General features: G+C 63.3%; 54 protein-coding genes and 4 tRNA genes (2 of these 58 only partly in view). 20 read left to right on the top strand and 38 right to left on the bottom strand.

Annotation, left to right across the window (positions count from 1 at the left end):
- The 21 genes from nuoL to EWH12_RS07555 form a co-directional block, all read right to left on the bottom strand.
- Positions 1 to 1,844, bottom strand: partial view of an NADH-quinone oxidoreductase subunit L gene (gene nuoL, locus EWH12_RS07460; RefSeq protein ID WP_129926186.1) — the 5' portion only. Its footprint begins 238 nt before the window's first position; only the first 1,844 of its 2,082 coding nucleotides appear in the window; the start codon lies at positions 1,842 to 1,844; the stop codon falls past the left edge of the window.
- 10 nt (positions 1,845 to 1,854) lie between these two features.
- Entirely contained in the window at positions 1,855 to 2,160 is a 306-nt protein-coding gene (nuoK, locus tag EWH12_RS07465; protein WP_004211745.1) for an NADH-quinone oxidoreductase subunit NuoK, read from the bottom strand.
- Positions 2,157 to 2,768 carry an NADH-quinone oxidoreductase subunit J gene (locus EWH12_RS07470; protein ID WP_129926187.1) on the bottom strand — a complete coding sequence of 204 codons (612 nt, stop codon included), beginning with the start codon at positions 2,766 to 2,768 and terminating at the stop codon, positions 2,157 to 2,159. Before EWH12_RS07470 ends, nuoK begins: the two co-directional genes overlap by 4 nt.
- A 30-nt stretch (positions 2,769 to 2,798) precedes the next feature.
- A complete protein-coding gene (gene nuoI, locus EWH12_RS07475; RefSeq protein ID WP_066602247.1) occupies positions 2,799 to 3,284 on the bottom strand; it encodes an NADH-quinone oxidoreductase subunit NuoI in 486 nt (161 codons plus the stop codon).
- The gene (gene nuoH, locus EWH12_RS07480) at positions 3,281 to 4,330 is read right to left on the bottom strand and encodes an NADH-quinone oxidoreductase subunit NuoH (protein ID WP_066602250.1); all 1,050 of its coding nucleotides are present in this window, start codon (positions 4,328 to 4,330) and stop codon (positions 3,281 to 3,283) included. Before nuoH ends, nuoI begins: the two co-directional genes overlap by 4 nt.
- Positions 4,331 to 4,436: 106 nt before the next feature.
- On the bottom strand, positions 4,437 to 6,443 hold the full coding sequence (gene nuoG / locus EWH12_RS07485; RefSeq protein WP_129926188.1) for an NADH-quinone oxidoreductase subunit NuoG: 2,007 nt from the start codon (positions 6,441 to 6,443) through the stop codon (positions 4,437 to 4,439).
- 99 nt (positions 6,444 to 6,542) lie between these two features.
- Positions 6,543 to 7,241: a hypothetical protein gene (locus tag EWH12_RS07490; protein ID WP_207212374.1), complete on the bottom strand. Its 699-nt coding sequence runs from the start codon at positions 7,239 to 7,241 to the stop codon at positions 6,543 to 6,545.
- Positions 7,238 to 8,581 (bottom strand): NADH-quinone oxidoreductase subunit NuoF, encoded by a 1,344-nt coding sequence (gene nuoF / locus EWH12_RS07495; protein ID WP_129926190.1) that lies wholly within the window; start codon positions 8,579 to 8,581, stop codon positions 7,238 to 7,240. Before nuoF ends, EWH12_RS07490 begins: the two co-directional genes overlap by 4 nt.
- Positions 8,581 to 8,730, bottom strand: coding sequence for a hypothetical protein (locus EWH12_RS22200; RefSeq protein WP_165363581.1), 150 nt, complete (start codon positions 8,728 to 8,730; stop codon positions 8,581 to 8,583). Before EWH12_RS22200 ends, nuoF begins: the two co-directional genes overlap by 1 nt.
- Positions 8,727 to 9,395, bottom strand: coding sequence for a complex I 24 kDa subunit family protein (locus EWH12_RS07500; protein WP_066602259.1), 669 nt, complete (start codon positions 9,393 to 9,395; stop codon positions 8,727 to 8,729). Before EWH12_RS07500 ends, EWH12_RS22200 begins: the two co-directional genes overlap by 4 nt.
- Complete coding sequence (locus EWH12_RS07505; protein ID WP_066602262.1) at positions 9,395 to 10,630, bottom strand: NADH-quinone oxidoreductase subunit D; 1,236 nt, start codon at positions 10,628 to 10,630, stop codon at positions 9,395 to 9,397. Before EWH12_RS07505 ends, EWH12_RS07500 begins: the two co-directional genes overlap by 1 nt.
- Entirely contained in the window at positions 10,630 to 11,415 is a 786-nt protein-coding gene (locus tag EWH12_RS07510; protein ID WP_129926191.1) for an NADH-quinone oxidoreductase subunit C, read from the bottom strand. The genes EWH12_RS07505 and EWH12_RS07510 overlap by 1 nt, the downstream gene beginning before the upstream one ends.
- Position 11,416: 1 nt before the next feature.
- Positions 11,417 to 11,971, bottom strand: coding sequence for a NuoB/complex I 20 kDa subunit family protein (locus EWH12_RS07515; protein WP_066602268.1), 555 nt, complete (start codon positions 11,969 to 11,971; stop codon positions 11,417 to 11,419).
- Positions 11,962 to 12,336, bottom strand: coding sequence for an NADH-quinone oxidoreductase subunit A (locus tag EWH12_RS07520; RefSeq protein WP_066602274.1), 375 nt, complete (start codon positions 12,334 to 12,336; stop codon positions 11,962 to 11,964). The genes EWH12_RS07515 and EWH12_RS07520 overlap by 10 nt, the downstream gene beginning before the upstream one ends.
- A gap of 129 nt (positions 12,337 to 12,465) precedes the next feature.
- On the bottom strand, positions 12,466 to 13,281 hold the full coding sequence (locus tag EWH12_RS07525; RefSeq protein WP_066602277.1) for an inositol monophosphatase family protein: 816 nt from the start codon (positions 13,279 to 13,281) through the stop codon (positions 12,466 to 12,468).
- Positions 13,282 to 13,320: 39 nt separating this feature from the next.
- Positions 13,321 to 13,707, bottom strand: coding sequence for a hypothetical protein (locus EWH12_RS07530; RefSeq protein WP_066602280.1), 387 nt, complete (start codon positions 13,705 to 13,707; stop codon positions 13,321 to 13,323).
- Positions 13,707 to 14,273, bottom strand: coding sequence for an elongation factor P (efp, locus tag EWH12_RS07535; protein ID WP_066602282.1), 567 nt, complete (start codon positions 14,271 to 14,273; stop codon positions 13,707 to 13,709). Before efp ends, EWH12_RS07530 begins: the two co-directional genes overlap by 1 nt.
- Before the next feature lie 221 nt (positions 14,274 to 14,494).
- A complete protein-coding gene (locus EWH12_RS07540) occupies positions 14,495 to 15,070 on the bottom strand; it encodes a M23 family metallopeptidase (RefSeq protein ID WP_129926192.1) in 576 nt (191 codons plus the stop codon).
- Positions 15,067 to 16,161: a L,D-transpeptidase family protein gene (locus tag EWH12_RS07545; RefSeq protein WP_066602286.1), complete on the bottom strand. Its 1,095-nt coding sequence runs from the start codon at positions 16,159 to 16,161 to the stop codon at positions 15,067 to 15,069. Before EWH12_RS07545 ends, EWH12_RS07540 begins: the two co-directional genes overlap by 4 nt.
- 75 nt (positions 16,162 to 16,236) lie before the next feature.
- A complete protein-coding gene (gene thiE / locus EWH12_RS07550) occupies positions 16,237 to 16,944 on the bottom strand; it encodes a thiamine phosphate synthase (protein WP_129926193.1) in 708 nt (235 codons plus the stop codon).
- Between the two features lie 200 nt (positions 16,945 to 17,144).
- Positions 17,145 to 18,050, bottom strand: a complete 906-nt coding sequence (locus EWH12_RS07555) for a fructose bisphosphate aldolase (RefSeq protein ID WP_129926219.1) — start codon at positions 18,048 to 18,050, stop codon at positions 17,145 to 17,147.
- 387 nt (positions 18,051 to 18,437) lie between these two features.
- Here EWH12_RS07555 and EWH12_RS07560 point away from each other — a divergent pair, with 387 nt between their 5' ends.
- The gene (locus tag EWH12_RS07560; protein WP_242495976.1) at positions 18,438 to 19,532 is read left to right on the top strand and encodes an MFS transporter; all 1,095 of its coding nucleotides are present in this window, start codon (positions 18,438 to 18,440) and stop codon (positions 19,530 to 19,532) included.
- Positions 19,510 to 19,635 (top strand): hypothetical protein, encoded by a 126-nt coding sequence (locus tag EWH12_RS22890; RefSeq protein WP_277986015.1) that lies wholly within the window; start codon positions 19,510 to 19,512, stop codon positions 19,633 to 19,635. The genes EWH12_RS07560 and EWH12_RS22890 overlap by 23 nt, the downstream gene beginning before the upstream one ends.
- Positions 19,636 to 19,653: 18 nt before the next feature.
- Here EWH12_RS22890 and EWH12_RS07565 read toward each other — a convergent pair whose 3' ends face one another.
- The 3 genes from EWH12_RS07565 to tkt all read right to left on the bottom strand — a co-directional run bounded on the left by EWH12_RS07565 (position 19,654) and on the right by tkt (position 23,932).
- Positions 19,654 to 20,856, bottom strand: coding sequence for a phosphoglycerate kinase (locus tag EWH12_RS07565; protein ID WP_129926194.1), 1,203 nt, complete (start codon positions 20,854 to 20,856; stop codon positions 19,654 to 19,656).
- A gap of 62 nt (positions 20,857 to 20,918) precedes the next feature.
- Positions 20,919 to 21,929 (bottom strand): type I glyceraldehyde-3-phosphate dehydrogenase, encoded by a 1,011-nt coding sequence (gene gap, locus EWH12_RS07570; RefSeq protein ID WP_066602296.1) that lies wholly within the window; start codon positions 21,927 to 21,929, stop codon positions 20,919 to 20,921.
- 32 nt (positions 21,930 to 21,961) lie between these two features.
- Complete coding sequence (gene tkt / locus EWH12_RS07575; RefSeq protein ID WP_129926195.1) at positions 21,962 to 23,932, bottom strand: transketolase; 1,971 nt, start codon at positions 23,930 to 23,932, stop codon at positions 21,962 to 21,964.
- Between the two features lie 208 nt (positions 23,933 to 24,140).
- On the opposite strand from tkt, the gene EWH12_RS07580 reads away from it, so the two are divergent.
- The 4 genes from EWH12_RS07580 (at position 24,141) to EWH12_RS07595 (ending at position 25,743) form a co-directional block, all read left to right on the top strand.
- Positions 24,141 to 24,320, top strand: coding sequence for a hypothetical protein (locus tag EWH12_RS07580; RefSeq protein ID WP_066605308.1), 180 nt, complete (start codon positions 24,141 to 24,143; stop codon positions 24,318 to 24,320).
- Positions 24,313 to 24,648: a cell division protein ZapA gene (locus EWH12_RS07585; RefSeq protein WP_066605304.1), complete on the top strand. Its 336-nt coding sequence runs from the start codon at positions 24,313 to 24,315 to the stop codon at positions 24,646 to 24,648. The genes EWH12_RS07580 and EWH12_RS07585 overlap by 8 nt, the downstream gene beginning before the upstream one ends.
- Before the next feature lie 280 nt (positions 24,649 to 24,928).
- Positions 24,929 to 25,510, top strand: coding sequence for a 5-formyltetrahydrofolate cyclo-ligase (locus EWH12_RS07590; RefSeq protein ID WP_066602302.1), 582 nt, complete (start codon positions 24,929 to 24,931; stop codon positions 25,508 to 25,510).
- Complete coding sequence (locus EWH12_RS07595) at positions 25,507 to 25,743, top strand: DUF2842 domain-containing protein (protein WP_129926196.1); 237 nt, start codon at positions 25,507 to 25,509, stop codon at positions 25,741 to 25,743. The genes EWH12_RS07590 and EWH12_RS07595 overlap by 4 nt, the downstream gene beginning before the upstream one ends.
- 91 nt (positions 25,744 to 25,834) lie before the next feature.
- Here the strand turns inward: EWH12_RS07595 and EWH12_RS07600 are convergent.
- The 4 genes from EWH12_RS07600 to EWH12_RS07615 all read right to left on the bottom strand — a co-directional run bounded on the left by EWH12_RS07600 (position 25,835) and on the right by EWH12_RS07615 (position 27,425).
- Positions 25,835 to 25,911 (bottom strand) — tRNA-Asp (locus EWH12_RS07600).
- Positions 25,912 to 25,991: 80 nt separating this feature from the next.
- Positions 25,992 to 26,068 (bottom strand) — tRNA-Asp (locus EWH12_RS07605).
- A gap of 83 nt (positions 26,069 to 26,151) precedes the next feature.
- Positions 26,152 to 26,228 (bottom strand) — tRNA-Asp (locus EWH12_RS07610).
- Between the two features lie 42 nt (positions 26,229 to 26,270).
- A complete protein-coding gene (locus tag EWH12_RS07615) occupies positions 26,271 to 27,425 on the bottom strand; it encodes an AI-2E family transporter (RefSeq protein ID WP_066602308.1) in 1,155 nt (384 codons plus the stop codon).
- A gap of 169 nt (positions 27,426 to 27,594) precedes the next feature.
- Between EWH12_RS07615 and EWH12_RS07620 the strand changes: the two genes are divergently transcribed.
- Positions 27,595 to 28,080, top strand: a complete 486-nt coding sequence (locus tag EWH12_RS07620) for a hypothetical protein (protein WP_066602311.1) — start codon at positions 27,595 to 27,597, stop codon at positions 28,078 to 28,080.
- A 97-nt stretch (positions 28,081 to 28,177) separates the two neighbouring features.
- Complete coding sequence (locus EWH12_RS07625; protein WP_066602317.1) at positions 28,178 to 28,921, top strand: class I SAM-dependent methyltransferase; 744 nt, start codon at positions 28,178 to 28,180, stop codon at positions 28,919 to 28,921.
- Between the two features lie 36 nt (positions 28,922 to 28,957).
- On the opposite strand, the gene EWH12_RS07630 is transcribed toward EWH12_RS07625, so the two are convergent.
- From EWH12_RS07630 to thyA, 4 genes are all read right to left on the bottom strand, one after another.
- The gene (locus EWH12_RS07630) at positions 28,958 to 30,292 is read right to left on the bottom strand and encodes a dihydrolipoamide acetyltransferase family protein (protein ID WP_129926197.1); all 1,335 of its coding nucleotides are present in this window, start codon (positions 30,290 to 30,292) and stop codon (positions 28,958 to 28,960) included.
- A gap of 6 nt (positions 30,293 to 30,298) precedes the next feature.
- Positions 30,299 to 31,303 (bottom strand): alpha-ketoacid dehydrogenase subunit beta, encoded by a 1,005-nt coding sequence (locus EWH12_RS07635; protein WP_066605310.1) that lies wholly within the window; start codon positions 31,301 to 31,303, stop codon positions 30,299 to 30,301.
- 68 nt (positions 31,304 to 31,371) lie between these two features.
- On the bottom strand, positions 31,372 to 32,667 hold the full coding sequence (locus EWH12_RS07640; protein WP_129926198.1) for a 3-methyl-2-oxobutanoate dehydrogenase (2-methylpropanoyl-transferring) subunit alpha: 1,296 nt from the start codon (positions 32,665 to 32,667) through the stop codon (positions 31,372 to 31,374).
- A 120-nt stretch (positions 32,668 to 32,787) separates the two neighbouring features.
- Positions 32,788 to 33,735: a thymidylate synthase gene (gene thyA, locus EWH12_RS07645; protein ID WP_129926199.1), complete on the bottom strand. Its 948-nt coding sequence runs from the start codon at positions 33,733 to 33,735 to the stop codon at positions 32,788 to 32,790.
- 141 nt (positions 33,736 to 33,876) lie between these two features.
- On the opposite strand from thyA, the gene EWH12_RS07650 reads away from it, so the two are divergent.
- The 10 genes from EWH12_RS07650 to EWH12_RS07695 all read left to right on the top strand — a co-directional run bounded on the left by EWH12_RS07650 (position 33,877) and on the right by EWH12_RS07695 (position 45,351).
- The gene (locus tag EWH12_RS07650) at positions 33,877 to 34,170 is read left to right on the top strand and encodes a JAB domain-containing protein (RefSeq protein ID WP_066602326.1); all 294 of its coding nucleotides are present in this window, start codon (positions 33,877 to 33,879) and stop codon (positions 34,168 to 34,170) included.
- A 117-nt stretch (positions 34,171 to 34,287) separates the two neighbouring features.
- A tRNA-Pro gene (locus EWH12_RS07655) sits at positions 34,288 to 34,364 on the top strand.
- A gap of 273 nt (positions 34,365 to 34,637) precedes the next feature.
- Positions 34,638 to 36,272 (top strand): TldD/PmbA family protein, encoded by a 1,635-nt coding sequence (locus EWH12_RS07660; RefSeq protein ID WP_129926200.1) that lies wholly within the window; start codon positions 34,638 to 34,640, stop codon positions 36,270 to 36,272.
- 20 nt (positions 36,273 to 36,292) lie between these two features.
- Entirely contained in the window at positions 36,293 to 37,630 is a 1,338-nt protein-coding gene (locus tag EWH12_RS07665; protein ID WP_129926201.1) for a TldD/PmbA family protein, read from the top strand.
- Positions 37,631 to 37,646: 16 nt separating this feature from the next.
- Positions 37,647 to 38,351: a DUF4159 domain-containing protein gene (locus tag EWH12_RS07670; protein ID WP_129926202.1), complete on the top strand. Its 705-nt coding sequence runs from the start codon at positions 37,647 to 37,649 to the stop codon at positions 38,349 to 38,351.
- Positions 38,352 to 38,399: 48 nt separating this feature from the next.
- Positions 38,400 to 39,389: an AAA family ATPase gene (locus EWH12_RS07675; protein ID WP_129926203.1), complete on the top strand. Its 990-nt coding sequence runs from the start codon at positions 38,400 to 38,402 to the stop codon at positions 39,387 to 39,389.
- A 13-nt stretch (positions 39,390 to 39,402) separates the two neighbouring features.
- Positions 39,403 to 40,296: a DUF58 domain-containing protein gene (locus tag EWH12_RS07680; RefSeq protein WP_129926204.1), complete on the top strand. Its 894-nt coding sequence runs from the start codon at positions 39,403 to 39,405 to the stop codon at positions 40,294 to 40,296.
- Positions 40,293 to 41,438 (top strand): BatA domain-containing protein, encoded by a 1,146-nt coding sequence (locus EWH12_RS07685; RefSeq protein ID WP_129926205.1) that lies wholly within the window; start codon positions 40,293 to 40,295, stop codon positions 41,436 to 41,438. The genes EWH12_RS07680 and EWH12_RS07685 overlap by 4 nt, the downstream gene beginning before the upstream one ends.
- Complete coding sequence (locus EWH12_RS07690; protein ID WP_129926206.1) at positions 41,435 to 43,543, top strand: DUF4175 family protein; 2,109 nt, start codon at positions 41,435 to 41,437, stop codon at positions 43,541 to 43,543. Before EWH12_RS07685 ends, EWH12_RS07690 begins: the two co-directional genes overlap by 4 nt.
- The gene (locus EWH12_RS07695; RefSeq protein WP_129926207.1) at positions 43,540 to 45,351 is read left to right on the top strand and encodes a carboxypeptidase regulatory-like domain-containing protein; all 1,812 of its coding nucleotides are present in this window, start codon (positions 43,540 to 43,542) and stop codon (positions 45,349 to 45,351) included. Before EWH12_RS07690 ends, EWH12_RS07695 begins: the two co-directional genes overlap by 4 nt.
- A gap of 9 nt (positions 45,352 to 45,360) precedes the next feature.
- Here EWH12_RS07695 and EWH12_RS07700 read toward each other — a convergent pair whose 3' ends face one another.
- Positions 45,361 to 45,810 carry a hypothetical protein gene (locus tag EWH12_RS07700; protein WP_066605314.1) on the bottom strand — a complete coding sequence of 150 codons (450 nt, stop codon included), beginning with the start codon at positions 45,808 to 45,810 and terminating at the stop codon, positions 45,361 to 45,363.
- Between the two features lie 154 nt (positions 45,811 to 45,964).
- Here EWH12_RS07700 and EWH12_RS07705 point away from each other — a divergent pair, with 154 nt between their 5' ends.
- A complete protein-coding gene (locus EWH12_RS07705; RefSeq protein ID WP_066605318.1) occupies positions 45,965 to 46,636 on the top strand; it encodes a spermidine synthase in 672 nt (223 codons plus the stop codon).
- Positions 46,637 to 46,688: 52 nt separating this feature from the next.
- On the opposite strand, the gene EWH12_RS07710 is transcribed toward EWH12_RS07705, so the two are convergent.
- Genes EWH12_RS07710 through EWH12_RS07720 form a run of 3 tightly spaced genes read right to left on the bottom strand, consistent with a single transcriptional unit; the run spans position 46,689 to position 52,070 of the window.
- Positions 46,689 to 49,898 (bottom strand): error-prone DNA polymerase, encoded by a 3,210-nt coding sequence (locus EWH12_RS07710; protein ID WP_129926208.1) that lies wholly within the window; start codon positions 49,896 to 49,898, stop codon positions 46,689 to 46,691.
- The gene (locus EWH12_RS07715; protein WP_129926209.1) at positions 49,895 to 51,427 is read right to left on the bottom strand and encodes a Y-family DNA polymerase; all 1,533 of its coding nucleotides are present in this window, start codon (positions 51,425 to 51,427) and stop codon (positions 49,895 to 49,897) included. The genes EWH12_RS07710 and EWH12_RS07715 overlap by 4 nt, the downstream gene beginning before the upstream one ends.
- On the bottom strand, positions 51,327 to 52,070 hold the full coding sequence (locus EWH12_RS07720) for an ImuA family protein (protein WP_129926210.1): 744 nt from the start codon (positions 52,068 to 52,070) through the stop codon (positions 51,327 to 51,329). Before EWH12_RS07720 ends, EWH12_RS07715 begins: the two co-directional genes overlap by 101 nt.
- A gap of 367 nt (positions 52,071 to 52,437) precedes the next feature.
- On the opposite strand from EWH12_RS07720, the gene EWH12_RS07725 reads away from it, so the two are divergent.
- Complete coding sequence (locus EWH12_RS07725) at positions 52,438 to 55,212, top strand: TonB-dependent receptor (protein WP_242495977.1); 2,775 nt, start codon at positions 52,438 to 52,440, stop codon at positions 55,210 to 55,212.
- A 137-nt stretch (positions 55,213 to 55,349) separates the two neighbouring features.
- Here EWH12_RS07725 and EWH12_RS07730 read toward each other — a convergent pair whose 3' ends face one another.
- Together EWH12_RS07730 and yaaA are read right to left on the bottom strand one after the other, a co-directional pair.
- Positions 55,350 to 56,060, bottom strand: coding sequence for an SDR family NAD(P)-dependent oxidoreductase (locus EWH12_RS07730; RefSeq protein ID WP_129926212.1), 711 nt, complete (start codon positions 56,058 to 56,060; stop codon positions 55,350 to 55,352).
- A protein-coding gene (gene yaaA, locus EWH12_RS07735; RefSeq protein WP_129926213.1) for a peroxide stress protein YaaA crosses the window boundary here: on the bottom strand, positions 56,057 to 56,741 show its 3' portion. 68 nt of this gene lie beyond the right edge of the window; the window shows 685 of its 753 coding nt (coding positions 69-753); the start codon falls outside the window, past its right edge — the gene reads right to left on this strand; its stop codon occupies positions 56,057 to 56,059. The genes EWH12_RS07730 and yaaA overlap by 4 nt, the downstream gene beginning before the upstream one ends.

Genomic DNA, 56,741 nt, shown 5'->3' on the forward strand with positions numbered 1-56,741 from the left:
CATTTGTTGAGCAGGAAAGTGTACAGCCCGGTGAAGGTCGCCACAAACCGCTGCGGCCAGTCGGTATTCTTGATGTAGCTCAGCCAGGCGACGAACAGACCGGTCAGCATCACCGTGAACGGCGCAAACTTGACCCAAGTCGGCACTTCATGCGCGGCATGCATCAGGTGGCTGTCGAACGCGAGCGCGCCCTTCCAGAATTCGATTCCGCCTTCGGAACCGATGAACTGGTCGTGGAACAGGAAGCCGGCGAACACCGCGCCCAGGCTGAGCACGATCAACGGGACCAGCATGACGAGCGGGCTTTCGTGCGGGTGATAGCCACCCGTGCCGTCGCCTGCCTCATGGGCATGATGATCGTCATGACCGTGCGCCGCATGGGCGTGATCGTCATGTGCATGGACGGCATGATCGTCGTGACCATGGTCGTCATGGCCATGGGCGTCATGCAGCGCATGCTGGATATGTTCCGACTGGGTCCAGCGCGGCTTGCCGAAGAAAGTCAGGAAGACCAGGCGCCAGCTATAAAAGCTGGTGAGCAACGCAGCGAACACGCCGACGATGAACGCCCCGGTGCCGGCCCCGCCAGCGGCATAGGCTGCTTCAAGAATGCCGTCCTTCGAATAGAAGCCGGCAAAGCCCACGCCGATGATCGGCAGCCCTACGCCGGTGATGGCAAGCGTGCCCAGCGTCATCGTCCAGAAGGTGATCGGGATGCTTTTCCGCAGGCCGCCATAATAACGCATGTCCTGCTCATGATGCATCGCATGGATGACCGACCCGGCGCCCAGGAACAGCAGCGCCTTGAAGAAGGCGTGCGTGAACAGGTGGAACATCGCCGCGCCATAAGCGCCGACGCCCGCGGCGAAGAACATATAGCCCAGCTGCGAACAGGTCGAATAGGCGATGACGCGCTTGATGTCGGTCTGCACCGTACCCACGGTCGCGGCGAACAAACAGGTCGCTGCGCCGACATAGGTGACGACGGTCAGAGCCGTTTGCGACGTTTCGAACATCGGCGACAGGCGGCAGACCATGAAGACGCCCGCGGTGACCATCGTCGCCGCGTGGATCAGCGCCGACACAGGCGTCGGGCCTTCCATCGCGTCCGGCAACCAGGTGTGCAGGCCAAGCTGCGCGGACTTGCCCATAGCGCCGACGAACAGCAGCAGGCAGAGGACCGTCATCGTGTCGAAGCGGTGGCCGAGGAAGCCGATGGTCGAACCGGCCATTGACGGGGCCATTTCCAGAATTTCCGGGATCGATATGGTATTGAACACCAGATAGGTGCCGAAAATGCCCATCATGAAGCCAAGGTCGCCGACGCGGTTGACGACGAACGCCTTGATCGCGGCTGCATTGGCGCTGGGCTTGCGGAACCAGAAACCGATAAGCAGGTAGGAGGCCAGGCCCACGCCTTCCCAGCCGAAGAACATCTGGAGCAGATTATTCGCGGTCACGAGCATCAGCATCGCGAAGGTGAAGAGCGAGAGATAGGCGAAGAAGCGCGGCTGATCCGGCTCTTCGTCCATATAGCCCCAGCTATAAAGGTGGACGAGGCTCGACACGCTGGTGATGACCACCAGCATGACCGCCGTCATCGTATCGACGCGCAGCGCCCACTGGGCGTCGAAGCTGCCGCTTTCGATCCAGGTGAAGAGCGGCGTCACCGATGCTTCGGCATGACCAAACAGGAAGGGAACGAAGATCGCCCAGCTCATGGCGCAGGCTGCAAACAGCGCGCCAGTGGTGACGATCTTGGCGGGCAGTTTGCCGAGAGCCTTGTTGCCCAGGCCCGCGATGGCAGCAGCCAGCAGCGGAAGAAGAACGATAAGCTGGATCATGAGTTCAGGCTCAGCCCTTCATCCGGTTGACATCGTCGACGGCGATGGTGCCGCGACCACGGAAGTAAATGACGAGGATGGCAAGCCCGATGGCCGCCTCGCCCGCCGCGACGGTCAGCACGAACATGCTGAATACCTGCCCCACCAGATCGCCAAGGAAGGCGCTGAAGGCGACGAGGTTGATGTTCACACTGAGCAGGATCAGCTCGATCGCCATCAGGATGATGATGACATTCTTGCGGTTGATGAAGATGCCCAGCACCCCCATCACGAAGAGGATGGCGCTGACCACCATATAATGTTGAAGGCCGATCACAGCTCCACCCCCTGCCCTGTGGGCTGATTGATATTGCGGACCGCATCCTGCGGACGGCGGCGGTTCTGCTTGGCGATATTCTGGCCTTTCACGCCGCCGCGTGCGCGATGGGTCAGGACAATCGCGCCGATCATCGCGACCAGCAGGACGATGCCCGCTGCCTCGAACAGGAAGATATAGCGGGTGTAAAGCAGCCCGCCGATCGCCTGGATGTTGCTGAGTTCCGGGTTCACCGGCGCGGCGCGCTGCGCCAATTCGATGGGACCAGCGCTCCACAGGCCAATGCCAAGCACGATCTCCGCCAGCAGCACCAACGCGATCAGCAGCCCGAATGGCAGATAATCGACGAAACCCGCGCGTAATTCAGCAAAGTCGATGTCCAGCATCATGACCACGAACAGAAACAGCACCGCGACCGCGCCGACATAGACGATGACGAGCAGCATCGCGATGAATTCAGCGCCCAGCAGCACCATCAGCCCCGCCGCGTTGAAGAAGGCGAGGATCAGCCACAGCACCGAATGAACGGGATTGCGCGACAAAATGGTGAGCGCGCCGCTGCTCACCACCAAAATGGCGAACAGGTAAAAGGCGAGGACGTGAATCACAGGTGCAATATTCCCTTTGACGCGCGCGGCTTAACGATAGGGGGCATCGGCGGCAAGGTTCGCGGCGATCGCGCGTTCCCACTTGTCGCCATTTTCAAGGAGCTTGGCCTTGTCATAGATCAGCTCCTCACGGGTTTCGGTCGCGAACTCGAAATTCGGCCCTTCCACGACCGCATCGACCGGGCAGGCTTCCTGACAGAAGCCGCAATAGATGCACTTGGTCATGTCGATGTCATAGCGCGTTGTGCGCCGGCTGCCATCGTCGCGCGGCTGCGCCTCGATGGTGATCGCCTGCGCCGGGCAGACCGCCTCGCATAGCTTGCACGCGATGCAGCGCTCTTCCCCGTTGGGGTAGCGGCGCAGCGCATGTTCACCACGGAAACGCGGCGAAATCGGGTTCTTTTCGTAGGGGTAGTTGATCGTCGCCTTGGGCTTGAAGAAATACTTCAAGGTCAGCCAGTGCGCCTTCACGAACTCCCAGAGGGTGAAGCTTTTGACGTAGTAACCGAGGCTCATTGTGCGCCTCCATAGCGCGTCAGCATGAGGAAGCCCGAAACCAGGAAGACGAAGAAGAGCGAGGTCGGCAGGAAGATCTTCCAGCCCAGCCGCATCAGCTGGTCATAACGATAGCGGGGCACCGTCGCCTTCACCCAGGAGAAGACGAAGAAAAAGAACAGGATCTTGGCGAACAGCCACAGGATGCCCGGCACATAATAGAGCGGCGCCCAGTCGAGCGGAGGCAGATAGCCGCCCCAGAACAGGATCGCGTTCAGTGCGCACATCAGGATGACGTTGGCATATTCGCCGAGCCAGTAGAGCGCGAAGGCCATGGACGAATATTCGGTCTGATAGCCCGCGACCAGCTCGCTTTCCGCTTCGGTCAGATCGAAGGGCGCCCGCGCAGTTTCGGCCATGGCGGAAATCAGGAACATGATCGCCATCGGGAACAGCAGCGGGTTGAAGCCATTGCCGTTCAGGAAGCCATAATAGCCCTTCTGACTTTCCACGATCGCGGTCAGATTGAAACTGCCGGCCCACAGCACGACGCAGATCAGGATGAAGCCGATGGAGACTTCATAACTGATCATCTGCGCGCTGGCGCGGATCGCGGAATAGAAAGGATATTTGGAGTTAGAAGCCCAGCCCGCCAGAACAATGCCATAGACGCCAAGCGAACTGATCGCGAGGATATAGAGCAGACCGACATTGATATTCGCCAGCACCACGCCGACCTGAAACGGGATCACCGCCCATGCCATCAGCGCGATCGTAAAGGTGATAATCGGGGCGATAATGAACAGCGTCTTATTCGCCGCCGACGGGATGATGGTTTCCTGCAGGAACACCTTGGCGCCGTCCGCGAAGGATTGCAGCAGGCCGAACGGGCCGACGACATTGGGGCCGCGGCGCAGCGCCATCGCCGCCCAGATCTTGCGGTCGGCATAGATGAGCATCGCGACCGCCAGCATGACCGGCAATGCGATCACCAGGATGCCTATGATGGTCGACAGGAACCAGGCACCTTCGAACGACATGCCCAGATTTTGGAAGAAAGCGGTCACTTAATGCCCCCAGTGTTAATGGAGCAACGTGCTCCCGCGAAAGCGGGAATCCAGTTCAGACGTCGGGACTGGGTTCCCGCCTGCGCGGGAACACGGATGCGCTGCATCATTCTGCCGCCTCCGCAAATTCCACCCCATGGATCAGTTCGGCCGAGCATATCTGCATCGTCGGACTGGCGCGGCAAATGGCGTTGGTCAGGTAGAAATCCTTGATCGGCGAAGCCAGTTCGCCAGTCGCGCCAGTCGGCAGCGAGGGAATGGACCAGCCATAATCGGCCAGCCCCTCGACGCCCAGCGCCGGAACCGCCTTGACCATTGCGGCGCGCAGAGCGTCGAAGCTGTCGAACGGCAGCTTGGCGCCCAGCGCTTCGGACAGCGCACGCAGGATCGACCAGTCCTCGCGGGCGTCGCCCGGCGCGAACACGGCCTTTTCACCGAACTGAACCCGGCCTTCCAGATTGACGTAAGTGCCAGCCTTTTCGGCATAGCTTGCGCCCGGCAGGATGACGTCCGCCGCATGGGCGCCCTTGTCGCCATGATGACCGACATAGACTTTGAAGCTGTCGGGGAAGGCGGCATAATCCACCTCGTCCGCGCCGAGCGAAAGGAGCAGCTTGGGCGCGGCGGCCGCCACCGCCTTGATGCCGCCCTGCGTCGCATAACCCAGCATCAGCCCGCCCATACGTGCCGCCGCAAAATGCAGGACGTTATAGCCGTTCCAGCCGTCCTTGATGAGGCCCAGCGTCTCGACCAGCGCCAGCGTGTCGCCATGCGCGCCGTCCTTGGCCAGTACGCCGCCGCCCACGATCATTGCGGGCCGCGCGGCCTTGCTGAACGCCTCGACCACCGCTTCCGGCAGCTTGGCGAGCAGCGATGCATCATTGCCCAGCCATTCGACCTTGTAGGTCAGGTCGAACTCAGGCCCGATGGAAAAGACCTTCGCGCCCTTCTTTATCGCCTTGCGCAGCCGCGTGTTCACCAAAGGCGCTTCCCAGCGCAAATTGGTGCCGACCAGCAGGATGACATCGACGGTTTCCAGATCGGCCAGCGGCGTATTGAACACCACCGAAGACAGGCTCGAAACGTCATAGGACAGGCCGGTCTGACGGCCTTCCAGCATCGTGCCGCCAAGCTTTTCGACCAGCGCCTTGCCGGCGAACATCGTCTCGCAATCGAGCAGGTCACCGGCGATCGCCGCGACGCTACCGCCATGCTGGACCGCTGCGACGGCGGCGAAGGCTTCCGCCCAGGTCGCCGAAACCAGCTTGCCGTCCTTGCGGACATAGGGTTTGTCGAGCCGCTTGCGGACCAGACCATCGACATTGTGCCGAGTCTTGTCCGACGCCCATTCCTCGTTCACGTCGTCATTGATGCGCGGCACGGCGCGCAGCACCTGACGGCCCCGGCTGTCGAGCCGGATATTGGTGCCCAGCGCGTCCATCACGTCGATCGCATGGGTCTTCTTCAATTCCCAAGGACGCGCTTCGAACGCATAGGGCTTGGCAGTCAGCGCGCCGACGGGGCACAGGTCGACCACATTGCCCGACAATTCGCTCTTGGCGGCATGTTCGAGATAGGTGGTGATCTGCATATTTTCGCCGCGACCGATCGCGCCGATTTCCGGCACGCCCGCCACTTCCTCGGCAAAGCGCACGCAGCGGGTGCACTGGATGCAGCGGGTCATGACCGTCTTGACGATCGGACCCATATATTTCTCGGTGACGGCACGCTTATTCTCGTCATAGCGCGACGCGCCGCGGCCATAGGCGACCGACTGGTCCTGCAAATCGCATTCGCCGCCCTGATCGCAAATCGGGCAATCGAGCGGATGGTTGATGAGGAGGAACTCCATCACCCCTTCGCGCGCCTTCTTGACCATTTCGCTGTCGGTGCGGATTTCCTGCCCCTCGGCAGCGGGCAACGCGCAGGATGCCTGCGGCTTGGGCGGTCCGGGCTTCACTTCGACCAGGCACATGCGGCAATTGCCCGCGATGGACAGGCGTTCATGATAGCAGAAGCGCGGAATTTCCTTCCCCGCCATCTCGCACGCTTGCAGAACCGTCGCACCCGCCGGGACTTCGAGTTCTACGCCGTCAACTTTGACTTTAGGCATTCGCGCTGCCCTTTTTGGAAGCGATGAGCGACTTGGCCGCCCGTTTATGACCACCGACCCTCTCGGCGTGGCTTGGGGCGAAATTAAGGCGGATCTGGTTCATTTTTGCACCTCGGTCCGAGCAAATTCGCTCTTAGTCACGGCGCGGGTCAAACGAAGCAATCCTTCAGCGACGGCGCCCTTCACCGTCGCCTTCGACAGTTCGATTTTCTCGCCATCGGGGATGCACGCGCTGAATTTCGGCATCAACGCCTGAACGGTTTCATTTTCCTGACGAGAAGCTGGATAAGATAGCACCAGCGACCGTGAAAGCGCTGGATTGGCGCGCGCCACACATTCACCAAATTGTTCCAGCGCCACCACTGAATATGCCGCACTTGGAACAGTATCGCCATATAATTGGAGATAACCGCTATTCAAATCATCCGGGAATGAGTCAATGGCCTTGGACTTATAGTCATGCTTGAAAAGCGCTACGAAAATTCCTCCTCGCAGCAAGTTTTCCGAAAGCTCCAATTGACCATCCGCCATGCACTCGTCCGAAGGATCGAACATGCTTTTTAGCAAAGATTTATATTCTGGCGAACCGACGGGCAGATCAATGAATTTACGCGTGCGTCCTTGCGAACGATCAACGACGCAAGCCGCAAATCCCTCCATGGTCACTCGCGCGGCCGCGGGGCCTCGACCCGGCATTTGCGCCACACGATGACGGATCAATGTCCCCGTTTCCTGCGCCAATGCCGGCGGCGCCGCAACAAAAGCGGCGGATATTAGAAGAGCGAACCGCAGTATCACTCCGCTGCCTCCATGACGGGGGCGCTATCCTTGTTTTCATTGATGCGGCGCTCGATTTCCGGGCGGAAATGCTTGATGAGTCCCTGGATCGGCCATGCCGCCGCGTCGCCCAGCGCGCAGATGGTGTGGCCTTCGACCTGCTTGGTCACCTGGTGCAGCATGTCGATTTCGGACAGGTCGGCGTCGCCGGTGCGCAGCCGCTCCATCACCCGCCACATCCAGCCAGTGCCTTCGCGGCATGGCGTGCATTGGCCACAGGACTCATGCTTGTAGAAATAGGACAGCCGCGAAATGGCGCGAACAATGTCGGTGGACTTGTCCATCACGATGACCGCTGCGGTGCCAAGGCCGGAACCCAGCGCCTTCAACCCGTCGAAATCCATCGGCGCGTCCATGATTTCGCGCGCCGGGACCAGGGGGACCGACGAGCCACCGGGGATCACCGCCAGCAGATTGTCCCACCCACCCCGGATGCCGCCGCAGTGGCGGTCGATCAGTTCGCGGAACGGGATCGACATGCTTTCCTCGACCACGCACGGTTTGTTCACATGGCCGCTGATCTGGAACAGCTTGGTGCCGCGATTGCCTTCGCGCCCGAAGCTGTTGAACCATGCCGCGCCGCGGCGCAGAATCGTCGGGCTGACCGCGATGCTCTCGACATTGTTCACCGTGGTCGGACAACCGTAAAGGCCCGCGCCCGCCGGGAAAGGCGGCTTCAGGCGGGGCTGGCCCTTCTTGCCCTCGATGCTTTCGATCTGCGCGGTTTCCTCGCCGCAGATATAGGCGCCCGCGCCGCGATGGACAAAGACGTCGAAATCATAGCCCGACCCGCAGGCATTCTTGCCGATAAAGCCCTTGGCATAGGCCTGCTCCACGGCGGCGAAGAGCACCTTCGCCTCATAGATAAATTCGCCACGGATGTAGATATAGGCGGCCCGCGCCCGCATCGCGAAACCGGCGATCAGCGCGCCTTCGATCAGCTTGTGCGGATCGTGGCGGATGATTTCGCGGTCCTTGCACGACCCCGGCTCGGATTCGTCGGCGTTAATGACCAGGAAGCTGGGACGGCCATCCTTGCTTTCCTTGGGCATGAAGCTCCACTTCATGCCGGTCGGGAAGCCGGCGCCGCCACGGCCGCGCAGGTTCGACGCCTTGATGATGTCGATGATCGCGTCCTGGCCGATTTCCATCAGCTTCTTGGTATTGTCCCAATCGCCGCGTTTGATCGCCGCGTCGATGCCCCAATCCTGGAAGCCATGGACGTTGGTGAAAATGCGGTCCTTGTCGGACAGTGGCCCCACAAAGGGAGGCGGCGCGGGAGGTGCGGTGTCGTCGGCCATTACCGGCCCTTTCCGATCAGTTTTTCAGCCACGAAATAGGCGAACACAGCCAGCGTCAGCCCGATGACCAGGCCCAGCACCGCGCCGATGATCTTGAGCGCGATCACGAACACGATGATGCCGAGGATGATGGCGATCAATGCGCTCACGCCCAGTCACCCCGATAGTCGTGATTGTCGGTGACCATCTCTTTAAGCGTCGTCGGGCCGCCTTCGGGCGCGCTGGTCTGACGGTCGATCTGCGGGCCGATCTTGGGCTGGCCGCCAGAGGCCAGCGTCTCCAGGATCGCGCTCATGCTGTCATAGGTCAGGTCTTCATAATTATCGTCGTTGATCTGGACCATCGGCGCGTTGGCGCAGGCGCCAAGACATTCGACTTCGGTCAGGGTGAACAAGCCATCGGGGGTCGTGCCCCCCTTGACCAGGCCCTTGTTCTTGCACGCCGAAAAGACATCGTCCGACCCGCGCAACATGCAGGGCGTCGTGCCGCACACCTGCACATGATAGCGACCGACCGGCGCGAGGTTGTACATAGTGTAGAAGGTCGCGACCTCATAGACGCGCATATACGGCATATCGAGCTGACGCCCGATATATTCCATCACCGGCACAGGCAGCCAGCCATTGGTTTGCGTTTCCGCAGCGACCTGACGCTGTGCCAGGTCGAGCAGCGGCATCACCGCCGACTGCTGACGACCGGCGGGATAACGGGCGATGACAGTCTTGGCCTGCTCGGCATTTTCGGCGGTCCACTCGAACGCGCCCCAGCGCGCGCGGGTTTCCGCTTCATCGGGGATATGAACTGCGTCAGCCATTATCGGTCACATTCTCCGAACACGATGTCCATCGCGCCCAGTACAGCGGTTGTATCGGCGAGCATGTGGCCCTTCATCATGAAGTCCATAGCTTGCAGGTGCGAGAAAGCGGTCGGGCGGATCTTGCAACGGTAGGGCTTGTTGGACCCGTCGGCGACCAGGTAGACGCCGAATTCCCCCTTGGGGCTTTCGGTCGCCACATAGACCTCGCCTGCGGGGACGTGGAAACCCTCGGTATAGAGCTTGAAATGATGGATCAGCGCTTCCATCGATCGCTTCATCTCACCGCGCTTGGGCGGCACCACCTTGCGGTCGAAGCTGGCGATCGGCCCTTCGGGCATTTCGTTCAGACACTGTTTCATAATGCGCGCAGACTGGCGGACTTCCTCGACGCGGACCATGAACCGGTCATAGCAGTCGAACTGCGTGCCAACAGGCACGTCGAATTCCATCCGGTCGTACACGTCATAAGGCTGCGACTTGCGGATATCCCAGGGAATACCGGAGCCACGAATCATGGGACCGGAAAAGCCCCATTTCAGCGCGTCTTCTTTGGATACGATCGCGATGTCGACATTGCGCTGCTTGAAGATGCGGTTGTCGGCCACCAGGCTGATCGCATCCTCGAACAGGCGCGGCAGACGACCGTCGAGCCAGTCGGCGATGTCCGTCAGCAACTTCAAGGGCACGTCCTGATGCACGCCCCCCGGACGAAAATAGGCGCTGTGCATCCGCGCGCCCGACGCGCGCTCGAAAAAGTTAAGGCAATCCTCGCGGATTTCGAACAGCCACAGGTTCGGCGTCATCGCGCCAACATCCATCACATGGCTGCCCAGGTTCAGCATATGATTGCAGATGCGGGTCAGTTCCGCGAAGAACACGCGCAAATATTGCGCGCGCAGCGGCACTTCCAGGTTCAGCAGCTTCTCGACCGCCAGAACATAGCTATGCTCCATGCCGAGCGGCGAACAATAGTCCAGCCGGTCGAAATAGGGCAGCGCCTGCATATAGGTTTTATATTCGATCAGCTTTTCGGTGCCGCGGTGCAGCAGACCGACATGCGGGTCGCAACGCTCGACGATTTCTCCGTCCAGTTCCATGACCAGACGGAGCACGCCATGCGCCGCAGGATGCTGCGGGCCGAAATTGATCGTGTAGTTCTGGATTTCCGTATCGCCATAAGACGGATCTGCCGCGTCCGTGCGATGTTCCAGTTCGTCGAGATAGTCGGCCATCAGGCTTTGTCCTCCGGCTTGGCGGCGCCTTTACCTTCGTCGGCCGTGGCAGCGGGCTTAGTCGGCGCGTCGTCGGACTTCGCTTTTGCCGCCTGATTGGCAGCCTCGCCAGCGCCGGTATCGGCCTTCTTCTCGGTCACCTTCGGCGTCGGCGCGGCATCAGGCGCAGCCGGCGCTACGGCCTTTTCGTCGCCCGGCAGCACATATTGCGCGCCTTCCCATGGGCTCATGAAGTCGAAGCTGCGGAAGTCCTGCGCCAGTTTCACAGGCTCATAGACGACTCGTTTATCCTCTTCGGAATAGCGCAGTTCGACATAGCCGGTCAGCGGGAAGTCCTTACGCTGCGGATGCCCCTTGAAGCCATAGTCGGTCAAGATGCGGCGCAGATCGGTATTGCCGTCGAACACGACGCCATACATGTCGAACACTTCGCGCTCCAACCAGCCGGCGACCGGCCAGAGATGCGTGACGGTGGGCACCGGCCTGTCTTCGTCGGTTGATACCTTTACGCGGATACGATGGTTCCGCGTGACGCTTAGCAAATGATAGGCGACCTCGAACCGCTCCGGACGATCGGGATAGTCTACGCCGGCGATTTCCATCAGTTGCTGATATTGCGCCATGTCGCGCAGCGCGACCATGGCGTTCACCAACTCGTCGCGCTCGACGATGAAGGTCAGTTCGTCGGCATGATCGACAGTTTCGATCAGCATCGATCCCAGCAGGACGCCGATTTCCTCGGCGATCCCGTCGATGGTCGCGATCTTGGGTGCGGAATGTCCCATATTAGCGCTCAATCGTCCCGATACGGCGGATTTTCCGCTGCAACTGCATCACGCCATACAGCAAGGCTTCGGCGGTCGGCGGGCAACCCGGCACATAGATGTCGACCGGCACGATCCGGTCGCAGCCACGCACTACCGAATAGCTGTAATGATAATAGCCGCCGCCGTTCGCGCAGCTGCCCATTGAAATCACATATTTCGGATTGGACATCTGGTCGTAAACCTTGCGCAACGCCGGAGCCATCTTGTTGCACAGCGTGCCCGCGACGATCATCACGTCCGACTGGCGCGGGGACGCGCGTGGCGCCACGCCAAAACGCTCCATGTCGTAGCGCGGCATGTTGACGTGGATCATCTCGACCGCGCAGCAGGCTAGGCCGAATGTCATCCACCACAGCGAACCGGTGCGCGCCCATGTGAAGAGATCTTCGGTCGAGGTGACCAGGAAACCCTTGTCATTCACTTCGCTGTTGAGCGAATTGAAGAAATCCTGGTCGGGCTGCGTGCCCTGCGGCGGCAAGGTGCCAGGCGCCGGGTTGTAGAGTTCTACTCCCAATCGAGTGCTCCCTTCTTCCACGCATAGACGAGGCCGAGCACCAGCTCCGCTATGAAAATCATCATGGTCGCCCAGCCGGCCCAGCCGATCTGGTCGAGGCTCACCGCCCACGGAAACAGGAACGCCGCTTCAAGATCGAAGATGATGAAGAGAATGGCGACCAGATAGAAGCGCACGTCAAACTGGCTGCGCGGCTCCTCGAACGCGGGGAAGCCGCATTCATATTCGGAAAGCTTGGCCGGTTCGGGCTTATGTGCGCCGGTCAGCCGGCCCACCAGCATCGGCAGGAAGACGAAGGCGCCGGAAAGCAGCAACGCGACCCCAAGAAAGATCAGGATCGGCAGATATTGGGCAAGATCGACCAACGGATTCCCCTGGGCGAAAAGGTTGTTGGGGGCGCTTTAGGCCTGCTGCATATGCGAAGCAAGGGGCCAACGCCCTGAGAATGAATCGCAAAAAGGCCAAGCGCTTGAAGCGCTTGGCCCAGCGGGGCTTTAGCGCAGCGCGCCAGCCACCAGCTTGTGCAATTTGCTGTGGATCGCATCATTGCCGGCGATCACTTCCTTGCGCTCGATCGACTGGTCGCCGCCGCGAAAATCGCTCGCGAAACCGCCCGCTTCGCGCACCAGCAGCAGGCCGGCGGCGACATCCCAGGGCTGCAGGCCGCTTTCCCAATAGCCGTCATAGCGGCCCGATGCGACATGGGCGAGATCGAGCGAGGCCGCGCCGAAGCGGCGGATGCCCGCGACCGAAGGCGCGACCGCACCGTAGATGCGGGTCCATTGCGCCATGTCGCCATGGCCCATGAAAGGAATGCCGGTGGCAATGACGCAGTCGGCCAGGTCGCGGCGGGCCGAGACTCGCAGGCGCTGGTCGTGGCGCCAGGCGCCGCGGCTCTTTTCCGCCCAATAGCTCTCGTCAGTGACCGGCTGGTAGATCAGGCCAGTCGTGATCTCGCGCTTGCCGCTGCCATATTGCGGTTCTTCGACCGCGATCGAGATGGCGAAATGCGGGATGCCGTGCAGGAAGTTGGTGGTGCCGTCCAACGGATCGATGATCCAGCGCGGCTTGGTCGGATCGCCCTCGATCACGCCGCCTTCTTCCAGCAGGAAGCCCCAGTCGGGGCGCGCCTTCTGCAATTCCTCGACCAGCGTCTTTTCCGCCTGCTGATCGGCCTTGGACACGAAGTCCGCCGGGCCCTTGCGGGACACCTGAAGATGTTCGACTTCGCCGAAATCGCGGCGCAACTTCGATCCCGCCTTGCGCGCGGCGCGTTCCATGACGGTGAGAAGGCCGGAGTGCGATACCATATTATGTCTCCGCCGTCCCCGGTGGGACGGCCTGCTGGATTATTTCTTCGGGGCGGGCCTGGCGGCCGGGGCGGCGGGGCGATAGCCGCATACGCCGGCGATCACGGCCAGCATCTGCGACGGGTCTTTCCGGTCGACCTTGCCGGCATTGGCGGCGATGACCTTGTCCGTCGCCTCGCTGACCTTGGAGACCGCATTGGAATAGAGGCAGTCGAACAGCGCACTCTTGACCGGCGCTTCGACCTCGTTCGACTGGAGCGCGCTTGTGACGATGCGCAGCACATAAGCCGCGCTGTCGAGTTGCGCCTTGGTCGGCGCGGCTTGCGCCTGCGCCATAGCCTGGGTGGGGACCGCGGCCGGCATGACGGCGATCGCGAGGCCAAGCGCCAACCGAGCGGCCCATGCCGTGCTGCGGTCCATAGGCATCAGTCGGCGCGCTTCACATATTCGCGGGCATAGACGTCCACGACGATGCGGGTGCCGCTGACGATGTGCGGCGGGACCATGACGCGCACGCCATTGTCGAGGATCGCGGGCTTGTAGCTGGCGGAGGCGGTCTGCCCCTTCACCACGGCGTCGGCTTCGACCACGGTCGCTTCGATCGTGTCGGGCAACTGGACCGAAATCGGACGATCTTCGTACATTTCCAGCGTCACTTCCATGCCGTCCTGCAGGAAGTCGGCCGCTTCGCCGAGTAGTTCGGCGGGCAGGTTGATCTGCTCGTAATTCTCATTGTCCATGAAAACGAGCATGTCGCCTTCGGCATAGAGATACTGGAAATCCTTGGTGTCGAGGCGGATGCGCTCGACGCTCTCCGCGGAGCGGAAACGGACATTGTTCTTGCGGCCGTCGATCAGGTTCTTGAGTTCGACCTGCATATAGGCGCCGCCCTTGCCGGGCTGGGTGTGCTGGATCTTGACGGCGCGCCACAGGCCGCCCTCATATTCGATATTATTGCCGGGACGAATGTCCACGCCGCTGATCTTCGCCATGGGAAGAGCCTGCCTATATGTCTGAAGGTGGAAAAGAGCCGGCCTCTTGGAGGCTGGGCGCGCCTTTACAGCGGGACGGGGCGAAGGGCAAGGGGCCGGAAGTTCCGGAACTTCTCGCATATGACGCATGGCGAATTTTTCAGGGGCAAGTCGTGGAGAAACCCGACGATGGGAAAGAGCGCAGACGCCCGTCATAGCATTTCGGCGGTCTGTAGGACAGGTCAGCGGCGCGCCAGCAGCGGATAGGGATTGATCGCGCGCCCGCCATACCAGGGTTCGCCGGGCGTCATCGCATGGACCGCGAAATGGAGATGCGGCGCGCTCGGATCGGCGTTGCCCGTGCTGCCCACCATCGCGATGCGCTGGCCGCGGCGCAGCCCCTGCCCTTCGCGCAGGCCCGGCGCATAGCCGTCGAGATGGGCGTAATAATAGAGCAGTCGCCCGTCAGCCGAGCGCTGGTAAAGGGTGCGGCCGCCGTCGTGGCTCCAGAAGATTTTTTCGACTCTGCCGTCGGCTGCGGCCAGCACCGCCCTGCCCCGCGCCGCCATGATGTCGATCGCATCATGCGGCCGCGCGCCATGGGCGCGGGCCTGGGTGAAGGTGTCGGCCAGGGCCGACGCCGGCACGCCCTCGACGGGAATCAGCAACGGGCCAGCGTCCGCAGACCTGGCGGCGCGGGGCACAGGCGCGATCACGGACGGCCCGTCCGCTGGCACGATCCGAACGCAGAAATGCGCGAAAGCAACGCAGAACAGCAGCGCCACAGCGATGCTGCCCCACAGTCGCGGCCGCCTCATGCCTGGAACTTGGCCTTGATCCCGCTCTTGACCATCTGGGCCAGACGCGCCGCGTCCCAGTTGGTCAGGCGGATGCAGCCATGGCTTTCGGTACGCCCGATCGTCTGCGGTTCGGGCGTGCCGTGGATGCCATAATGATCCTTCGACAGGTCGATCCACACCACGCCGACCGGGCCGTTGGGGCCGGGTTTCAGCACCGCCTTCTCATCCTTTGAAGAGGCGTCCCAGAAAAGTTTGGGATTATAATGGAAATCGGGATTGCGGCTCACCCCCTTGATCGTCCATTCGCCCAGCGGCAACGGGTCATGCTGCGATCCCGTCGTCACCGGAAATTGCGCGATCAGGCGGTTTTCCGCGTTATAGACCTTGAGCAGCCCTTCGGACTTGTCGACCACCAGATGATCGGCCTGCGGCTGATCCTTGGCCACGCCAAGACTGGCGAGCGTTTCGCCCCAACCACGCTCATCACCCTCGATCATAGCGACCGGCTGATTGTCGATCGCAGGTACGCGGATGGTCGTACCCGCCCCGACCTTCGTATTGGGCGGATTGAGCGCGATCAACGCTTCGGGCGTGGTGTGGAAGCGTTCGGCGACTTTTTCCAGCAGATTGCGATAGGTAAGCGCGGGAAGCTTCGCCTGCTCATTGAGGTCGCCGCGCGGGACGTCGAAAAAGGGGCCACGCGCGAAATCGTCTGGAATTTTCACCAGATAGGTCGTCGGTCGCGATTCCCCTTCCAGCAGGGCGGCGCTGGTCTTCTGATCGAAACTGCCGGTGATGGGCAGGTCATGCGCCTCCTGGAAACCGCGCAACGCCGCCTTGAAGCTCATGCCATCTTTGCCGTCGAGCACGCCGGGCGAGAAACCCCAGCGATCGAGCGCGACCTGCGCCATGAGAAAGCGATTGGGTTGTTGGGGATTTTGTTCCTGCACGACCTGGAAGGCGTAGGCGTCGCTCGTGACCGCAGCGGCGGCATTGGCCGCGTTGGCGGGCTGGACGGCATTGCCGGCAGGCGCGCTGCTATTGGCGTCGGTAACGCTGACATTGCAGGCGCTGCATAGCAGGGCGACGAGCAACAGATGGTTTTTCAAGGCGATTCTCTCCGATCAGACGAAGAGAGAACGCGCGAAGAGGCGGAAAGCTGCGATCAGCCGAAACCGCCCCGCTTAACGTGGCGGCGGCGGCTTGCTGGCCAGCACTTGCGCAAAGGCGGCGACGCCCGCCTTCGGACCGTCCGGGTGGTTCCACACCGCGCTGCTGACCGCCAGAAAGTCCGCGCCCGCGGCGACCAAAGGTGCGGCATTCTCCGCGGTCACGCCGCCGATCGCGACGCACGGCAGTTCGAACAGGGTCGTCCACCATCCCAGGATCGACGGCTCGGCGCGGTGGAGCGTTTCCTTGGTAGTGGTAGGGTAGAATGCGCCGAACGCGACATAGTCGGCCCCCGCCTCGCCCGCTTCCATCGCCAGATGGCGGCTGTCATGGCAGGTCACGCCGATCTGCACCTTCGGCCCCAATTGTTCGCGTGCGTCGCGCGGGTCGCCATCCTCCTGCCCCAAATGGACGCCGTCTGCGCCGAGGCGCTTGGCGAGGCCGATGCTGTCATTGACGATGAAGGCGACATCCCGCTCCGCGCACAGCGCCTGGATCGGCGGGGCGAGCGCGGCGATGGCGTGATCGTCGATCCCCTTGAGCCGCAATTGAAACGCCGCGACGCTGCCGCCGTCGAACGCGGCGGCGAGTTGATCGAGGAAGCCGTCGTCGATGGCCGGCGGGGAGATCAGGTAAAGCTGGCAGGCGGGGCGGAAGCCCAGTTCGAACTGGTCGGCGAAATGTGGGTCGAGCGCCAGCTCTTCATCGGTGAAATCGGTCATGGGCGCTTTATAGCCATTCAGGAGGCGAGGCCAAGGGCGCTATGCTGGAATGCAATGTCCAGCCTTTCATCCGTTCGGGCTGAACCTGCCGAAGCCCCCTTCGACTGCCTGCAAGGGAAGGCGCTCACGACACAGCTCGACAAGCTCTGGACTATCAATGAAATGGCCGGGCGGACATGCGCCGCCCGGCCTTCACAAATTCAGGCCGCGACCGGCCGCTTGGCGGTCGAGGCGCCGTGGATTTCGTCAATCGCTTCGCCCAGCGACGCGTTGAACTCGTCATCGCTCATCTGGTGACGCAGATCGTTGAGCAGCGCGCGGCTGAAGCTGGCGATGATGCCGCGATTCTTGGCCAGTTCGACACAGGCTTCGGGACGGGCGAAGCCACCCGACAGCGCCACGACGCGCAGCACGGCGGGGTGATCGACCAGCGGGTCGAACAGGCCGGCCTTGGCGGGCAGCGACAGTTTCAACATCACCTGAACGCCATCGGGCAAGGCATCGAGATTCTTGAGGATTTCCTCCAGCAATATCTGGTCGGCTTCCGCGCGTTCGGGCGACTTGATGTTCACTTCCGGCTCGATGATCGGCATCAGACCGGCGGCGAGAACCTGCTGGCCGACTTCGAACTGCTGCGCGACCACGGCGGCGATACCTTCGCGGTTGGCGAGGTTCACGACCGAGCGTTCCTTGGTGCCGAACACGCCCAGCGCCTTCGACCGGTGCAGCAGGATGTCGAGATCGGGATTGGGCTTCATCAACTGCACGCCGTTCGCCTCATCCTCCAGACCCTTGTCGATCTTGATGAAGGGCACTACGCCACGCTCCAGCAACGCCTGCGGGGTCGGCTTGCCGTCGACGGTGCCGTCCATGGTGCGCTCGAACAGGATCGCGCCCAGCACCTTGTCGCCAGTGAAGGCGGGAGAGGTGATGACGCGGCTGCGCATGGCGTGGATCAGGCCGAACATTTCCTCTTCGCTGGACCAGGCGTCTTCCTCCACGCCATAGCCCTTGAGCGCCTTGGGCGTCGATCCGCCGCTCTGGTCGAGCGCGGCGATAAAGCCCTCACCCGTAGCGATCTTCTGCTTCATATCCTGATCCAGCATCTGCACATACCTTCCCTTGGGCGCCGCCCCCTGGCGGCACGAAAATAGATTAACGACAGACGCTCCACCATCTGCCGGCCGGGTGCGACTTTCTGTTGTTATCGCCGGTATTCCGGCTGGTAGCCAGTCCCATGCCGCACCGCAAGGCGCATCGCCCGTAAACGCCACGCGAAGAGCCTGTTATAGCTGCGTTTCCGCACGCCGATGCTATCGAGGACGCTGGGACCGGGCGGTACTCGTTTCGTGATGACGATCGGACGCACAGGCAGAATGGCGGCGGCCATGCTTCTTCCGGGGAGTGTCTCTCCCGCCCGCGCGGCGGAAAACCCCATAATGAATCATGATCGGCGGGTTGAAAGGTTGCGTCTTGCGACCCATAGGGCAGGCATGACCAGCACCGCCGCCGAAAGCCCCGTCGACATTTCCCCCGTCATGATCCTCCTGATGGCGGTCGCCTGCGGAGTCATCGTCGCCAACCTTTATTATGCTCAGACGCTGATCGATGTGATCGGGCCGGAAATCGGCCTTTCTCCCAGCGTCGCAGGGCTGATAACCACGCTGACCCAGCTAGGCTATGGCGCAGGCCTGTTCCTGATCGTGCCGCTGGCGGATCTATTCGAAAATCGGCGGATCGTACTGACCTCGATTGCGGCCACCATGTTCGGTTGCATCGCCATCGCCCTGTCCAACGGTCCGACCAGCTTCCTCGTCGCCTCCGTCCTGACTGGCGTCGGCGCCACCGGCGCGCAGGTGTTGGTTCCCCTCGCCTCGCACCTGGCCGCCTCGGAAAAGCAGGGCCGCGTGGTCGGCACGGTGATGAGCGGACTGTTGTTCGGCATCATGCTATCGCGCCCGATCGCCAATTTCCTGGCTGGGTCGGTCGGCTGGCGCGCCACCTTCATCGTCTCTGCAGTCGTAATGGCCATGGTGGGCGTGGCGCTGCTCGCCGCCTGTCCACAACGCAAGCCCAAGGGCGGGATGCGGTATCGCGACGTGCTGGCGTCGACCTTCGATCAACTGGTCAAGCATCGCGTCGTGCGGATGCGCGCTTTTTATCAGGCCGCCATGTTCGCGGCGTTCAACCTGTTCTGGACCGCCGCGCCGCTGGCGCTGATCCATGAATTTCACCTCGGCCATGCCGGCATTGGCGCTTTTGCGCTGGCTGGCGCGGGCGGCGCGCTGGCCGCGCCGATCGCGGGATGGATGGCCGATCGCCGCCTGACCCGCCCCGCCTCGCTCATCGGCATGATCGGACTGACGGCCGGTTTCCTGCTCGCCGACTGGACAGTGGCGGCGGGTAGCCTGATCGGCTTCACCATCATGGCGGTGCTGATCGACGGCGCGGTGCAGATGAGCCAGATCACGGGGCAGAAGCTGATCTTCTCGCTCGATCCCCATGCGCGCGGGCGCATCAATGCGGCCTATGTGACCGTCATGTTCCTGGTGGGGATTGGGGTCGGTGATCGGATCGGTCACCTATGAGGCGGGCGGCTGGACCGCCAGCGCGCTGGCCGGTGCGGCCATTGGCGGGGTCGCAACCCTGGCCTTCCTGCTGTTCGACCGGGGCGCCAGCATCGCGCGCTGACCCCCGGCCGCTACAGGATCAGGTCGTCAGCGCCTTGACGCCGGGCAATTCCTTGCCTTCCATCCATTCCAGGAAAGCACCGCCAGCGGTCGAGACGAAGGTGAAGTCGCCCGCTGCGCCCGCATGGTTGAGCGCGGCGACGGTATCGCCACCGCCGGCCACCGACGTCAATTGGCCTTCCTTGGTTAGCGCCGCCGCCGTTCGGGCCAACGCCACGGTCGCCGCGTCGAAAGGCGCGATCTCGAACGCGCCGAGCGGACCGTTCCAGACCAGGGTGCGGCAGTTTTTGAGGGCATCGCCCAGCGCCTCGACGGCGGCGGGGCCGACGTCCAGGATCATCTCGTCCGCCGCGACCTCATGGACGTTGCAGGTGCGCAGGGACGCCGGGTTGGCAGCAAATTCCTTCGCCACCACCACGTCATAGGGCAGATGAATGGTGCAACCGGCGGCTTCGGCGGCCTCGAAAATCGCTTCGGCCGTATCGCTCAGATCCTTCTCGCACAGCGACTTGCCGACATCGACGCCGCGGGCGTGGAGGAAGGTGTTGGCCATGCCGCCGCCGATGATGAGGTGATCGACCTGTTTCACCAGATTATTGAGCACGTCGAGCTTGGTCGACACTTTAGCGCCACCGACCACGGCGGCAACGGGCTTGACCGGCGTGCCGAGCGCGGCCTGCAAGGCGTCCAATTCCTTTTCCATCGACCGACCGGCAAAGGCGGGCAGCTTGTGCGCCAGCCCCTCGGTCGAGGCATGGGCGCGATGCGCGGCGGAAAAGGCGTCGTTCACATACAGGTCGGCAATCGCCGCCATTGCCTCGATCAACGCCGGATCGTTCTTTTCCTCGCCGGCATGGAAGCGGGTGTTTTCCAGGATCGCAATGTCTCCGGGGCGCATCACAGCGATGCCGTGGACCGCGGCTTCACCCTGGCAATCCGGGATGAACTGCACCTCGCGGCCCAGAACCTGACTCAGCGGGCGTGTGATCTTCGACAGGGAGAATTCGGGGTTCTTCTGACCCTTGGGGCGACCGAAATGGGCGAGGATCAGCACCTTCGCGCCGCGATCGGCCAGTTCCAGAACGGTCGGCATCGCCGCGCGCAGCCGGGTATCGTCGCTGACCGATCCGTCCTGCATCGGCACGTTCAGATCTTCGCGCACCAGCACGGCCTTGCCCGTGATGTCGCCCATATCGTCGAGTGTCTTGAACGGCTTTGTCATGTCTTTTCCCTGCTGCTTTTCCAATGAAAAGGGGGACAGGTCGCCCTGTCCCCCAATGTCCCTTACAGGAAGCTCGCCACCACGCCGGTGGTGTCGATCATGCGGTTGGAGAAGCCCCATTCATTGTCATACCAGCTCAGGACGCGGACCAGCTTGCCGTCGACCACGGCGGTCTCCAGGCTGTCGACGGTCGAACTGCGCGGATCGCCATTATAGTCGATCGACACCAAAGGCTCGTCCGAATAGCCCAGCACGCCTTTGAGCGGACCGTCTTCCGACGCCGCCTTGAGCAAGGCGTTGACCTCGTCCTTGGTGGTCGGGCGGCTCGGAATGAACTTCAGGTCAACGACCGACACGTTGGGCGTGGGCACGCGAATCGAAGACCCGTCCAGCTTGCCCTTCAGTTCGGGGAGAACCTCACCCACCGCGCGGGCGGCGCCGGTGGAGGTCGGGATCTGCGAGAGGGCGGCCGCGCGGGCGCGGCGCATATCGCTGTGCAACTGGTCCAGCGTATTCTGGTCGTTGGTGTAGCTGTGGATGGTCGTCATGAAGCCGCTTTCGATGCCGATCGCATCGTTCAGCACCTTGGCGAGCGGAGCCAGACAGTTGGTGGTGCAGCTGGCGTTGGAAATGACGATATCGTCGGCGGTCAGCGCGTCATGGTTGACGCCGAACACGACGGTGCGGTCGACATTGGTGCCGGGCGCGGAAATGATGACCCGCTTGGCGCCGGCGGTCAGATGCGCGCTCGCCTTGTCCTTTGTGGTGAAGATGCCGGTGCATTCCAGCGCGATTTCGACGCCCAAGGCGGCATGCGGCAGGTTGGCCGGATCGCGCTCTGCGGTCACCTTGATCTTCTTGCCGTCCACGACCAGGAAATCGCCGTCGACGCTGACGTCACCCTTCCAGTTGCCATGCACGGAGTCGCGCTTGAACAGCAGGGCGTTGGACTTGACGTCGCCCAGGTCGTTGATGCTGACCAGTTCAAGGTCATGGTCGGTGCGCGAGAGGATGGCGCGCGCCACCAGGCGGCCGATACGTCCGAAACCGTTAATTGCTACCTTCGTTGCCACTGCACTAGCCTCCTTAAGGTGTTGTTGTTCGGTTAATTATTATTGAGCGCGGCCACGATCTGTGGTGCGATCTTTGCGGCGGTCAGGCCGAAATGATCGTAGAGCGCTTCCGCCGGGGCCGACGCGCCGAAGCTGTCGATGCCAAAGCGCAGGCCCGCAATGCCGGTATGGCGTTCCCAGCCAAAGGTCGTTCCCGCCTCGATCGACACGCGCAGCACATGATGCGGCAACAGGTCGTCCTTGTAGGATTTGGGCTGCGCCTCGAAATGCGCCCAGCTGGGCATCGACACGACGTCCGCGCCAATGCCCTGTTCTTCCAGCATCTTGGCGGTATCGACGGCAATCTCGACCTCGGAACCCGTGGCGATCAGTACAACCTTGCGCTCGGCGCCAGCGGAGCGCAGGCGATAACCGCCCCTGGCCGACAAATTTTCGGATTTTTCGGTGCGCAACTGCGGCAGGTTCTGGCGGGTCAGCGCCAGCACCGACGGGCCGGTCGCATCCTTCAATGCCAGTTCCCAACATTCCGCCGTCTCGACGATGTCGGCCGGGCGATAGACGTCCAGGTTCGGGATCATCCGCATCGACATGACATGCTCGATCGGCTGATGGGTCGGCCCATCTTCGCCAAGGCCGATGCTGTCATGGGTCAGAACATGGATGACGCGCTGCTGCTGGAGCGCAGCCAGGCGGATGCCGCCACGCATATAGTCGGAAAAGACCAGGAACGTGCCGCCATAGGGGATCACGCCGCCATGCAGCGCCATGCCGTTCATCGCGCAGGCCATGCCGAATTCGCGGATGCCATAATAGACGTAACGGCCGCTATAATCGTCCTTCGTCAGCGGACCGGTCGATTTGGTCTTTGTGTTGTTGGAGCCGGTAAGATCGGCCGAGCCGCCCAGCGTTTCGGGCAAGAGATCATTGATGGCGCCCAGCGCCAGTTCGCTCGCCTTGCGGGTCGCGACCTTCTGTGGATTGGCGATCAGCGTGTCGATATAGGCTTCGAGCGAGAAGTCGGCGGGCAGGTCACCAGCCATGCGGCGGGTGAATTCCGCAGCCTTCTCATCACTTGCAAGGCGGCCTTCCCACGCAGCGCGAACATCTCGGCCCTTGGCGCCAATCGCCTTCCAGGCGTCGGCGATGTCGGCCGGGATGACGAAGGGTTCGGCAGTCCAGTCGAGGAACTCACGGGCGGCAGCGACTTCGTCGGTGCCGAGCGCCGAGCCGTGCACGCCCGAAGTGCCGGCCTTGTTCGGCGCGCCATAGCCGATCTTGGTGGCGCACGCGACGATCGATGGGCGGCTGTCGGCGACCGCTTCGGCCAGCGCGCGGCGTACGTCGGCGACGTCATGGCCGTCGCATGACACGACATGCCAGCCGGTGGCGGCGTAACGCGCCAGCACATCCTCGCTGCTCGACAGATCGACGGCGCCGTCGATGGTGATCTTGTTGTCGTCCCACAGGACGATCAGGCGGCCCAGGTTCAGGTGACCAGCCAAGCCGATCGCCTCATGGTTGACGCCTTCCATCAGACAGCCGTCGCCCGCGATCACCCAGGTGCGGTGATCGACCAGATCGTCGCCGAACTGGGCGTTCAGATGGCGTTCGGCAATCGCCATGCCGACGGCGGTGGCCAGGCCCGACCCCAGCGGACCGGTCGTCGCTTCGACGCCCGCCAGCTCGAAATTCTCAGGATGGCCGGCGCAGGGGCTGTGCAGTTGGCGGAAGCTGGCGATGTCCTCCATCGTCGGACGCGCATAGCCGGTGAGGTGCAACAATGAATAGATCAGCATCGAGCCATGGCCCGCAGACAGGACGAAGCGGTCGCGGTCGGCCCATTTGGGCTGGGTCGGATCGAATTTCAAAAAGTCGCCGAACAGCACCGTCGCCACATCCGCCATGCCCATCGGCATCCCCGGATGACCGCTATTGGCGGCCTGCACGGCGTCCATGGACAGCGCCCGAATGGCGTTGGCGAGCGACTTGTCGGAAACGGTCATGGCGAACAGGCGTCTTTCTGAAGCAAGCATAAGGACGGCGCCCGCGAACGTGCAGGCGAGTCGAGATCGCGCCCCCTTTGTCGCGTCAAGCCCCATGCGTCAACCGCAGCGGCGGCACGAATCATGAGAAGCCCGCTGTAATCGGCCAGAAAGACTGCTTTTGCATGGCCCCGACTTTCGCTATGCATGGATGATGGCAAGCGACCGCATGATGCAGGCGATCGGCACGTTGGAGCGTGCTGTGAGCCGGCTTGAACAGGATGTGGCGGGTTTGGCGGATGCCGCCCCGGCCAGCCCCTTCCCCGCTTTGGATCAGGGCGCCGCGCGCGTCGCACTGCGATCCCTCGACGACCTGATCGCTACGCTGAAAGGGCATGCCCATGGCTGAAACGACGCTGGTGATCGCCGGACGCCATTATGCGATCCGCTGCCGTGACGGGGAAGAGGCGCATCTGGGCCATCTCGCGACGCTGATCGAGGACAAGGCCCGCGTCGCGCAGCAGAGCACGCCGGGCCTGACGGAGGTGCGCACTTTGCTGTTCGCCGCACTGTTCCTTGCGGACGAACTGAACGACCTGAAACGCGAAGTCGCAGGGCGGCAGACGAGCCTGCCGCTGGACGGCGACGACGAAGCGAGCGCCCGTGCGATCGAGGCGCTGGCCGGCCGTATAGAAAAGCTGCGCGAACGACTTGCCGCCCGGACCGCGAAAGCCTAGATTGGCGGCGACGGGTTCTGCCTGGTACGAGCTTTAGCGAACATCCCTGAGGCGATAATCACATCCAAGGGGGCTGTCCCTGGGCGGGTTCAGGCCCGTTCTACATGGTCCCCACCTGACGTTGAGGCGTCAGAGGATATTCCAGCACACGGCCAAGGTGGTCCCGTCACCCTTTTCATCATAGAGCGGCGTGCTCCCGCGCAGGCGGGAGCCCAGTTCAAACCGCGGGGCTGTACTCCCGCCTGCGCGGGAGCACAAACTTGAATTTGGCAGGCGTTCGATGAACGGCGAACTTTCCGACAAGACCAGCCTGCGCGGCATTGCGCGGCAGAGGCGATCCAATTTCGTCGCTACGCTCGATCCGCTGGCGCATCGACTGGCGTTCAAGGCGGTTCCCTCACCGCTCGCGCGCCGGATCGCCGATGCGCAGGTCGTCGCGCTCTATATGGCGGTGGATGACGAGGCGCCGGCCCAACGCATGGCGGCGCAGTTGCAGGCGCTGGGCAAGACCGTGGCGCTGCCGCGCGTGCTCGATCGGTTGGGCAGCATGGATTTCCTGGCCTGGCAGCCGGAAGATCAATTGGTCCCCGGTCTGTTCCGCACCAGCCATCCCGAACCGGGCGTCGGACCAGTGACGCCCGACGTCATCATCGCGCCGCTGGTCGGATTCGACCGGGCGATGAATCGTCTTGGCCAGGGCGGCGGCTATTATGACCGCGCCTTCGCCCGTTTTCCTGATGCGCTGCGCGTCGGCATCGCCTGGTCCGCGCAGGAGATCGACGCCGTGCCCGCCGATCCCTGGGATTTGCCGCTCGACATCATCATGACCGAAGTCGAACTGATCGAAGGACCGGAATTGTGAGCATCGATCCGCGCCATTACCACCAGCCGAGCTGGCGCAAGCCGGTGGGCATGTTCGCGATCGTCGGACTGATCGCGCTCTGGGCCGTCATGGTGGGCAGCCTGTCTGGCCTGATCGGCGCGTTGCCGATGTGGGCGCAGGCGCCCATCTATGTCGTGCTGGGGATCGTGTGGATCTGGGTGCTGCCGCTTCGGCGACTGCTTGCCTGGATGGAAACCGGGCACTGGCGCTGAACCTTCTTCCCACCGCTTGTCCTGAGCGATTTCTAATCAGATGGCATCATCTGATGACTCGGAAATCGCGTAAAACAATAATATTGAGCGGTGGCGCGAGTGACGGGGCTCGAACCCGCGACCTCCGGCGTGACAGGCCGGCACTCTAACCAACTGAGCTACACCCGCGTAAGGCGCTGCATCCTTATCGGCCCGAAAGCCGCCAGATGATGCAAATCTGGGAGAAATCACTCTCCGGTCAAGGAGAGTGGCGCGAGTGACGGGGCTCGAACCCGCGACCTCCGGCGTGACAGGCCGGCACTCTAACCAACTGAGCTACACCCGCGCAGGGTGGCATCTTTTCGTGACCCTTCAGATCACCAGACGATACGGCCTGGAACACCATTTCCACCTTCCTGTCAGGGAAAGTGGCGCGAGTGACGGGGCTCGAACCCGCGACCTCCGGCGTGACAGGCCGGCACTCTAACCAACTGAGCTACACCCGCGTTTGGTGTGGAAGCGCCGTCTATGAGCGTCCTGCGATGCTGTCAACCGTCCGCAACGGGACTTTCCTCTTTCTCGTCATTTTCTTTGCGCGGGGCCACGGTCAACGTCCCCTGCTCGAACAGGAAACCGGCGATATCGGGCGTTCCCGCCGCCTGCACGACGGTCTGGATGATGATGAGCAGCGGCACGCCGAGCAATGCGCCGGGCGTGCCCCACACCCAGCCCCAAAAGGCCAGCGAGACGAGAATCAGCAGCGGGTTCATCGTCAGCCGCCGGCCCAGCAGCATCGGCGTCACGACATTGGCCTCCACCAGATGGAAGCCCACCTGCAAGCCCGCCGGCAGCAACGCGACATAGACGTCGTCGAACACCATAAGGCCGCCCAGCCCCAGCAGCACCGCGGCCAGCATCGGCCCGAAATAGGGAATGAAGTTCAATAGCGCGACGATACCGCCCCACATCAGCGGAGACGGCATCCCGATCAGCCATAGTGCGAAGGCGACAGCGCCGCCCAGACACAGGTTGATGGTCGCTATGGTGATGACATAGGCCGACGTCGCGTCGACCATATTCTGGATCACCCGCGCCACCGCCATGGCGCCGTCGAAACTGCCGCGGCTGTTGATCGTGCGCCGCCGCAGCCGGGTCCAACCAGCCAGAAAGAAATAGATGATGAGCAGCGCGAACACCATCTGGATGATCGCCGACGGGGCCGATGTGGCGGCGAACTGGAGCAGCGAGCGCGGCGCATCGACCGCCGCCGTTTGCGCCGCCGCGACCGGGCCGGTCGCGATCATCCGCACGGTTTCGTCCACGAAGCGCTGAAGATTGGCGTAAAAGTCGATTAATGGGGCCAGGTTCGCCTGAATCTGCGGCAGGCGTTGGGGCAGGATGCGGAACCAGTCGGTCGCAGGCACCACGATCAGCACCAGCGCGGTGTTGGCGACGACCAGAAAGCCGATCATCGCGATCAGCGCCGCCAGCCCTGAAGGCAGCCCGCGCCGTTCCATCCACTCCAGCAAAGGCACCAGCGCAATGGCGATCACCAGCGCGGCGGTCAGCGGCAGGAAAAACTCCGCCCCCGCGCGCAAGGCGAAGGGCAGCGCCAGCATCAGGCCGATGCCCGACGTCAGCGCGATCGATGCGAGCAGCCGGTCGCGGCGCCGGTTGACCTCTTGCTGCTCATTCATGGTCACGCGCGATCGATTCCCTTTTCGTTCCTATCCGATGTGCGCCGCCTGCGGTGCAGCGTCAATTTACAAAGGGTGTCATAGCGGCAGCCGGTCAGGAAAAAGACCGGCTTAACCAAATATTTGCGCAGCTTCGCTAAGGACGGGCGCAGGGGACGCAAAAACGGGGAAGACAATGACGCGGACGCTTTGGGCCTCGGCCCCGACGTCGCTGGCTCTGGCGGCGAGCCTGACGGCTACGCAGCCTGCCGTCGCGCAGCCGGCGATGCGACTTGGCACGCAGACGTTCGTAGAGCGCGTATCGACCGACATTAACGGCCGCCCGCGCCGGACATTGGCGAGCGCCGAAAGGGTCGGCCCCGGCGACACGCTGATCGTGATCGTCCATTGGCGCAATGACGGCGCCCAGCCGGTTCGCGACTTCGCCGTCACCCGCGCGGTGCCCCCCGGCATACTCCCGGACATCAGCGACCCCCATATGCAGGTGTCGGTCGATGGCGGCGGCCATTGGGGACGGCTCGATCAATTATGGTTGCCAACACCGCTGGGCGGGGTACGCCGGGCGGTGGCGGAGGATGTGACCCATATACGCTGGCGACTGCCCGAAGCGGTGCAGCCCGGTCGGGCCGGACGACTGAGCTATCGCGCGGTGATGCGCTAAGCCCGATATGCGCTGCGTTCATCGCAGCAGGCAACGTCGCGCTTGAGTTCGCCCCCTCGTCTCCATAGAGCAGGATGGAGCTACGGAGACGCATCTTATGCCCAAAGCGGGTGAACTGGCCTATCTCGCCAATCTAGGCGACGGCGGCCGCGAACATTCATTGGAAAAGCCTTTTTCCGATCCATCCTGCGGCATTAACCTGGCGTCCATCGGTTTCATGATGACGCTGTTGCCGCAACCCCCGGCGCGAATATTGGACTTGGGATGCGGCGGGGGCTGGACCAGCACCTTCTTTGCCAAACGCGGCTATGATGTGATAGGACAGGATATCGCGCCCGACATGATCGAGGTCGCGCGCGAAAATTGCGCCCGCCATGGCCTGGAACAGCGCCTGTCCTTCACATGCAGCGATTTCGAGGCGCTGGACATGGACAACCAGTTCGACGCCGCGATCTTCTTCGATTCCCTGCACCATGCCGAGGATGAATTGCTGGCGATCCGTTCGGCCTGGCGCGCGCTCAAACCCGGCGGGGTGCTGATCACCCATGAACCGGGCGACGGCCACGCCACCAGTCCTGATTCGATCGCGGCAATGCAAGTCTATGGCGTCACCGAGCGGGACATGCCGCCGCGCCTCATCATGCAGCGCGGAGCGGAGGTCGGCTTCAAGGATTTCCGGGTCGTCCCCCTGCCCCAATATCTCCACTATCTTTTCTACGAACCGCGCACCTATCCCAAGCGGCTGTGGAGCAAGCGTCGCTGGACCATGACCAAGCGGGTGCTGAAACTGCTGTTCGATCCCGATCCCGGCGCCGGCGCCATCGTCATAATGACCAAATAGGACGGGGCAAACCGGCCGGTTTGCCCCGCAAATGGTTTAATCCACAAACAGGAAGGCGGGTGCCTCCAGCAGCTTGCGCACAGCCTGTACGAAGCTGGCGGCGTCCCAGCCATCGACCACGCGATGGTCGCAACTGATCGACAGGTTCATCAGCTTCGCCGCGACGATCTCCTTGCCCCGGAAAACCGGACGCTCGATCACGCGATTAGGACCGATGATTGCGACTTCGGGCCGGTTGATGACCGGCGTGGTGGCGATCCCGCCGAGCGGGCCGAGCGAGGTCAGCGTCAGGGTGGAGCCAGACAGCTCTTCCGACTTCGCCTTGCCGCTGCGCGCCGCGTCGGCCAGGCGGCGGATTTCGGTCGCCAGCTGCCATACATTGCGCTCCTGCGCATCGCGGATCACCGGCACCATCAGGCCCGCATCGGTTTGCGTCGCCAGTCCCAGATGCACCGATCCATGGCGCGTCACCACGCCCGCCTCGTCGTCATAACGGGCGTTGAGCATCGGGAAGTCGGGCAGCGCCTTGCACAGCGCGACGATCAGCAGCGGCAACATGGTCAGCTTGGGCCGATCCCCGCGCCCGGCGTTGAGCTGCTCGCGCAGATCCTCCAGCGCGGTGACGTCGATTTCCTCGACATAGGTGAAATGAGGAATGGCGCGCTTGGACGCGGCCATATTCTCCGCGATGCGGCGGCGCATCCCGATCACCTTGACCTGTTCGTCGGCGCGTTTCGCGGATCGCCCTGCGGGACGATAGCCATGCCCCTGGCCGTAGAGTAGATAGGCGTCGAGGTCGGAATGACGAATATGGTCGCCGGAAGGCTTCACCTGGGCCAGATCGACGCCTAGTTCCCTGGCGCGCGCGCGAACGGCGGGGGATGCGAGGATAGGTCCGGCCCTATCGAGGCTGTCCTCCCCAATGCCGTTCGGTCTGAGTCTGTCGAACTCTTTCCCTTCTTCTTTTGCGCCTTGCCCGGAAGAAAAGGACGGCCGTTGCCCTTCGCTCGCCTGCGGCTCGACAGGCTTAGGGTGAACGGGGGCGGGAGACACCGCTTCAATCACCGCCTCGCCCGGCGTTTCCGCGTCGATCGTCTCCACCGAAGGCGCCGGCGCGACGACAGTCTCGCCTTCCATTTCGATCTCCACCAGCATCGCGCCGATCGACACCTGATCGCCCGGCTCGCCCGCCAGGCGTGCCACCGTGCCCGAAACCGGGCTTTCCATCTCGACGGTCGCCTTGTCGGTCATCATGTCCGCGATCGGCTGGTCTTCCTCCACCCGGTCGCCAACCTTGACATGCCAGCCGACGATCTCCGCCTGCGCGATGCCCTCACCGATGTCGGGCAGCTTGAACGTGAAAAGAGCCATGACCCTTTAGTCCTTCATGATCTTGTTGATGGCTTCGCGGATACGCACGGGGCCGGGGAAATAGGCCCATTCCAGGCTGTGCGGATAGGGCGTGTCGAAGCCGGTGACGCGCGCGATCGGTGCTTCCAGATGATAGAAGCAGCGTTCCTGCACCTGGGCGGACAGTTCCGCGCCAAAGCCGCTGGTCCGGGTCGCCTCATGCACGATCAGGCAGCGGCCGGTCTTTTTCACCGACGCTTCGATCGTGTCGATGTCGAGCGGCACCAGGCTGCGCAGATCCACGATTTCCGCGTCGATCCCCAGCGTCTTGACCGTATCCTCGACGACATGGACCATCGTGCCGTAGCACAAGATAGTCAGCGCCCCGCCCGCCCGCGCGATCCGCGCCTTACCCAGCGGGATGCGGTAATAGCCGGTCGGCACCTGCGCGTGCGGGTGGCCGGCCCAACTGGTTGCCGGCGTATCATAATGGCCGTCGAACGGGCCGTTGTAGATGCGCTTGGGTTCGAAGAAAAGCGTCGGATCATTATCCTCGATCGCCGCGATCAGCAGACCCTTGGCGTCATAGGGGGTGGACGGAATCACCGTTTTGATCCCCGAACAATGGGTGAAAATGCCTTCCGGCGACTGGCTGTGCGTCTGGCCACCGAAAATGCCGCCGCCAAAGGGCGACCGCACCGTCATCGGCGCGATGAACTCGCCCGCCGACCGGTAACGCAGCCGCGCCGCTTCCGACACGAGCTGGTCGAGCGCGGGGTAGATATAGTCGGCGAACTGGATTTCCGGCACCGGGCGCAGGCCATAGGCGCCCATGCCCACCGCCACGCCGATGATCCCGCATTCGGTGATCGGCGTGTCGAACACCCGGTTCTTGCCATATTTTTGTTGCAGACCCGCTGTCGCACGGAATACGCCGCCGAAAAAGCCGACATCCTCGCCCATCACGACCACGGTCGGATCGCGCTCCATCATCACGTCCATGGCGCTGTTGATCGCCTGGATCATGTTCATGTGAATGGTGTCGACGGTGGCTTCCTGCGTCATGCCCTCGCGCACAACCTCTGTTTCGATCGCTTCGCTCACAGGCCCGCCGCCTTCCATTCGTCCAGCATCTGCTGCTGCTGTTCATGAAGGTGCCGGGGCATCTCCTCGAACACATCCTCGAACATGCTTTCCATCGGATGATGGAGACCGTGGCCAAGGATACCGTTCTTCTCCGCTTCGCGCGCGGCGTCGCGGACCAGTTCGGCCAGTTCCTTGTCCATCGCGGCGTGGCGACCCTCGTCCCATATGCCAAGCGTAATGCAATGGGCCTTCAACCGCGCAATCGGGTCGCCCAGCGGCCAGAGGCTGCCTTCCTCGGCAGAGCGATAGGCGGTCGGATCGTCCGACGTGCTATGCCCTTCGACGCGATAGGAGAAATGTTCGATCAGGGTCGGCCCGGCATTGGACCGCGCCCGGTCCGCGGCCCAGCAGGTCGCGGCGTAGACGGCGAGGATATCGTTGCCATCCACCCGCAGACCTGCGATGCCATAGCCCACGGCACGCGCGGCGAAGGTGGTTGCTTCCGCTCCGGCAAAACCTGAAAAGCTGCTGATAGCCCACTGATTATTGACGACATTCATGATGACAGGCGCACGATAGACGCTGGCGAAGGTGCAGGCGCTGTGGAAGTCGCCCTCCGCCGTCGACCCTTCGCCGCACCATGTCGCGGCGATGCGCGTGTCGCCGCGCGCCGCGCTCGCCATCGCCCAGCCCACCGCCTGGGGATATTGGGTGGTCAGGTTGCCGGAGATGGAGAAGAAGCCCGCCTCCCGCGCCGAATACATGATCGGCAGTTGGCGGCCCTTCAGCCGGTCGCCTGTGTTGGAATAAATCTGGTTCATCATGTCGACCAGCGGCCAGTCGCGCGCGAGCAATATGCCTTGCTGGCGATAGCTGGGGAAACACATGTCGTCGCGCGACAGGGCCAGCGCGGCGCCGATCGACACCGCCTCCTCGCCCGTCGATTTCATGTAGAAGCTGGTTTTGCCCTGCCGCTGTGCGCGGAACATGCGCGCGTCGAACGCGCGGGTCAGCGCCATGTAACGGAGCATCCGCAGCAGCGTTTCAGGCGGCAGCCTGGGGTTCCAGGCGCCAACCGCCGCGTCCTCCTCATTCAGCACGCGGATCAGGCCATAGGCCATGTCGCGCATGTCGCCGGGCTGCGCGGCCTCGTCGGGACGCGGCGCGGCATCAGCGGCCGGAATATCGAAATGGGTGAAGTCGGCGCTTTCGCCGGGCCGCGCGGGCGGCTCTGGCACATGCAGGCGCAGCGGCGGCAGATTGCGCCCTGCCTGCCCATCCATGCCGCCTGATCCGGTTGGATCGCTCATCCTGCCTCCTATGGTGCATTGCAATAATATTGCTTAAAGCAGATATTATATTTCAACGCCGCAAAAGGCAAGCCTTGCTGACCCAAATTTTCCGTTTCAACTGTCCAGTTCGCTGTCTCTTCAGACGGCGACCGGCGCGGAAATATGGGCTTGCGGCGCATAATCGAGGACGTCGAAATCCTCGATTCGATAATCGAAAATACTCGAAGGCCGCCGATTGATCCGTAATTTGGGTGTGCCGGACGGAATTCGGTTCATCTGCGCCTCCACCAGCGCCGCATGGTTCAGGTAAAGATGCACGTCACCGCCCTGCCAGACCACCTCGCCCGGCTCCAGATCGCACTGTTGCGCCAGCATCCGGGTGATCATCGACAGGCCGAAAATGTTGAAGGCGAAACCAAGCCCAAGGTCGCAACTGCGCTGGAACAGCAGGCCGTTCAGCTTTCCGTTCGATACCTGGAACTGATAGGTCATGTGACAGGGCGGCAGCGCCATCTGCGCCACTTCCGCCACATTCCAGCCGGTGAACAATAGGCGGCGCGAGCCGGGCGTCGTGCGGATCGCCTGCACCAGATCGGCGATCTGGTTATGTCCCTCGTCCGCCTTGCGATACAGCCCGTCGCCCGCCGGTTCGTAGCGCGGCCAGTTCACCCATTGCGCGCCATAGACCGGACCCAGATCGCCCCACTGCCGGGCGAAATCATCGTCGCCGACGATCCGCATTTCGAACGTGTCGCGGTCGATATCCTCGCCGGTCGCCCTGCGATAGGCGTCGAGCGGCCAGTCGGTCCAGATATGCACGCCCTGCCGCACCAGTTCGCGGATATTGGTGTCGCCGGTCAGAAACCACAACATCTCGCGCGCCGCGACCTTCCAATAGACCCGCTTGGTCGTCAACAGCGGCACCGCATCATTGGCCAGCGAGAATCGCATCGTCGCACCCAGGATCGAGCGGGTGCCGACCCCGGTGCGATCGACCCGTTCGTCGCCATGCCGCCAGATATGTCGCATCAGGTCCAGATATTGCTGCTCATAATGGGGCGAGGACGAAGAGAGCGTATCGGTCAAGGCGGGTTCCTGCGAATGGATCTGGCCTGACGCTCTAGCCCAGGATGACGGCCGCGCCAATCGGACCGAGATACGCAATCACCGTCCGAAAGGGTTCTTGTTCCGCTGCCCGCCGGATGGCGATCGCGGCATCCTGCACGCATGGAGGACGAACTGGCGATCGCGATTCTGGATGGCGCCTGGCGACCGCAACGCCTGCTGACGCTGCGGCAGGACTGGCATGGCTTGCTATATCATCTGCTGAGAGACGAAGGCAGTTGGGTCGCGCTGATCCAAAGACGCGGCATCCACGCATCGCCCATGCCCTGCTGGCATGATGTCGCCCTGACGCGAACCATCGCGCGCAGCCTGCGTCCGCTGGAGATGATGCTGGCCGACCATGTCATCCATGCGGGCGAAACCCGCTTCAGCTTCCGCGCGGCCGGGCTTCTATAACCACCGCTATGGGGACTGCAAAAAAAGCGTCATTGCCCGCTTGCCAGTCCGGAAAGCCCCCTCTATAGGCCCACTCCTGCCTTACGGGGCCGCCCACAAAGCGGTTTCGGCATCGGTCGGGGAATAGCTCAGCCTGGTAGAGCACTGTCTTCGGGAGGCAGGGGCCGGAGGTTCGAATCCTCTTTCCCCGACCACATTTTCATAGTCAGATATGACGATATATCAGCGGGATGGCATAGCCTTCTCCGCCGATTGGTCGTGCCTGTGCGGCTTTTGGCAACGAGTATTTTTCGACAGATGACATCTGTCGAAAGCATAGTCCGCCTTCTTGTGCATCCGTAAAAGATGTTTGACCCCGCCGGTCCGGACGGCGATGATCCACCTTATCAAGCCGATACGGCCGCAAACCGTGATCCACATATAATCCGACCCGCGTCCTGCGGGCATAGTCAGGCGGGAGACAAGCCTTGCACAGACGCGATTTTCTGGCCTTTGGGGCCGCGGGCGTAGGAGGACTCGTCCTCCCCTCGATGTTCGGCAAGGTGATTGCCGCCGAGGAACTGAACAGCGCCATCGACGTGGCGGTGAAGAAGGCGCTGGCCGACGCCGCGATGAACGCGGCCAAGAGCGCGGGCGCATCCTATTGCGACGTGCGGGTCGGTCGCTATCTGCGCCAGTTCGTCATCACCCGCGAGCGCAACGTCGAAAATGTGGTGAACACCGAATCGACCGGCGTGGGCATCCGCGTGATCGCCAACGGCGCCTGGGGCTTTGCCGCCACCAACGAGATGACCAAGGAAGCCGTCGCCAAGGCCGCGGGCCAAGCCGTCGCCATCGCCAAGGCCAATGCGCCGGGCCAGAGCGCGCCGGTCCAGCTCGCCCCGGTGACGGGCGTGGGCGAGGTCAGCTGGCGCACGCCGATCGTCAAGAACAGCATGACCGTGCCGATCAAGGACAAGGTCGACCTGCTGATGGGCGTGAATGCCGCGGCGCTGGACGCCGGAGCCAGCTTCATCCGTTCCATCCTGTTCCTGGTGAACGAGCAGAAATATTTCGCCAGCACCGACGGCAGCTATATCGACCAGGACGTGCATCGCATCTGGGCGCCGATGGAAGTCACCGCGGTCGACAAGGCGAGCGGCAAGTTCCGCGTGCGCGAAGGCCTGTCGGCGCCGATGGGGCTGGGCTATGAATATCTGGACGGCGCGGCCAGCGGCAAGACCGTGCTGCCCAATGGCGTCACCGTCTATGGCCAGTCCTATGACATGAAGGAAGACGCCGTCGCCGCCGCCAAGCAGGCGATGGCAAAGATCAAGGCGCCTTCGGTCAAGCCCGGCAAATATGATCTGGTGCTCGACCCGTCGCATACCTGGCTGACGATCCACGAATCGGTCGGCCATCCGCTCGAACTCGACCGTGTGCTCGGTTACGAAGCCAATTATGCCGGCACCAGCTTCGCCACGATGGACAAGCTCAAGGCCAATTTCCACTATGGCAGCGACAAGGTGAACATCGTCGCCGACAAGACCCAGCCGGGCAGCCTGGGCGCCGTTTCCTATGACGACGAAGGCGTGAAGACCAAGAAGTGGGATCTGATCCGCGACGGCAAGCTGGTCGGCTATCAGGCGATCCGCGACCAGGCCCATATCGAGGGCAAAGCCGCGTCGGACGGCTGCGCCTATGCCGACAGCTGGTCCAACGTCCAGTTCCAGCGCATGGCCAACGTGTCGCTGGAGCCGGGCAAGGCCAAGCTAAGCGTCGCCGACATGATTTCCAATGTCGAGGACGGCATCTACATCATCGGCGACGGCAGCTTTTCGATCGACCAGCAACGCTATAACGCCCAGTTCGGCGGCCAGCTTTTCTACGAGATCAAGCAGGGCAAGATCACCCAGCAGATCGAGGATGTCGCCTACCAGATCCGCACGCCCGAATTCTGGAACGGGTGCGCCGGGGTGTGCGACGCCAGCGACTATCGCCTGGGCGGCTCCTTCTTCGACGGCAAGGGCCAGCCGGCACAGGTTTCGGCCGTGTCGCACGGGTCGTCGACCGCGCGCTTCAACGGCATCAACGTCATCAACACCGCCCGTTCGCTCGGCTGATCGGTTAGGGAGACAAAGATATGAGCATCCTTTCCGAAGCGCAGGCCAAGACGATCCTGACCAAGGTCGTGGGCTTTTCCAAGGCGGACGAATGCACCGCCCAACTGATCGGCGCGATCCGCGGCAATGTTCGCTTCGCGCGCAATGACGTGTCCACCGCGGGCATCACCGACAATATCGAACTGTCCATGCAGGTCGCGTTCGGCAAGCGCGTCGGCACCGCGACGATCAACCAGTTCGACGACGCCGCGCTGGAGCGCGTGGTGCGCCGCGCCGAGGAGCTGGCCAAGCTGGCCCCGGAAAATCCGGAATTCATGCCGGCGCTGCCCAAGCAGACCTATATGAAGACCGATACGTTCAGCGCATCGACGGCGGGTATCGACGCGGCCTATCGCGCCAAGGTAGCGACCGATTCGATCGGCCCCTGCCGCGCCGAGAAGCTGATCGCGGCAGGCTATCTGGAGGATCAGGCGGGCTTCGTCGCCTTCCTGAACAGCAAGGGCAATTACGGATACCAGACGTCGACCAGTTCCGACTATACCTGCACCGTCCGCACCGAGGATGGGCGCGGGTCCGGCTGGGTCGGGCATAATGTGCAGGACGTCGCCACCTTCAACGCGGGCGAGGATATTCGCGTCGCCATGCGCAAGGCGAGCGCGTCGGCCGAGGCCAAGGCATTGGAACCGGGCAAATATACCGTGATCCTGGAGCCGGCGGCGGCGGCCGGGCTGGTCGCCTTCATGATGTTCTTCTTCGACGCGCGATCGGCCGATGAAGGCCGCAGCTTCCTGTCGAAAAAGGGCGGCGGCAACAAGCTGGGCGAGCAGGTCTATGGCCCGCAGGTCACGATGTTCACCGACCCCGCCTATCCCGGCGCGGCGGTGCTGCCCTGGGACGATGGCGACAACCTGCCGCGCAAGAAGCTGCCGATCATCCAGAACGGCAAGCTGGTGAACATGAATTACAGCCGTTTCTGGTCGCAGAAACAGGGCAAGCCGGAACAGGCGCAGTTCGGCAACGTCATCATGGAAGGCGGCACCAAGTCGACCGCCGACCTGATCCGCACCACCGAACGCGGCATATTGGTGTCGCGCACCTGGTATATCCGCATGGTCGATCCGCAGACGGTGCTGCTAACCGGCCTGACCCGCGACGGCACTTTCTACATCGAAAATGGCCAGATCAAATATCCGGTGAAGAATTTCCGCTTCAACGAAAGCCCCGTCATCATGCTCAACAATGTCGAGGAGTTCGGCAAGCCGGTGCGGGTGAAGAGCGACGAATCGGACATGGTCATGGTGATCCCGCCGATGAAGCTGCGCGACTTCACCTTCACCTCGCTGTCGGACGCGGTGTGAGGCTGACCTGCACGGCATGACGCGCAGCGACTTTCTCCGGTTGCTGGCGGGTGGTCTGGCCAGCGCTTTGCTGGCCCGGCCGCTCGCCGCCACCGCGGCCGGGGGCTATGATTTCTGGTTCACCCGGCTGCGCTACGACAGCGGCGACTGGGACGTAGACCAGCGCACGCCGTCAAACATCGTCACGTCGCTGATCGATTACACGATCCTGCGGGTGGACCCGAAGGAGCATGTCATCGCCCTGTCGGACCCGAAAATGCTGACGGCGCCCTTCTGCTACATGGCAGGGCACAAGCTGGTGGAGTTTTCGGCGGCCGAACGACGCAATTTCGAACGCTATGTGCGCAATGGCGGGTTCGTCATGGTGGATGATTGCAACCATGACATAGACGGCCTGTTCGCCCGATCGTTCGAAGCGCAGATGGCGAAGATCTTCGGCCCAAAAGCGTTGAAGACCTTGCCCAAGAGCCATGGCCTCTACCGCAGCTTCTTCAAGTTCGATGACGGCCCACCCAATACCGGGCTGGAACTCAACGGCTGGGGCGACGACCTGGTTCACGACTATCTCAAGGGGATAGAGGTTAACGGCCGACTGGGCGTTCTCTACAGCAACAAGGATTATGGTTGCGAGTGGGATTATGACTGGCGCAACAAGCGCTTTTTGGCCGAGGACAATACCAAGTTCGCGGTCAATATCGTGATGTACGCGCTGTCGGTGTGACGAACGCCCCTCCCCATTTCCTGCCTATTGCCCAGCAAGGGACATGACATGACCGAAATCACCGAAGCCGAAATCCAGGCCCGTCTTGCGCGATTGACCCAATTGCGCGCGGCGATCGGGCAGGCGATCGTCGGTCAGGCCGATGTGGTGGAGCAATTGCTGATCGGCCTGCTGGCGGGCGGCCATTGCCTGCTGGAAGGCGTACCGGGGCTGGGCAAGACGCTGCTCGTCCGGTCGCTGGGCGAGGCGTTGAAGCTCGATTTCCGCCGCGTCCAGTTCACCCCCGACCTGATGCCCAGCGACATATTGGGCACCGAATTGCTGGAGGAGGATCATGGCACCGGCCATCGCAGCTTCCGCTTTCAACAAGGGCCGGTCTTCACCAACCTGCTGCTGGCCGACGAACTCAACCGCACCCCGCCCAAGACGCAGGCGGCGCTGCTGGAGGCGATGCAGGAAAAGACGGTCAGCTATGGCGGCGTGACGCATAAGCTGCCCGCCCCCTTCTTCGTGCTGGCGACGCAGAATCCGCTGGAGCAGGCGGGCACCTACCCCCTGCCCGAAGCCCAACTCGATCGCTTTCTGCTCCATGTCCGGGTCGATTACCCGACAGAGGAGGAAGAACGCGCGATCCTGGCCCAGACCACGGGGGCCAAAGCCGGCGTCGTGCCGATGGTGATGGAGGGCGAGGAGGTGCTGGCGCTCCAGCGACTGGTGCGCGACGTGCATTTCAGCAACGACCTGCTCCATTGGGTGACGCGGATCGTACGGGCAAGCCGCCCCGGCGACGGCGCGCCTGAGGATATCCGCAAATATGTGAAATGGGGGGCAGGACCGCGCGCAGGCCAGTCGTTGATCCTGTGCGCCAAGGCGCGCGCGCTGCTGCATGGCCGCCTGGCCGCCACGCGCGAGGATATCGCCGCGCTGGCCGCCCCGGTGATGCGCCATCGCCTGTTGCTGTCCTTCGCCGCCGAGGCCGAAGGACGCAGCGCCGATGATGTGGTCGCCGCCCTGATCCGCGCCGTTCCGCTCGCCTGAACCTTTTCTGCCAATGGTCGACCTCATCCCTCCTGACGTGCGCAGCCGCCTTCGCGGCCTGCGGCTCGTCACGCACCGGGCCGTAGGATCGCATGGACTGGGCCTTCACCAGAGCCACAGCCGGGGGGCGGGTCTGGAATTCGCTCAATATCGCGCTTACGAACCGGGCGACGAGCTGCGCCAGATCGACTGGAAACTCTACGCCCGGTCGGACAAATTCTTCGTGCGCGAGGCTGAGCGCGAAAGCCCGGTCGCGGTGTGGATTTTGATTGATGCCAGCGCCTCGATGGGCCAGGCCGACGCCGCGCGTCCTGACTATTGCCGTCTCGACGCGGCCAAAAGCATCACCGCCGCCATCGCCGAACTGGCGATGAAACAGGGCGACCGTTTCGGCTTCATCGCGCTGGGTGACGATGGGCTGGCATTGCTGCCGCCCGCGACTGGCGCGCGCCAGCGCGACCGGCTGTTGCTCGACTTGCTGACCGTGCATCCCGCGCGCGGCTTCGCGGCGGACGCCCAAATGGGACCGCTGTGGGAGCGGATCGGAGCGCGCGACCTCGTCATCCTGCTGAGCGACTGTTTCGATAACGGCGCGGTGGCGCTGGCGGAGAAACTGGCGGCGGCCGGGCGCGAGACGCTGGTGATCGAGATGCTGACCGTCGCCGAACGGGATTTCCCCTTCGACGGCGGCTATCGCTTTCGCGATCCTGAGACTGGCGAGGAATATCTGGGGGACGGCGCGGCATTGCGGGCCGGATTCATCGCCCGCTTCGGGGAAGCCCGCGCCGCGCTGCACGCTCGGCTGGATGGTGCGGGCATCCGCCATGCCGCGCATGTGCTGGACGAACCTATCGACCTGCCGCTGCGTCGCCTCTTTTCCGTTCATGGCGCGGCGGACTATGCATGAGCATGGGGTTGCTCTTCCCGGCGGCGCTGGCTGCGCTTCTCGCGCTGGTCGTGCCGCTGGTCATCCATATCGCACGCAAGAGCGAGCAACGGCCGACCGATTTCGCCGCGCTGCGCTGGCTGCGGCAGAAACCGAAGCCGCGCTCCCGGCTGCGCTTCGACGAATGGCCCTTGTTGCTGGCAAGGATGGCGTTGCTGGCGCTGGCGGCATTGTGGCTGGCGCAACCGATCCTGTTCGGCGCGGCCGATCGCAGCCCCTATGTCGCCGTGGTGCCGGGAGCGCAATTTAACGCCGCGACGTTCGGGGATAGCCGCCTCCACTGGATCGCGCCGGGCTTCCCGGCGATCGACGCGCCCCGGCCGGCCGGGCCGCTGCCGATCGCCAGTTTGATACGGCAGATCGACGCGGAATTGCCGACTGGAACGCCGCTCACCATCATCACGCCCACTGTCATCGACGGCGCGGACGCCGATCGCTTGCGCCTGTCGCGCAAGGTGACATGGCGGATCACGGGCGGGGCCATGGCGGCATCGGAGGCCAAGATTGCATCGCCGCCGCCGCTGTCCGTTCGCACCGATGCCGATCATCGCGGTCGGCTGCGCTACCTCCGCGCCGCCGCATTGGCATGGCAACCAGCCGGACGGGAGGCGGATATCGACACCGCCGCCATCGATGCGCCGCTGCCAGATCGGCGACGGATATTGGTCTGGTTTGCAGGCGGCACCTTACCGGACGACGTCCTGCGCTGGGTGAACGAAGGCGGCACGGTGCTGACGGCGAGCGACGCACGCTTGCCCGATGGTCGCCCTGCCCTGCCCGTCTGGCGCGACGATATCGGCGCAACGCTGGCAGAGGCGCTGCCGATGGGCAAGGGACGCCTGCTGCATTTCACGCGCGCGATGATACCGACGCAGATGCCCATCTTGCTGGACGCGGATTTCCCGGTTCAGTTGCGCGCGTTATTGGCCCCAACGGCGCCGCCTGCGCGAGTCGCCTCCGCCGAGTATGCGCCGTTGACGGGTGAACGCAGTTATGACCAGCCGCCGCAATCTTTGCGACCCTGGCTGGCCCTGCTGATCGCGCTGTCGCTGCTGGCCGAGCGCTGGATGGCGACGCGCCGCAGCCGGAGCATCGCGCCATGACCGCGCTGCTCGCGCGTTGGATCGCGCCCGCACGCTGGCGGGCATTGGCCGATACGTGGGCGCTGGCGTTGCCGTTACTGGTCGCTGCCGGCGCCGTCGGCTGGCGCTTGGGGGGACCGGCCTTCGCCCTGTTGCTGGTCGCGATCGGCAGCGCCATTGCATTTTTCATCGCGCGTCGGCGCGCCGCCCGCTTCGATCGCGCCTGGCTGGTCCGCAACCTCGACAATAATCGCCCGGAACTGGAGGACAGCAGCGCGCTGCTGTTCGCCCAACATGCCCCGCTTGCGCCGTTGCAGGTGCTTCAGCGCGATCGCATCGCGGCGCGGATCGATCATGGCACGCCGGAGGATCTGAGGCCCGACTGGTCGCGCCGGTCGCTGCTGGCGTTCAGTCTCGTGGCCGTAGCGGTGGTCGTCGTCGCCCTGCTGTGGCCGCGTCCCGGCGAAGGACCGTCAACCCTGGCCCCCGCGCTGGAAGGCCTGCCCGCCCGGCCCGGCATCCCGCGCCTGATCGCGCAAAATCTGCGCATCATCCCGCCCGCTTATACCGGCCTGCCGGTGCGCGATTCCGCCTTGCTTGATGCGCGCGCGCCGCAGGGGTCGCGGCTGGAATGGACGCTGCGGTTCGATCCGCAGCCAAGCGCTCCCCGTCTCGCGATGCTTGCTGGCCAGACGCTGGCCCTGCGCCGCGACGGCGAGATATGGATCGCCCGCCGGACGCTCGACGCCTCCTTCCTCTATCGGGTCGATCCCGCCACGGCACGCGGCCCGACCCCGCCGCTGCACCGGATCGACGCCATCGCCGACGCCCCGCCCCTGGTGAAGGCGCTATCGCCGACCGCCAGCCTGTCCATGGTCACATCCGATCAGCGCAGTTGGACCCCGGTTTTTGCTGCGACCGACGATTATGGCGTCGCCGCGACCGCCCGGCTGCGCGTGACGCTGGCCATCGGCGAGGGCGAAAATGTGACCTTTAGCGAACGGGAAATCGCGGTGCCGGGCAGCGGCCCGGCGCGCGATCGCCGTTTTGCGCCGCGGCTCGATTTTGCAAGCTTCGGCTTTGCGGCAGGCGGCGACATGGTGGTGCAGTTGATCGTGCGCGACAACCGCGCGCCCGTGCCGCAAGAGGTTCACGGCCCCAGTCTGATCCTGCGCTGGCCATCGGCCAGACAGCCCGAAAGCGGCGGTATGGAGGGCATGGTGAACACCACCCTGCCCGCCTATTTCCGCAGCCAGCGGCAGATCATCATCGATGCCGAAGCGCTCATCAAGCAAAAGCGCGCGCTGGCGCCGGACCGCTATATGACGCGATCGGCGTCGATCGGCGGCGACCAGCAAATATTGCGCGGCCGCTACAGCCAGTTCCTGGGCGGCGAGGAGGAAGGCGAACCGGAATTGCCGACCGCGGACGGGCATCAGGAAGGCGGCGGCTACGATCATGGCGGGCCGCCCAAGCAACCCAGCGCCGGCTTCGGCGCGCCGGAGGATGTGCTGGGCGATTTCGGGCATCCGCACGATGATAGCCCCGCCTCCAGCCTCGATCCCGAAACTCGCGCGATCCTGAAACAGGCGGTCGACGAAATGTGGCAATCCGAACGGGAATTGCACCAGGGCCGCCCCGACCTAGCCCTGCCCTTCGCTTACAAGGCGCTGCGCTTTATCAAGGAAGTGCAACAGGCGACGCGTATCTTCCTGTCGCGAGTCGGCCCTGAACTGCAGCCTATCGATACGACCCGGCGCATGACCGGGAAGCGGGAGGGGCTGGCGAACCGTACGCTGGCCGTCGCTCCTGTCGAGCGAAGCGACGGCCCCGCCGCCGCCGCATGGCGTGCGTTGGGAGACGGGCCGGATGCCATTCGCGGGCCAATCGCGTTGGGCGCATTGCAGGATTGGACGCGGGTCAATGCCGGGCGGTTGCCCGATCCGCTGGCGCTGATGGGCGCGATCGACGCGGTGCGCAGCGATCCGGCCTGCACGGCCTGCCGCGCCCGATTGCGCGCGCAACTCTGGACAGCGATGGAGCGTCCGCTCGCACGACCGGCCCGCCGTCGCCCTTCAGATGCGGCTGGCGCACGCTATCTGGGCGCTATCGAGGGAACGCCATGACAATAAAGTGGGCGGTGGCGCTGACCCTGGGGCTTGCGACGCTCCTTGCCTTGGTCCGGCTGTCATTATGGCATCGCCGCGCGCGGAAGAGGGGCGAGGCTTCGCCTGTCCGACTGGCATTACTGATGCTGCTCCAGCCGTTGGTGTCGACGCTGCTCTATTGCGCTTTGTTCCCGCCGATGGAGGGGGGCGGCGCGACCGACCTGCGGATCGCGACAGCCGGAACGTCGCGCCTTGCCACCACTGCCGATGGCTCCCCACTCATCCTGCTACCCGAAGCATCTGCGATCGCCGGCGGTGAAGCGACGCCCGATCTTGCCACCGCATTCCGGCGACATCCCGGCGTCAGAACGATCACCGTGCTGGGCGACGGCCTTGGCCAGCGCGATATCGATGCTGCGCAGCAGGTGGCGGTGCGGTTCGATCCGCCGCCGCTCCGGCCAGGCATACTCAATCTGACGCCGCCTCCAACCGTGGCGGTCGGCGGCCGGTTTGTCGTGGGCGGAACGCTGACCCGGCTGAGCGGCGCAACGATCGAACTGATCGATCCGGCGGGCCGCGTCACCGACAGCAGTGCGGCCGAACGGGATGGGCATTTCTTGTTGGCCGGAACTGCTCGGGCGGCGGGAGCCGTCAGCTTCACGCTGCGCGTGCGCAAGGACAAGCGCGTGATCGAGCAGGCCGACGTCCCGGTCTGGGTAACGGATAGCCCCCCCCCCCGATTATTGATTTTGGCAGGCGCGCCGGGGCCGGAGGTCAAATATCTGCGACGCTGGGCGAGCGACGCAGGATTCGACGTGACGACGCAGATGAGCGCGGGGGCCGGGATCGCCCTTGGCGACGCGCCGGTAGCGCTGGATGCAGCCGGATTGCGCCGGTTCGACGTGGCGATCGTCGACGATCGCGCATGGACGGGACTGCGCGGCCCGCTGATCGCCGCCGTGCGCGGCGGCATGGGGCTGGTGCTGCGCGCGGGCGGTGCAATCGACGGCCCAACGCGGTCGCAATGGCAGGCCTTGGGCTTTGGCCTGACCGGTCCGGGCGGGGTGGCGCCTCTGGCCTTGCCAAAGGCGTCCGAGGAAGCGCTTGCCCGCACCCGTCATGGCATCGGCAGCGACGAATCGCCGGTAGACATGACCCTGCCCGAAGACTTGGCCCCCGATGTTAGCCGCCTGGGTCTGACGCCCGGCGGCGGCGAAGCCGTGCCGGTGCTGCGGGATGAAGGCGGCGCAACGCTGGGTATGTGGCGGGCGATCGGCATGGGGCGAGTCGCGCTGTTCACCGGAGTCGACAGCTATGCCCTGACCCTGACCGGCCGCCGCGATCTCTATGGCGACTGGTGGAGTGCCCTTCTTACGTCGGTCGCGCGGCCTGCGCCCTCCAGCCGCATGATCCCCGGCGTCGTGTGGGCGGGCGAACGAATGGCGCTGTGCGATATTGGCGACGACGGACAAGTAGAACATGCCGACGGCGCGCGGACCAAGTTGGTTCCGGTGGCGGGATGCGGCGCTTTCTGGCCCGCAAAAGCCGGCTGGCATAGCCTGCGCGTGAAGGATGGACTTCGCCTATTCCATGTTCAACCCCGCGACGCTTTGCCCATAATGCGCGCCGCACGCGATCGGCAGGCGATGGCCATGTTGTCAACTGCCACGCCGGATGCGTCAGCAGCAGCGATGACGGCCGGCACGCCCGGATCGGCCTGGCCCTTCTGGCTCACATGGCTGGCGACGAGCGCGCTGCTATGGTGGCTGGAGCGATTCGGCATCGGTCGCCGCAAAGGTGGTTCGTCTATGTCCGCAGAGACATGAACACCCCAATCAGTCGGCCATGTAGAAGTCGCGCAGCGCACGCGCATCGTGCAGGGCGTTGTGCGGCACGCGGCTGTTGGCGGCGGCGCTGAAGCCGGCGGCGTTGATCAGTTCCAGCCGCAGCCCGAAGTCCACGCCCGCCATCCTGCCCGGCCCGGTCACCAGCAGCGCGCAGAAATGGGACAGATCCTCCGGCCAGTCGGCGATGATGATCGGATCACTGTCCCCTTCCAAATAGGCGGCGACATGATCGGCCGCTTCCACCCGGCCCAGTTGCAGGTCGATGCCGGGCGGGACATGGCGCAAATAAGGAATGACATGCTTTTCCACCCAGGGTTCGATTTCCTCTGGCAGCGGCAGAGTGACGTAGAATTCCTGGTCGCCATGTTCGGGAACCAGCGCGACGCTGATCAGCGTGCCGCCAAAGCCGTTGAATTCGGTGTCGAGGAAATACCGCATGGAAAGAAAACTGCCTGCCTGTGAGATGGCGTCGAAGGGGGGACGCAGGATTGCAGGTGCCTGTAGCATTTGCGTGACGGATGCCAAGCTGCCATGCGCATCGCGCGTGGCGCCGATGGGACGAATGGCGTGCGGCAGATGGAAGGAAGCGATCATGATCCCGCGGGAATATCTGGATTCGGCGCAGGTGCCGGGCGGGCAGGAATTGAAGCTCTATCGGCGCGGCGCCGATCATATGATCGTGCTCGACCGCAACGAGTTGATGAGCAGCCGGATGAGTGGATCGGAAAAGCAACTGGCGCTGATGACGATCGAACGATTGCAGGGGCGCAAGGCGCCGCATCTGCTGGTTGGTGGCTATGGCATGGGTTTCACCCTGCGCGCGGCCCTGGGCGTGCTCGACGGATCGGCGCGCGTGACCGTGGCCGAACTGGTGCCCAAGATCATCGAATGGGCGCGCGGACCGATGGCCGATCTGATGGCCGGATGCCTGGACGATCCTCGCGTTGAGTTGCTGATCGAGGATGTCGTGCCGGTGATCGCGGCGGGCCAGGGGAACTATGACGCGATCCTGCTGGATGTCGACAATGGCCCGGATGGACTGACCGCTGCGGCGAATGATCGGCTCTATTCGACCAGCGGGCTGGCGGTAGCCAAGGCGGCGCTGAAACCCGGCGGGATATTGGCGGTGTGGTCGGCGGGATCGGACGATCCCTTCACCCGCCGCCTGCGCAATGCAGGCTTCGAAGTGGACGAAGTCGCGGTCAAGGCGCGCGACAATGGAAAAGGGCCGCGCCACGTCATCTGGTTCGCGCGGAAGCGGTGATTTTTTTGAACTGGGTTCCCGCCTTCGCGGGAACCCATATTGTTATACACATTCAATGGAAATCGCGTGATCGCGGCAATATCCGCACATCCCTGGGATGTCTGCGCGGCGATGGGGCGGCGCGCGCATGGACGGGATGAGTCACCTCATCTCCGCGCATCATCGGCTGTTCCTGCAACCAGTCCAGCGCCTGGCTGGCGTCGGTAACGCGATCGACCATCAGATGGACGACATTTTCCTTGCTGCGCTGGACTTCGCCTTCGATCAGCATCAGCCGCGCCGCCATAACCGCGCGCCGCTGTTTCTCCATCTCACGCGCCCATAGCAAGGCGTTGACGATGCCGCTTTCATCCTCGATCGTGATGAAGACCGCATTGCCTTTGCCCGGCCGCTGGCGGATCAGGACCACGCCAGCCACCTTCACTTTCGCGCCGTCTTTGGCGGCATTGACCGATGCGCAGTCGATGGCGCCGCGTCGGGCGAAATGGGCGCGCAGAAACTGCATCGGATGGCCCTTCAACGACAAACGATGGGTCTGATAATCGATCGCGACTTCTTCGGCCAACGGCATGGCCGGCAGCATCGGATCGGCTTCCCGTCCGAGTTCGGGCAGATCCTGCGTAGCGAAAAGCGGCAGTTGGGCCGGCGGCACGCGGCGCGCGTCCCACCCCGCCTCGCGCCTGCTTCGGCCGATCGATTGGAGCGCGTCGGCGTCCGTCAGCAGATGCAGCGCGCGCGCGGGCACCCCGGCGCGGCGGGCGATATCCTCCATGTCACGCAGGGCGCTTTCCTGCCGCGCCGCGATCAGCGCCTTGGCCCATTCCTCGCGGAATCCATCAATCTGCTTGAGGCCAAGGCGCAGGATGCGCTCCCCTTCCAGGCTGCTATACCAGTCGCTCGCCTGCACATCGATCGGCCGCACCTCCACGCCATGTTGCTGCGCGTCGCGGACCAGTTGCGCGGGCGCGTAGAAGCCCATCGGCTGGCTGTTGAGCAAGGCACAGGTGAAGACCGCGGGATAATGGCATTTCAGCCAGGAGGAGACATAGGCGAGCCAGCCGAACGCCTGAGCATGGCTTTCGGGAAAGCCATATTCACCGAAGCCCTTAATCTGTTCAAAACAGCGTTCGGCGAAATCGAGCGGATAGCCGCGCGCCGTCATGCCACCAATGAACTTGTCCTGCCAATAGCCCATCGTCCCGCGATTGCGGAAGGTGGCCATGGATCGACGCAGACCGTCCGCATCTTCCGGCGTGAATTTGGCGGCCACGATCGCCAGCCGCATCGCCTGTTCCTGAAACAGCGGAACACCAAGCGTCTTTTCCAGCACGTCCTTCAATTCGTCGGGATTGTCTGGTGGCCCCGGATAGTCCGGCGTTTCTTCCTTGTTGCGCCGTCGAAGATAGGGATGGACCATACCACCCTGGATCGGGCCGGGCCGCACGATCGCGACCTGGATGACGAGGTCGTACAACTTCTTGGGCTTCATGCGGGGCAGCATGGAAATCTGGGCGCGGCTTTCAACCTGGAAGGTGCCGATGCTGTCGCCCTTTTGCAGCATGGCGTAGGTTTCCGGATCTTCGCGCGACACCGTTTCCAGCTTCAGGTCGTCCAGGCCATGCAGGCGCATCAGGTCGAAGCTCTTGCGGATCGCGGTCAACATGCCGAGCGCCAGCACATCGACCTTCATCAGTTTCAGCGTTTCCAGGTCATCCTTGTCCCATTCGATGAAGGTGCGATCGGGCATGGCGGCATTGTGAACCGGTACCAGTTCGTCGAGCCGCCCCTGGCTCAGGACGAAGCCGCCGACATGCTGCGACAAATGCCGGGGAAATTCGAGCAGGCTGCTCGCCATGTCGCGCAGCCGGGCGAGTTCGGGATTGGCGGGATCGAAGCCCGCTTGGGTCAGCCGGGCTTCGGGCACTTCCTGATCTCCGCTCCAACTGCCCCAGACGGTGCCGGACAGGCGCGCCGTCACATCCTCGGTCAGGCCCAGCGCCTTGCCGACTTCGCGTAGCGCGCTGCGCTGGCGGTAACGGATAACGGTCGCGGCGATGCCCGCTCGCTCGCGCGTATAACGGCGGTAGATATATTGCATCACCTCCTCGCGCCGCTCATGTTCGAAATCCACGTCGATATCGGGCGGCTCGTCCCGCGCCTCGGTCAGAAAGCGGGAGAAAAGCAGCTTCTGTTCCACCGGGTCGATCGGCGTGACGCCCAGCAGAAAGCAGACTAGCGAATTGGCCGCTGACCCGCGCCCCTGACACAGGATCGGTGGATCAAGGCTGCGGGCATAGGCGACAATGTCGTGGACGGTCAGGAAATAATAAGCGTAGCTTTTGAAACGGATCAGACGGAACTCGTCATTCAGTACGTTCCGATAGGCGGGCGGCAATCCGTCGGGGAAGCGCGCCTTCGCATTTTCCTCAACCAGATGTTCGAGCCAGTCCTGCGGCGCCCAGCCTTCCGGCACCGGCTCATGCGGATATTCATAGACCAACTGGTCTAGATTAAAGTCGATGCAGCCCAACAAATCCTGCGTCGCGGCGATCGCCTGTGGGCAGGCGGCGAACAGGCGCGCCATTTCTGCGGGGGCTTTCAGGTGGCGTTCCGCATTGGGGGCAAGGCGGCGGCCGGCGGTCTGGATCGTCAGCCCTTCGCGGATACAGGTCAGCACATCCTGCATCTGTCGATCCTCCGCTCCCGCATAAAGCGCATCATTAGTAGCGATCAACGGCACGCCGCATTGCGCCGCGAGCGCCTGCCGCCGGGCCAGCATCCGCGCATCACGCCCGGATCGCCCCATAGTCGCGGCGAGCCAGAGATGCGGGCTGAGCGCCCGCAATTGCGCCAGCAGCGCCGCGTCGTCATCCATCGCGATCAACGCCATGTCCTGCGCATGATCGATCAGGTCCGATAAGCTGAGTTCGCACGCGCCCTTGATCGTGCGGCGATTCCCCTCGGTCAGCAGCCGGGTCAGCCGGCCCCAGCCGAAGCGCGTGCGCGGATAGGCGATGATGTCGGGCGTGCCGTCGGCAAAGACCAGCCGCGCACCGACGATCAGGCGCATGGTGACGCCCAGCGGCTTTAGATCCTTGAGCGCCTGATGCGCGCGCACTACGCCCGCCACCGTATTGCGATCGGCAATGCCGATGCCGGTCATGCCCAGATGCGCAGCCTGCTGCACCATCTTCTGGGGATGGGATGCCCCGCGCAGGAAACTGAAATTGGTGGCGGCCACCACTTCTGCAAAGTCGCTCATGCGAACAGGCCGTGCAGATACCAGACAATGTCGGTTTCCTCGCCGAACAGGCCATGGCGGAACATCCAGTAACGGCGTCCGTCGCTATCCTCGATCCGGTAATAGTCGCGCGTCTTGCCTGCGCCACCCGGCTGATGCCCATCTCGTCTGCGCCACCATTCCGCCGCGATCCGCTCCGGCCCTTCGGCCAGCCGCACTTCATGCAAGCGGTCGCGCCAGCGGAAGCGCTGGGGTGGGCCATCGGGCACGCCGGCGATCACCGCCACCGGCTGGGGCGGGTCGAACAGCAGCAGCGGTCGGGGCGGGCGATCCTGCGCTGTCGGCCAGGGCTGCTGCCGGGACTGCGTCGCAGGGATCAGCCGTTGCGCCCCTTCGGGCAGATGCCTGTCGCAGGGCTGGAGGCGGCGGACATTGTCCGGGCCGAGGCGGATGCCCAGACGATCGACCAGCGCGACGATGCCGTCCTCCGCCACCTGTGCTTCCCCGTCCATAGCCTGCTGCCGTTCGGCCAGCGGCTCCGCGCGCGGCACCGCCAGCAACACGGCGTCGAAGCCGAAGCCGGGGTCGAGCGGATCGGCCATCGTATCGATCCGTTCCCGCAGCAAGCGCAGCACGGCGGCAGGATCGCGCACCGGTTGCCCGGTTTCGATCGCCAACCCTTGCCGCGCGCCATCGCTGCGCAGCAAACGGATGACGAACCGTCGCCCGCCCAGCTTGCGCGCCTCCATCTGCCGCGCGGCCTGATTCAGCAAATCCTCGATCACGTCCATGACATCCTCGGTCCGGGCGATCGGTTCGGGAAAGCGCGCCTCGGCGCGGATCGGAGCCGATGGACGGCGCGGCGCGATCGGGCTGGGCGCTTCGCCCAATATCTGGCGCAGCCGGGTGACCGCCTGCTCGCCGAAGCGGGCGGCGATCATGCCCATGGGCCGCTGGGACAGGTCGCCGATGCTACGCAGGCCGGCCCGGCGAAGGGCGGCCAGTGCGCCATCGTCCAGTTCGAGCGCCGCGACCGGCAACGCGGCTACATCGCCGCCGCCATGCCGGGCCAACGCACGGGCCGCCATGGCGTTGGGACCAAAGGCATGGCGGCTGGCATAGCCAGCCATCGCCCGCGCCTGTTGCGCAAGCGCCTTGGGACCGCCGAACAGATGGCCGCAACCGCTGATGTCGAGGATGAGGCCATCCGGCGCATCCAGCGCCACCATGGGGGTAAAGTGCCGCATCGCCTCCAGAAGGCGATCGAGCGCCTGCGCATCGGCGACGGGATCGGCCGGGCGCGTGACGAGCGTCGGGCAACGCGCCCGCGCATCGGCCAGCGTCATGCCCGTCGTCAGTCCCTGTTTGACCGCCAACATGTCCACCGCCGCCAATCGCAGCGCATTGCCGACCCGCGCCACCAGCGCGAAGGGTTCGGGTGCGCCGGCTTCAGGCGACCTGTCGCTGATCGGCTCCATCGTCGCCTGCATCCGTTCGCAGGCGAGAAAAGGGAACCACAGCGCCAGGCAAAGGCGCTCGTCCGTCTGCATCCCTGAAACATCCACCTTCACTATCCCATGTCAGCCGCCAGCGTCCGCCCGCCGGACCGCCACGACAGCGGAGCAATTGGGCCTCGATCGCCGGGTATCCGGGAGCGTTCGCCTCCAGCGCTACGGAGGGCGCGCTTTTGATGGTCCAGCGGGTCTGCGCGCCACTCGATCGCGGTTCGGCATCGCTCCGCAGCAATATTATGCAGGCGCCGGAGGCTTCCGCCGCCAACACCAGACGGCGGCTGGCGGTCAGGTCATAGTCGGCGAACCGCCCCTCGCTCTCCATCAGCACTCCCGCCACGCCCGGACAGCGCGCCGCTTCCAGCCCGGCGCGCAGCATATCCACCTCAGTCCTTGTCTCTACGATCGTCAGGCGGCCGGGCTGGATACCCAGCAACGCCAGTCCGTCACCCGAAAACAGCGTTGGCAGGCGCTGGCGACGCGGTGTACGCAGGGCAAAGATCGCGCCTGCCCCGGCCAGTGGGCCTTGCGTCAGGGCAAAGGCCAAGGCGGCCGCCCGGTCCTCAGCCTGGCTGTGAATTTCATGCAGATGTCCCCGCTCAAGCGCCCGGCAGGACGCTTGCACTTCTGACGCATGCCGCCCTGCCGGACGCGCGCTGCTGATGGGACCATGGGCTGTCATATCTAGAATCACTCACTATGTTCTTCTTATGTTCTATATGTGCGCGTTCGTCCAGCATCGAAAGAATGCGAGGGAAGGACGATGTCTTATCTATCCGACAATGATAGATAGATTGCATCATTTTGAAATAAAATGAAATTATCGTAATATTACCAAATACGTAGTAATATTGTGAAATTATCGTTTCTCAAAAGACACATTGCCTGAAAAGCCGCTGTTTAACAAAATCACAATATTGACGACTTGCGTCACGACAAGGCACATCCCTTCCATCAACTCGATGCAGACACGATAAAAACTGCACGGGTCGCCTATACCGCATCGAAGGGATCATATCATGACATCGGCTGAATTTTGCAGGCGCCTCTTGGCGTCGACGGTCCTGCTCGGCCTGTCGAGCCCGGCCCTTGCCCAGAGCGGCGCACCGGAAGGCAGCGCCGCGCCCGCCGAGACGATCGTCGTGACCGGATCGCGTATCGCCCGTCCTGACCTGCAGCAGGCATCGCCCATCGCGGTCATCGGCAGCCAGGAACTCAAGCTGAGCGGCAAGATCAATGTCGAGGCGATCATCAACGATCTGCCGCAACTGATCCCCAGCACGACCGCCGCATCCAACAACCCAGGTGGTGGCGTATCGACGGCCGACCTCCGCGGCCTGGGTTCCACTCGCACGCTCGTACTGGTCAATGCCCGCCGCTATGTTTCCTATGACTCTAACCAGGTCGTCGACCTCAATACCATCCCCGCCGGCCTGATCGATCAGGTTCAGGTCGTCACCGGGGGCCGGTCGGCGATCTATGGGTCCGATGCCATCGCCGGCGTCATCAACTTCGTCATGAAGCAGAATTTCGAAGGTGTGGAAGCCAATGCCAATTACCGCATCAACCAGGCGGGCGATGGCGGCACATTCAACACCAACCTGTTGCTGGGCGGGAATTTCGCCGATGGGCGCGGAAATGCGACCTTCTACATCGACTATACCAAGCGCGACGGCGTGTTGCAGGCAGGGCGCAGCTATACCAAGCAGGCCTATACCGACGATGGCGACGGCGGCCTGGCGGCGGGCGGTTCCGGCTCCATCCCCGGCACCCGTTTCGCGATCGGCGGCGTGCAGCGCAAGTTTGAGAGCGACGGCAGCTATTCGGCCTATACCTCCAGCACCGACGCCTATAATTATGCGCCGGACAATTATCTGCAGGTGCCCCAGAAGCGCATCCTGTTGAGCACACAGACCCACTACGAGGTCAGCGACCACCTGACCGTTTATGCCGAAGGGCAGTTCATCAACAACCGGGTCAAGAACCGGCTGGCCTCCACCCCCTTCACCGGCACGGTGGAACTGGACAATGACAGCAGTTTCCTGTCCACCTCTTCGCAGGCGCTGCTTCAGGGGCTGGACAGTGATGGCGACGGCTACACCACCGCGTCCATCTATCGCCGCATGAACGAAGTCGGGCCGCGCATCTCGTCGGTCGACAATACCGCCTATCGCACTGTCATCGGTGCACAGGGGGCGATTGCCGACCACTGGAATTATGACGGCTATTACAGCTATGCCCGCACCAAGTCGGTGGAAACCCAGACCGGCAACGTGTCGCGCAGCCGGGTCGAGCAAGCGCTGGCGACCACCTATGACAGCGACGGGAACCTGGTCTGTTCCGACACCAGCAACGGCTGCGTCCCGCTCAACATCTTTGGCGCGGGCAACATCAGCGACGCGGCGGCGGCATTCATCGCCATCCCGGCGAAAAATGTCAGCACCATCACTGAACAGGTCGCCAACTTGTCGATCACCAACGGCAATCTGTTCGACCTGGGTGCTGGCCCGGCCGGAATCGCGATCGGCGCGGAATATCGCAGCGAACATGGCAGCTATGATCCCGACTATGCGCTTTCATCGGGCGACGTCGTCGGCTTCAACGCGGGCGAGGGCCTGTCGGGAGGCTATAATGTGAAGGAGTTGTTCGCCGAAATCGACGTGCCGCTGCTGGCAGACATGCCGCTGGTCCACAAGCTGGAGTTCAACGGCGCCTATCGCTTTTCGCGCTATTCCACCGCCGCCAAGTCGGTCAGCACCTATTCAGCGGGCCTGGTTTATGCGCCGATCCAGGACATCACGCTGCGCGGCCAATATAGCCGGGCGGTGCGCGCGCCCACTGTCGCGGATCTCTATTCTGGCCAGTCGGAGGATTATCCGACCGCGAACGACCCGTGCGAAAACGCGGCTGCACTGACTAACGCCAACCTGACGTCAAGCTGCGTTGCCGCTGGTGTGCCATCCACGCTGCTGGGCACCTCGCTCAATGGCGGCAGCACGCAGATCCAGTCCTATAGCGGTGGCAATAGCGGCCTGGGCGTGGAGACGTCGGACACCTGGACCGGGGGCGTGATCCTGCAACCGCGCCTTCTGCCACGCTTCACGATGACGGTCGACTATTACCAGATCAAGATCGCCGACTATATCTCCACGCCCGGCACCGCCAACCTGATCGCGGCCTGCTATGGCACGGCGGCCAATGGCTGGACGCCCTATGACAGCAGCGCCTGTTCGCTGCTGCCGCGCAACGCCAACAGCTATGCGATCGAGGGGGCGCAAAACCTGCTGGCCAATACCGGCGGGCTCAAGACGCGGGGCGTCGATTTCGAGGCGCGCTACAGCGTGCCGCTCAATTTCGGAATATTGGGCGCAAAGACAGGCAAGCTGGATTTCCGCATTTCCGGCACGCGGCTGATCCAATATGATCTCAATCCGCTGGCGGCGATCCCCGAACTGACGCAGAAATGCGCAGGCAAATTCGGCATCTATTGCGGTAACCCCTATTCCAAGCTGCGCCTAAGCAACCGCGTCACATACAGCAGCGGCCCGCTGACCCTGTCGCTGACCCACCGCCACCTGTCGAGCGTCAAGGATGACGACGATACGACCCAATATAGCGTTGAGAAGATCAAGGCCTATAATTTGTTCGATCTGGGTGCGCAGATACAAGTGACGAAGAATTTCGGCTGGACCATCGACATGAACAATATCTTTAACAAGAAGCCGCCAATCCTGGGCGACAACCAGGAACAGTCGAACACCTATCCTTCGACCTATGACGTTTATGGCCGTGCCTTCTTCGTCAATGCGTCGGTGAAGTTCTGATTGGACGGACGGCCTTTCAAGTCGGCGTAGAAAGCCCGGCGCTGAACGATCGTAGCGGCATGGGTGAAGATCGCGTCGGCGATGGTCGCACTCAGATCGAAGACCTGAAGAGGTTGACATCAAACGCCTTTCGCCGTTCAGAACGGGATTTCTTCGCCTTGAAAATCGAACAGCTTGCCACTGTCGGGCACCTTCAGACCCTCTATCACGTCCAGCAGTTGCAGCGCGGCGCGTTCCGGGTCGAACAGGCGCCCGGCGGGAACATTGCCCTGGAAAGGGCGTGACAAGAATGTATCGACCGTGCCGGGGTGCAACGACACGACTATGCCCCGATCGTTGCGGCGACGCTCCTCGATCGCAAGAGTGCGGATCAGCATGTTGAGCGCGGCTTTGGATGCCCGATAGCCATGCCACCCGCCAAGGCGATTATCGTCGATCGATCCCACCCGCGCCGATAACGCCGCGAACAGCGTGCGCCCTGTCCGAGGCATGATCGGCAAGAAATGCTTGGCTACCAGCGCGGGGCCGATCGCGTTGATCGCATAGAGTTGCGCAAGCCATTCCGGATCGAGATCGCGCAGAGCCTTTTCCGGCCCGCTATCGCCATCATGCAGCAAACCCGTCGCGACGATGACCAAGGTGGGCACAGGGCCGTCCGCAACATGCGCCGCGGCCGAGGCGATGCTGGCTTCATCGCGCAGATCGATATGCTGAGCCTCGCTTCGGGAGCGAGCGAAACCGTGGACGACCGCAAATGCGCCTTCCTCGATCAGCGCTGCTTCCAAAGCGCCGCCAATCCCGCCCGATGCACCGATGATCACGGCGGAAGCCTTGCCGCCCGTCGTCATGTCCGGGTGAAACGCCAGCGATCCGCATCGCTCTCATCGGCATCGAAGCGATAGCCGTCGCTGTCGAACCCGCGCATCGCATCCACATCGGCGACATGATGCTCGCACAACCAGCGCGCCATCATGCCGCGCGCGCGCTTGGCATTGAAGCTGATGAAGCGCGGGCCGTTCGGGCCTGGCTCACGAAACTCGACTTCGATCACCCGGACATTGCCAAGCCGCCCCTTGATCGCCGCAAAATATTCCTGGCTGGCGAGGTTGAGCACGATCCCCGCCCCTTCTTCGGCAATCTGGGCGAGGAGCAATTGGGCGATCCGATCGCCCCACCAGTCGGTCAGGCTTTTATGTCGTGGCGCCCAGCGCGTGCCCATTTCCAGCCTATAGGGTCGGATAGCGTCCAGCGGCCGCAATAGGCCATAGAGGCCGGACAAAATGCGGACATGGTTTTGGGCGAAGGCGACGCCGGCCGCCTCCAGCGTATCCACTTCAAAACCGGTATAGACGTCGCCGGCAAAGGCGAACAGCGCCGGTCGTTCGGGCAGATCCGCAAAGTCGCGGAACCGATCGGCATTGAGCTTGGCGAGACGCGGAGAGATATGCATCAATTCCGACAATCGTTTCTGCGTCAGGTTCGCCGCCGATTTGGCGAGGCTATGCGCCTCCTGCGCGAAATGCGGAGTC

Source organism: Sphingobium cupriresistens, assembly GCF_004152865.1.
Taxonomy (GTDB): domain Bacteria; phylum Pseudomonadota; class Alphaproteobacteria; order Sphingomonadales; family Sphingomonadaceae; genus Sphingobium; species Sphingobium cupriresistens.

Excerpts from the sequence above, each read along its gene's own strand:
- nuoI (WP_066602247.1), bottom strand. The coding sequence starts at position 3,284 with ATGAGCCTCGGTTACTACGTCAAAAGCTTCACCCTCTGGGAGTTCGTG.
- nuoG (WP_129926188.1), bottom strand. The coding sequence starts at position 6,443 with ATGCCTAAAGTCAAAGTTGACGGCGTAGAACTCGAAGTCCCGGCGGGT.
- nuoF (WP_129926190.1), bottom strand. The coding sequence starts at position 8,581 with ATGGCCGACGACACCGCACCTCCCGCGCCGCCTCCCTTTGTGGGGCCA.
- EWH12_RS07500 (WP_066602259.1), bottom strand. The coding sequence starts at position 9,395 with ATGGCTGACGCAGTTCATATCCCCGATGAAGCGGAAACCCGCGCGCGC.
- EWH12_RS07505 (WP_066602262.1), bottom strand. The coding sequence starts at position 10,630 with ATGGCCGACTATCTCGACGAACTGGAACATCGCACGGACGCGGCAGAT.
- EWH12_RS07510 (WP_129926191.1), bottom strand. The coding sequence starts at position 11,415 with ATGGGACATTCCGCACCCAAGATCGCGACCATCGACGGGATCGCCGAG.
- EWH12_RS07525 (WP_066602277.1), bottom strand. The coding sequence starts at position 13,281 with ATGGTATCGCACTCCGGCCTTCTCACCGTCATGGAACGCGCCGCGCGC.
- EWH12_RS07530 (WP_066602280.1), bottom strand. The coding sequence starts at position 13,707 with ATGCCTATGGACCGCAGCACGGCATGGGCCGCTCGGTTGGCGCTTGGC.
- efp (WP_066602282.1), bottom strand. The coding sequence starts at position 14,273 with ATGGCGAAGATCAGCGGCGTGGACATTCGTCCCGGCAATAATATCGAA.
- EWH12_RS07540 (WP_129926192.1), bottom strand. The coding sequence starts at position 15,070 with ATGAGGCGGCCGCGACTGTGGGGCAGCATCGCTGTGGCGCTGCTGTTC.
- thiE (WP_129926193.1), bottom strand. The coding sequence starts at position 16,944 with ATGACCGATTTCACCGATGAAGAGCTGGCGCTCGACCCACATTTCGCC.
- EWH12_RS07555 (WP_129926219.1), bottom strand. The coding sequence starts at position 18,050 with ATGCTGGATCAGGATATGAAGCAGAAGATCGCTACGGGTGAGGGCTTT.
- EWH12_RS07560 (WP_242495976.1), top strand. The coding sequence starts at position 18,438 with ATGACCAGCACCGCCGCCGAAAGCCCCGTCGACATTTCCCCCGTCATG.
- EWH12_RS07565 (WP_129926194.1), bottom strand. The coding sequence starts at position 20,856 with ATGACAAAGCCGTTCAAGACACTCGACGATATGGGCGACATCACGGGC.
- tkt (WP_129926195.1), bottom strand. The coding sequence starts at position 23,932 with ATGACCGTTTCCGACAAGTCGCTCGCCAACGCCATTCGGGCGCTGTCC.
- EWH12_RS07580 (WP_066605308.1), top strand. The coding sequence starts at position 24,141 with ATGATGCAGGCGATCGGCACGTTGGAGCGTGCTGTGAGCCGGCTTGAA.
- EWH12_RS07585 (WP_066605304.1), top strand. The coding sequence starts at position 24,313 with ATGGCTGAAACGACGCTGGTGATCGCCGGACGCCATTATGCGATCCGC.
- EWH12_RS07590 (WP_066602302.1), top strand. The coding sequence starts at position 24,929 with ATGAACGGCGAACTTTCCGACAAGACCAGCCTGCGCGGCATTGCGCGG.
- EWH12_RS07620 (WP_066602311.1), top strand. The coding sequence starts at position 27,595 with ATGACGCGGACGCTTTGGGCCTCGGCCCCGACGTCGCTGGCTCTGGCG.
- EWH12_RS07625 (WP_066602317.1), top strand. The coding sequence starts at position 28,178 with ATGCCCAAAGCGGGTGAACTGGCCTATCTCGCCAATCTAGGCGACGGC.
- EWH12_RS07630 (WP_129926197.1), bottom strand. The coding sequence starts at position 30,292 with ATGGCTCTTTTCACGTTCAAGCTGCCCGACATCGGTGAGGGCATCGCG.
- EWH12_RS07635 (WP_066605310.1), bottom strand. The coding sequence starts at position 31,303 with ATGAACATGATCCAGGCGATCAACAGCGCCATGGACGTGATGATGGAG.
- EWH12_RS07640 (WP_129926198.1), bottom strand. The coding sequence starts at position 32,667 with ATGAGCGATCCAACCGGATCAGGCGGCATGGATGGGCAGGCAGGGCGC.
- EWH12_RS07650 (WP_066602326.1), top strand. The coding sequence starts at position 33,877 with ATGGAGGACGAACTGGCGATCGCGATTCTGGATGGCGCCTGGCGACCG.
- EWH12_RS07665 (WP_129926201.1), top strand. The coding sequence starts at position 36,293 with ATGAGCATCCTTTCCGAAGCGCAGGCCAAGACGATCCTGACCAAGGTC.
- EWH12_RS07670 (WP_129926202.1), top strand. The coding sequence starts at position 37,647 with ATGACGCGCAGCGACTTTCTCCGGTTGCTGGCGGGTGGTCTGGCCAGC.
- EWH12_RS07675 (WP_129926203.1), top strand. The coding sequence starts at position 38,400 with ATGACCGAAATCACCGAAGCCGAAATCCAGGCCCGTCTTGCGCGATTG.
- EWH12_RS07680 (WP_129926204.1), top strand. The coding sequence starts at position 39,403 with ATGGTCGACCTCATCCCTCCTGACGTGCGCAGCCGCCTTCGCGGCCTG.
- EWH12_RS07685 (WP_129926205.1), top strand. The coding sequence starts at position 40,293 with ATGAGCATGGGGTTGCTCTTCCCGGCGGCGCTGGCTGCGCTTCTCGCG.
- EWH12_RS07690 (WP_129926206.1), top strand. The coding sequence starts at position 41,435 with ATGACCGCGCTGCTCGCGCGTTGGATCGCGCCCGCACGCTGGCGGGCA.
- EWH12_RS07695 (WP_129926207.1), top strand. The coding sequence starts at position 43,540 with ATGACAATAAAGTGGGCGGTGGCGCTGACCCTGGGGCTTGCGACGCTC.
- EWH12_RS07700 (WP_066605314.1), bottom strand. The coding sequence starts at position 45,810 with ATGCGGTATTTCCTCGACACCGAATTCAACGGCTTTGGCGGCACGCTG.
- EWH12_RS07705 (WP_066605318.1), top strand. The coding sequence starts at position 45,965 with ATGATCCCGCGGGAATATCTGGATTCGGCGCAGGTGCCGGGCGGGCAG.
- EWH12_RS07710 (WP_129926208.1), bottom strand. The coding sequence starts at position 49,898 with ATGAGCGACTTTGCAGAAGTGGTGGCCGCCACCAATTTCAGTTTCCTG.
- EWH12_RS07715 (WP_129926209.1), bottom strand. The coding sequence starts at position 51,427 with ATGCAGACGGACGAGCGCCTTTGCCTGGCGCTGTGGTTCCCTTTTCTC.
- EWH12_RS07720 (WP_129926210.1), bottom strand. The coding sequence starts at position 52,070 with ATGACAGCCCATGGTCCCATCAGCAGCGCGCGTCCGGCAGGGCGGCAT.
- EWH12_RS07730 (WP_129926212.1), bottom strand. The coding sequence starts at position 56,060 with ATGACGACGGGCGGCAAGGCTTCCGCCGTGATCATCGGTGCATCGGGC.